Origin of the sequence: Gemmobacter denitrificans, from assembly GCF_036964905.1 — a bacterium.
GTDB classification, from domain to species: domain Bacteria; phylum Pseudomonadota; class Alphaproteobacteria; order Rhodobacterales; family Rhodobacteraceae; genus Gemmobacter; species Gemmobacter denitrificans.
The window spans coordinates 55,515-109,461 of record NZ_JBALHR010000004.1 but is presented as its reverse complement, the minus strand read 5'-3'; the positions used below and the strand labels follow the sequence as shown (position 1 = coordinate 109,461).

The 53,947-nt window shown below is 63.1% G+C and carries 62 protein-coding genes (2 of these 62 only partly in view); 35 read left to right on the top strand and 27 right to left on the bottom strand.

Annotated elements, in window-relative coordinates; genetic code table 11:
• Nucleotides 1-195 carry the 5' portion of a hypothetical protein gene (locus V6590_RS08650; protein WP_335421969.1) on the bottom strand. It extends 111 nt beyond the left edge of the window, so only the first 195 of its 306 coding nucleotides appear in the window; its start codon is at nt 193-195; the stop codon falls past the left edge of the window.
• A 216-nt stretch (nt 196-411) separates the two neighbouring features.
• Here V6590_RS08650 and V6590_RS08645 point away from each other — a divergent pair, with 216 nt between their 5' ends.
• The 12 genes from V6590_RS08645 to V6590_RS08590 all read left to right on the top strand — a co-directional run bounded on the left by V6590_RS08645 (nt 412) and on the right by V6590_RS08590 (nt 9,478).
• A complete protein-coding gene (locus V6590_RS08645) occupies nt 412-1,275 on the top strand; it encodes an HpcH/HpaI aldolase/citrate lyase family protein (protein WP_335421967.1) in 864 nt (287 codons plus the stop codon).
• A 39-nt stretch (nt 1,276-1,314) separates the two neighbouring features.
• Nucleotides 1,315-1,869, top strand: a complete 555-nt coding sequence (locus V6590_RS08640) for an NnrU family protein (protein ID WP_335421965.1) — start codon at nt 1,315-1,317, stop codon at nt 1,867-1,869.
• The gene (locus tag V6590_RS08635; protein ID WP_335421962.1) at nt 1,869-2,072 is read left to right on the top strand and encodes a DUF1737 domain-containing protein; all 204 of its coding nucleotides are present in this window, start codon (nt 1,869-1,871) and stop codon (nt 2,070-2,072) included. Before V6590_RS08640 ends, V6590_RS08635 begins: the two co-directional genes overlap by 1 nt.
• Before the next feature lie 53 nt (nt 2,073-2,125).
• Nucleotides 2,126-3,157, top strand: a complete 1,032-nt coding sequence (locus V6590_RS08630) for a MaoC family dehydratase (RefSeq protein WP_335421960.1) — start codon at nt 2,126-2,128, stop codon at nt 3,155-3,157.
• Nucleotides 3,157-3,879 (top strand): DUF4344 domain-containing metallopeptidase, encoded by a 723-nt coding sequence (locus V6590_RS08625; RefSeq protein ID WP_335421957.1) that lies wholly within the window; start codon nt 3,157-3,159, stop codon nt 3,877-3,879. The genes V6590_RS08630 and V6590_RS08625 overlap by 1 nt, the downstream gene beginning before the upstream one ends.
• Before the next feature lie 172 nt (nt 3,880-4,051).
• Complete coding sequence (sdhC, locus tag V6590_RS08620; RefSeq protein WP_335421954.1) at nt 4,052-4,435, top strand: succinate dehydrogenase, cytochrome b556 subunit; 384 nt, start codon at nt 4,052-4,054, stop codon at nt 4,433-4,435.
• Nucleotides 4,436-4,446: 11 nt separating this feature from the next.
• Nucleotides 4,447-4,818, top strand: coding sequence for a succinate dehydrogenase, hydrophobic membrane anchor protein (sdhD, locus tag V6590_RS08615; protein ID WP_335421951.1), 372 nt, complete (start codon nt 4,447-4,449; stop codon nt 4,816-4,818).
• 11 nt (nt 4,819-4,829) lie between these two features.
• Nucleotides 4,830-6,635 (top strand): succinate dehydrogenase flavoprotein subunit, encoded by a 1,806-nt coding sequence (sdhA, locus tag V6590_RS08610; RefSeq protein ID WP_335421949.1) that lies wholly within the window; start codon nt 4,830-4,832, stop codon nt 6,633-6,635.
• A gap of 199 nt (nt 6,636-6,834) precedes the next feature.
• Nucleotides 6,835-7,158, top strand: coding sequence for a hypothetical protein (locus tag V6590_RS08605; protein WP_335421948.1), 324 nt, complete (start codon nt 6,835-6,837; stop codon nt 7,156-7,158).
• Nucleotides 7,159-7,163: 5 nt separating this feature from the next.
• On the top strand, nt 7,164-7,454 hold the full coding sequence (locus V6590_RS08600) for a hypothetical protein (protein ID WP_335421946.1): 291 nt from the start codon (nt 7,164-7,166) through the stop codon (nt 7,452-7,454).
• Between the two features lie 3 nt (nt 7,455-7,457).
• The gene (locus V6590_RS08595) at nt 7,458-8,234 is read left to right on the top strand and encodes a succinate dehydrogenase iron-sulfur subunit (RefSeq protein WP_335421943.1); all 777 of its coding nucleotides are present in this window, start codon (nt 7,458-7,460) and stop codon (nt 8,232-8,234) included.
• A 380-nt stretch (nt 8,235-8,614) separates the two neighbouring features.
• The gene (locus V6590_RS08590) at nt 8,615-9,478 is read left to right on the top strand and encodes an urea carboxylase-associated family protein (RefSeq protein WP_335421941.1); all 864 of its coding nucleotides are present in this window, start codon (nt 8,615-8,617) and stop codon (nt 9,476-9,478) included.
• 21 nt (nt 9,479-9,499) lie between these two features.
• Here the strand turns inward: V6590_RS08590 and V6590_RS08585 are convergent, their stop codons facing one another.
• The 7 genes from V6590_RS08585 to V6590_RS08555 all read right to left on the bottom strand — a co-directional run bounded on the left by V6590_RS08585 (nt 9,500) and on the right by V6590_RS08555 (nt 14,973).
• Nucleotides 9,500-10,477, bottom strand: a complete 978-nt coding sequence (locus V6590_RS08585; protein ID WP_335421939.1) for an aldo/keto reductase — start codon at nt 10,475-10,477, stop codon at nt 9,500-9,502.
• Between the two features lie 67 nt (nt 10,478-10,544).
• Nucleotides 10,545-11,249 carry a purine-nucleoside phosphorylase gene (deoD, locus tag V6590_RS08580; protein ID WP_335421937.1) on the bottom strand — a complete coding sequence of 235 codons (705 nt, stop codon included), beginning with the start codon at nt 11,247-11,249 and terminating at the stop codon, nt 10,545-10,547.
• A 63-nt stretch (nt 11,250-11,312) separates the two neighbouring features.
• Entirely contained in the window at nt 11,313-11,672 is a 360-nt protein-coding gene (locus V6590_RS08575; protein ID WP_335421936.1) for a DUF6455 family protein, read from the bottom strand.
• Nucleotides 11,673-11,767: 95 nt separating this feature from the next.
• Complete coding sequence (locus V6590_RS08570; protein WP_335421934.1) at nt 11,768-12,412, bottom strand: GntR family transcriptional regulator; 645 nt, start codon at nt 12,410-12,412, stop codon at nt 11,768-11,770.
• Between the two features lie 72 nt (nt 12,413-12,484).
• On the bottom strand, nt 12,485-13,252 hold the full coding sequence (locus tag V6590_RS08565; RefSeq protein ID WP_335421932.1) for an FCD domain-containing protein: 768 nt from the start codon (nt 13,250-13,252) through the stop codon (nt 12,485-12,487).
• A 107-nt stretch (nt 13,253-13,359) separates the two neighbouring features.
• Nucleotides 13,360-14,016, bottom strand: a complete 657-nt coding sequence (locus V6590_RS08560) for a YiaD family glycine zipper/OmpA-like lipoprotein (RefSeq protein WP_434063243.1) — start codon at nt 14,014-14,016, stop codon at nt 13,360-13,362.
• Between the two features lie 102 nt (nt 14,017-14,118).
• Entirely contained in the window at nt 14,119-14,973 is an 855-nt protein-coding gene (locus V6590_RS08555) for a methylated-DNA--[protein]-cysteine S-methyltransferase (protein WP_335421928.1), read from the bottom strand.
• 109 nt (nt 14,974-15,082) lie between these two features.
• Between V6590_RS08555 and nth the strand changes: the two genes are divergently transcribed.
• From nth to V6590_RS08540, 3 genes are all read left to right on the top strand, one after another.
• Nucleotides 15,083-15,727, top strand: coding sequence for an endonuclease III (nth, locus tag V6590_RS08550; RefSeq protein WP_335422509.1), 645 nt, complete (start codon nt 15,083-15,085; stop codon nt 15,725-15,727).
• A complete protein-coding gene (locus V6590_RS08545) occupies nt 15,724-16,716 on the top strand; it encodes an adenosine kinase (RefSeq protein WP_335421927.1) in 993 nt (330 codons plus the stop codon). The genes nth and V6590_RS08545 overlap by 4 nt, the downstream gene beginning before the upstream one ends.
• Before the next feature lie 123 nt (nt 16,717-16,839).
• A complete protein-coding gene (locus tag V6590_RS08540) occupies nt 16,840-18,006 on the top strand; it encodes a hypothetical protein (protein ID WP_335421925.1) in 1,167 nt (388 codons plus the stop codon).
• A gap of 47 nt (nt 18,007-18,053) precedes the next feature.
• Here V6590_RS08540 and V6590_RS08535 read toward each other — a convergent pair whose 3' ends face one another.
• Nucleotides 18,054-18,692 (bottom strand): ribonuclease T2 family protein, encoded by a 639-nt coding sequence (locus tag V6590_RS08535; protein ID WP_335421923.1) that lies wholly within the window; start codon nt 18,690-18,692, stop codon nt 18,054-18,056.
• A gap of 127 nt (nt 18,693-18,819) precedes the next feature.
• Here V6590_RS08535 and V6590_RS08530 point away from each other — a divergent pair, with 127 nt between their 5' ends.
• A complete protein-coding gene (locus V6590_RS08530; protein ID WP_335421921.1) occupies nt 18,820-19,575 on the top strand; it encodes a DUF1013 domain-containing protein in 756 nt (251 codons plus the stop codon).
• Between the two features lie 65 nt (nt 19,576-19,640).
• Here the strand turns inward: V6590_RS08530 and V6590_RS08525 are convergent, their stop codons facing one another.
• The 6 genes from V6590_RS08525 to V6590_RS08500 form a co-directional block, all read right to left on the bottom strand.
• A complete protein-coding gene (locus V6590_RS08525; RefSeq protein WP_335421919.1) occupies nt 19,641-21,761 on the bottom strand; it encodes a Hint domain-containing protein in 2,121 nt (706 codons plus the stop codon).
• 180 nt (nt 21,762-21,941) lie between these two features.
• Nucleotides 21,942-22,499: a F0F1 ATP synthase subunit B gene (locus tag V6590_RS08520; RefSeq protein WP_335421917.1), complete on the bottom strand. Its 558-nt coding sequence runs from the start codon at nt 22,497-22,499 to the stop codon at nt 21,942-21,944.
• A 4-nt stretch (nt 22,500-22,503) separates the two neighbouring features.
• Nucleotides 22,504-23,052 carry a F0F1 ATP synthase subunit B' gene (locus V6590_RS08515; protein WP_335421915.1) on the bottom strand — a complete coding sequence of 183 codons (549 nt, stop codon included), beginning with the start codon at nt 23,050-23,052 and terminating at the stop codon, nt 22,504-22,506.
• An 80-nt stretch (nt 23,053-23,132) separates the two neighbouring features.
• Nucleotides 23,133-23,348, bottom strand: a complete 216-nt coding sequence (locus V6590_RS08510) for a F0F1 ATP synthase subunit C (protein ID WP_373289043.1) — start codon at nt 23,346-23,348, stop codon at nt 23,133-23,135.
• Nucleotides 23,349-23,425: 77 nt separating this feature from the next.
• On the bottom strand, nt 23,426-24,196 hold the full coding sequence (locus V6590_RS08505) for a F0F1 ATP synthase subunit A (RefSeq protein ID WP_335422507.1): 771 nt from the start codon (nt 24,194-24,196) through the stop codon (nt 23,426-23,428).
• The gene (locus V6590_RS08500) at nt 24,193-24,543 is read right to left on the bottom strand and encodes an AtpZ/AtpI family protein (protein ID WP_335421910.1); all 351 of its coding nucleotides are present in this window, start codon (nt 24,541-24,543) and stop codon (nt 24,193-24,195) included. The genes V6590_RS08505 and V6590_RS08500 overlap by 4 nt, the downstream gene beginning before the upstream one ends.
• Nucleotides 24,544-24,747: 204 nt before the next feature.
• Here V6590_RS08500 and V6590_RS08495 point away from each other — a divergent pair, with 204 nt between their 5' ends.
• Complete coding sequence (locus V6590_RS08495) at nt 24,748-25,116, top strand: ArsR/SmtB family transcription factor (protein ID WP_335421908.1); 369 nt, start codon at nt 24,748-24,750, stop codon at nt 25,114-25,116.
• A 107-nt stretch (nt 25,117-25,223) separates the two neighbouring features.
• Here V6590_RS08495 and V6590_RS08490 read toward each other — a convergent pair whose 3' ends face one another.
• From V6590_RS08490 to greA, 3 genes are read right to left on the bottom strand one after another with little or no spacing between them, the layout of a single operon-like run.
• Nucleotides 25,224-26,732: a malonate--CoA ligase gene (locus tag V6590_RS08490; protein ID WP_335421906.1), complete on the bottom strand. Its 1,509-nt coding sequence runs from the start codon at nt 26,730-26,732 to the stop codon at nt 25,224-25,226.
• A 58-nt stretch (nt 26,733-26,790) separates the two neighbouring features.
• Nucleotides 26,791-27,765 (bottom strand): hypothetical protein, encoded by a 975-nt coding sequence (locus tag V6590_RS08485; protein ID WP_335421904.1) that lies wholly within the window; start codon nt 27,763-27,765, stop codon nt 26,791-26,793.
• A gap of 16 nt (nt 27,766-27,781) precedes the next feature.
• Nucleotides 27,782-28,252 carry a transcription elongation factor GreA gene (gene greA / locus V6590_RS08480; RefSeq protein WP_335421902.1) on the bottom strand — a complete coding sequence of 157 codons (471 nt, stop codon included), beginning with the start codon at nt 28,250-28,252 and terminating at the stop codon, nt 27,782-27,784.
• A 294-nt stretch (nt 28,253-28,546) separates the two neighbouring features.
• Here greA and V6590_RS08475 point away from each other — a divergent pair, with 294 nt between their 5' ends.
• The 3 genes from V6590_RS08475 (at nt 28,547) to V6590_RS08465 (ending at nt 32,894) form a co-directional block, all read left to right on the top strand.
• On the top strand, nt 28,547-30,193 hold the full coding sequence (locus tag V6590_RS08475) for an electron transfer flavoprotein-ubiquinone oxidoreductase (protein WP_335421900.1): 1,647 nt from the start codon (nt 28,547-28,549) through the stop codon (nt 30,191-30,193).
• 102 nt (nt 30,194-30,295) lie between these two features.
• Complete coding sequence (locus tag V6590_RS08470; protein WP_335421898.1) at nt 30,296-32,011, top strand: tetratricopeptide repeat protein; 1,716 nt, start codon at nt 30,296-30,298, stop codon at nt 32,009-32,011.
• Nucleotides 31,989-32,894, top strand: coding sequence for a 4-(cytidine 5'-diphospho)-2-C-methyl-D-erythritol kinase (locus tag V6590_RS08465; RefSeq protein ID WP_434063242.1), 906 nt, complete (start codon nt 31,989-31,991; stop codon nt 32,892-32,894). Before V6590_RS08470 ends, V6590_RS08465 begins: the two co-directional genes overlap by 23 nt.
• On the opposite strand, the gene V6590_RS08460 is transcribed toward V6590_RS08465, so the two are convergent.
• A complete protein-coding gene (locus V6590_RS08460; protein WP_335421896.1) occupies nt 32,870-33,871 on the bottom strand; it encodes a polyprenyl synthetase family protein in 1,002 nt (333 codons plus the stop codon). The two genes, V6590_RS08465 and V6590_RS08460, sit on opposite strands and share 25 nt — an antisense overlap.
• A gap of 54 nt (nt 33,872-33,925) precedes the next feature.
• Between V6590_RS08460 and V6590_RS08455 the strand changes: the two genes are divergently transcribed.
• The 3 genes from V6590_RS08455 (at nt 33,926) to V6590_RS08445 (ending at nt 35,165) form a co-directional block, all read left to right on the top strand.
• The gene (locus V6590_RS08455; RefSeq protein ID WP_335421894.1) at nt 33,926-34,141 is read left to right on the top strand and encodes a putative signal transducing protein; all 216 of its coding nucleotides are present in this window, start codon (nt 33,926-33,928) and stop codon (nt 34,139-34,141) included.
• Complete coding sequence (locus tag V6590_RS08450; protein WP_335422503.1) at nt 34,141-34,899, top strand: tRNA1(Val) (adenine(37)-N6)-methyltransferase; 759 nt, start codon at nt 34,141-34,143, stop codon at nt 34,897-34,899. Before V6590_RS08455 ends, V6590_RS08450 begins: the two co-directional genes overlap by 1 nt.
• Nucleotides 34,900-34,997: 98 nt before the next feature.
• Nucleotides 34,998-35,165, top strand: coding sequence for a YdcH family protein (locus V6590_RS08445; RefSeq protein ID WP_335421893.1), 168 nt, complete (start codon nt 34,998-35,000; stop codon nt 35,163-35,165).
• Here V6590_RS08445 and yddG read toward each other — a convergent pair.
• The 4 genes from yddG to V6590_RS08425 all read right to left on the bottom strand — a co-directional run bounded on the left by yddG (nt 35,156) and on the right by V6590_RS08425 (nt 39,158).
• Entirely contained in the window at nt 35,156-36,022 is an 867-nt protein-coding gene (yddG, locus tag V6590_RS08440; protein WP_335421892.1) for an aromatic amino acid exporter YddG, read from the bottom strand. The two genes, V6590_RS08445 and yddG, sit on opposite strands and share 10 nt — an antisense overlap.
• Nucleotides 36,023-36,127: 105 nt before the next feature.
• The gene (phbB, locus tag V6590_RS08435; protein ID WP_335421890.1) at nt 36,128-36,853 is read right to left on the bottom strand and encodes an acetoacetyl-CoA reductase; all 726 of its coding nucleotides are present in this window, start codon (nt 36,851-36,853) and stop codon (nt 36,128-36,130) included.
• 172 nt (nt 36,854-37,025) lie between these two features.
• A complete protein-coding gene (locus tag V6590_RS08430) occupies nt 37,026-38,198 on the bottom strand; it encodes an acetyl-CoA C-acetyltransferase (RefSeq protein WP_335421888.1) in 1,173 nt (390 codons plus the stop codon).
• Nucleotides 38,199-38,327: 129 nt separating this feature from the next.
• Entirely contained in the window at nt 38,328-39,158 is an 831-nt protein-coding gene (locus V6590_RS08425) for an EAL domain-containing protein (RefSeq protein ID WP_335421886.1), read from the bottom strand.
• A gap of 108 nt (nt 39,159-39,266) precedes the next feature.
• On the opposite strand from V6590_RS08425, the gene V6590_RS08420 reads away from it, so the two are divergent.
• Nucleotides 39,267-39,836: a DNA-3-methyladenine glycosylase I gene (locus V6590_RS08420; RefSeq protein ID WP_335421885.1), complete on the top strand. Its 570-nt coding sequence runs from the start codon at nt 39,267-39,269 to the stop codon at nt 39,834-39,836.
• Here V6590_RS08420 and V6590_RS08415 read toward each other — a convergent pair.
• A complete protein-coding gene (locus V6590_RS08415; RefSeq protein ID WP_335421883.1) occupies nt 39,833-40,381 on the bottom strand; it encodes a TlpA family protein disulfide reductase in 549 nt (182 codons plus the stop codon). The two genes, V6590_RS08420 and V6590_RS08415, sit on opposite strands and share 4 nt — an antisense overlap.
• A 28-nt stretch (nt 40,382-40,409) precedes the next feature.
• On the opposite strand from V6590_RS08415, the gene argH reads away from it, so the two are divergent.
• The 6 genes from argH to V6590_RS08385 all read left to right on the top strand — a co-directional run bounded on the left by argH (nt 40,410) and on the right by V6590_RS08385 (nt 46,397).
• Entirely contained in the window at nt 40,410-41,834 is a 1,425-nt protein-coding gene (gene argH / locus V6590_RS08410; RefSeq protein ID WP_335421881.1) for an argininosuccinate lyase, read from the top strand.
• Nucleotides 41,835-41,893: 59 nt separating this feature from the next.
• On the top strand, nt 41,894-42,028 hold the full coding sequence (locus tag V6590_RS08405; protein WP_335421879.1) for a hypothetical protein: 135 nt from the start codon (nt 41,894-41,896) through the stop codon (nt 42,026-42,028).
• Nucleotides 42,025-42,237: a hypothetical protein gene (locus V6590_RS08400; protein ID WP_335421877.1), complete on the top strand. Its 213-nt coding sequence runs from the start codon at nt 42,025-42,027 to the stop codon at nt 42,235-42,237. The genes V6590_RS08405 and V6590_RS08400 overlap by 4 nt, the downstream gene beginning before the upstream one ends.
• Nucleotides 42,238-42,555: a DUF2834 domain-containing protein gene (locus tag V6590_RS08395; protein WP_335421875.1), complete on the top strand. Its 318-nt coding sequence runs from the start codon at nt 42,238-42,240 to the stop codon at nt 42,553-42,555.
• A 63-nt stretch (nt 42,556-42,618) separates the two neighbouring features.
• The gene (lysA, locus tag V6590_RS08390) at nt 42,619-43,884 is read left to right on the top strand and encodes a diaminopimelate decarboxylase (protein ID WP_335421873.1); all 1,266 of its coding nucleotides are present in this window, start codon (nt 42,619-42,621) and stop codon (nt 43,882-43,884) included.
• Between the two features lie 44 nt (nt 43,885-43,928).
• Nucleotides 43,929-46,397, top strand: coding sequence for a DUF4175 domain-containing protein (locus V6590_RS08385; protein ID WP_335421871.1), 2,469 nt, complete (start codon nt 43,929-43,931; stop codon nt 46,395-46,397).
• 31 nt (nt 46,398-46,428) lie between these two features.
• Here the strand turns inward: V6590_RS08385 and V6590_RS08380 are convergent, their stop codons facing one another.
• The gene (locus tag V6590_RS08380; protein WP_335421870.1) at nt 46,429-47,274 is read right to left on the bottom strand and encodes a zinc-ribbon domain-containing protein; all 846 of its coding nucleotides are present in this window, start codon (nt 47,272-47,274) and stop codon (nt 46,429-46,431) included.
• Between the two features lie 168 nt (nt 47,275-47,442).
• On the opposite strand from V6590_RS08380, the gene V6590_RS08375 reads away from it, so the two are divergent.
• From V6590_RS08375 to V6590_RS08365, 3 genes are read left to right on the top strand one after another with little or no spacing between them, the layout of a single operon-like run.
• Entirely contained in the window at nt 47,443-48,114 is a 672-nt protein-coding gene (locus V6590_RS08375) for a cell division ATP-binding protein FtsE (RefSeq protein WP_335421868.1), read from the top strand.
• Nucleotides 48,111-49,013 (top strand): cell division protein FtsX, encoded by a 903-nt coding sequence (locus V6590_RS08370; RefSeq protein WP_335421866.1) that lies wholly within the window; start codon nt 48,111-48,113, stop codon nt 49,011-49,013. The genes V6590_RS08375 and V6590_RS08370 overlap by 4 nt, the downstream gene beginning before the upstream one ends.
• Nucleotide 49,014: 1 nt before the next feature.
• On the top strand, nt 49,015-49,740 hold the full coding sequence (locus tag V6590_RS08365; RefSeq protein WP_335421864.1) for a lysophospholipid acyltransferase family protein: 726 nt from the start codon (nt 49,015-49,017) through the stop codon (nt 49,738-49,740).
• A gap of 91 nt (nt 49,741-49,831) precedes the next feature.
• On the opposite strand, the gene V6590_RS08360 is transcribed toward V6590_RS08365, so the two are convergent.
• Nucleotides 49,832-50,791: an acetyl-CoA carboxylase carboxyltransferase subunit alpha gene (locus V6590_RS08360; protein ID WP_335421863.1), complete on the bottom strand. Its 960-nt coding sequence runs from the start codon at nt 50,789-50,791 to the stop codon at nt 49,832-49,834.
• A gap of 125 nt (nt 50,792-50,916) precedes the next feature.
• Between V6590_RS08360 and V6590_RS08355 the strand changes: the two genes are divergently transcribed.
• Complete coding sequence (locus tag V6590_RS08355; RefSeq protein ID WP_335421860.1) at nt 50,917-51,759, top strand: AraC family transcriptional regulator; 843 nt, start codon at nt 50,917-50,919, stop codon at nt 51,757-51,759.
• A gap of 233 nt (nt 51,760-51,992) precedes the next feature.
• On the opposite strand, the gene V6590_RS08350 is transcribed toward V6590_RS08355, so the two are convergent.
• The gene (locus V6590_RS08350) at nt 51,993-52,949 is read right to left on the bottom strand and encodes an L-malyl-CoA/beta-methylmalyl-CoA lyase (protein ID WP_335421859.1); all 957 of its coding nucleotides are present in this window, start codon (nt 52,947-52,949) and stop codon (nt 51,993-51,995) included.
• 200 nt (nt 52,950-53,149) lie between these two features.
• Here V6590_RS08350 and V6590_RS08345 point away from each other — a divergent pair, with 200 nt between their 5' ends.
• Nucleotides 53,150-53,947 carry the 5' portion of a D-amino-acid transaminase gene (locus tag V6590_RS08345; protein ID WP_335421857.1) on the top strand. The gene runs 63 nt beyond the window's last position, so 798 of the gene's 861 nt are visible here — the first part of the coding sequence; the start codon lies at nt 53,150-53,152; the stop codon falls past the right edge of the window.

Below are 53,947 nucleotides of genomic sequence, written 5' to 3'. Positions count from 1 at the left end.
GCCCGTGGCTGAGGCGTAAAGCTCCATCACAGCCTGTGGTCCGGCAAGACCAATGGCCTGACGGCTTTCTTCATATTTCTCGGCCAGGGTCACCATCACCTGGTCGCGCGGGGCGCATTGCGCGGCATGGCCCGCATGGGTGGCGAGAATCACGCCCGCGAACCCGAGCGAGAGGGCGAAGAGGGTCTGTTGCATCATCATCGGTCAGCCTTCCTGTCTGGGGCGCCGTGGCGCGGTGGTCGATGGGAAAAGGCTGCGCCTGATGCAATGAAAATTCCTTAACGGCTCGGGCGTTCGCGCGCTGTTCCCCATCGAATTGACCCGACTTGCTGCGATGCGGCATTTTTGATCTTGCCGAATATGCCAAAGATGTGGTCATTGGCGAAAGAATCTTGCCCGAAGGATCGCACCATGCCCGCACGTCCCTATCGTTCCGTTCTGTACATCCCGGGTTCCAAGGAACGGGCGCTGGAAAAGGCGACCGGCCTGGCCGCCGATGCGATCATCTTCGATCTGGAAGATGCCGTGGCCCCTGACGAAAAGCCCGCAGCGCGCAAACTGTTGGCACAGGTGCTGACCGACTGGGATTTCGGCCGCCGGGCGCGCATCGTTCGGATCAACGGTTTTGATACGGAATGGGGCCGCGCCGATGCTGCCGCGATGGACGAGGCGATTGCCCGTGGCGCCCGGATCGACGCGATCCTGATCCCCAAGGTCAACCGTGCCGCCGATCTGGATGCCGTGGCCGAGGCGGTGCCGGGTGCCGATCTCTGGGCGATGATGGAAACCTGCGCCGGCATGCTGAACGCCGCCGAAATCGCCGCGCACCCGCGCCTGAAAGGCATGGTCATGGGCACCAATGATCTGGCCAAGGAGCTGAACAGCCGGTTCCGCCCTGACCGCCTGCCGATGCAGGCCGGGCTTGGGCTGTGCCTCCTGGCGGCCCGGGCGCATGGTCTGGTGATCGTCGATGGTGTGTACAATGCCTTCAAGGATGACGAAGGCCTGCGCGCCGAATGCGAACAGGGCCGCGACATGGGCTTTGATGGCAAGACCCTGATCCATCCGGCCCAGTTGGAGATTGCGAATACCGCTTTCGCCCCTTCCGAGGCCGAAATCGACCTGGCCCGCCGCCAGATTGCCGCCTTCAATGATACGACGGCCAAGGGTGGCGGCGTTGCTGTTGTGGACGGGAAAATTGTCGAAAACCTGCATATCGTCACCGCGCAGGCCACCTTGGCCAAGGCACAGGCGATTGCGGCCATGGCAGATTGATGGTTATGTGAACCAGTTTTACATAACTGGAGCCAGCTCATGACCCTGCTCGCCCTCGGCCTTATCCTCTGGATCGTGCCGCATTACATCAAACGCCTTGCGCCGGGATTGCGTGACGGCTGGGGAAACCCGGGCAAGGGGGCCATTGCATTGGCCATTCTGGCCGGGATGGTGCTGATGGTCATCGGCTATCGCAGCGCCGAATTCGTGCCCGTTTATGCCCCCCTGCCCGGCATGGGACATGCCAATAACACCCTGATGTTGGTGGCGCTGTTCCTGTATGGCGTCGGCGGCACCAAAGGCACGCTTTACCCAAGAATGCGGCACCCGATGCTGTGGGGCACAGTGGTCTGGGCATTCGCCCATCTACTTGTGAATGGCGACCTTGCCTCGATCCTGCTGTTCGGTGGCCTGGGGCTTTGGGCGCTTGGCCAGATGGCGCTGGTCAACCGCACCCCCTGGACCGCGCCCACCAATGGCCGTGGCCTCAAGGGCGATGCGATGAACCTGGCCGGGACGCTGGTGCTTTACGGGATTGTCGCGATGGTTCACCTCTGGCTGGGACATCCGGTGTTCGAGGGAACCTATTACTGATGCAGCTTTACCGCTTTCTGTCCGACGACGACACTTCGGCCTTCTGCCACAAGGTCACTGCCGCCCTGAACAAGGGCTGGGCCCTGCATGGCAGCCCGACCTATGCCTTTGATGCCACCAAGGGCGTCATGCGTTGCGGTCAGGCCGTGGTGAAAGAGGTGCCCGGCACCTACACCCCCGATCTGAAACTGGGCGAACAGTAATGCCCGCCCGGGCCGGGCCTTGCCCCGGCCCACCCTACAGGAGTTGACAGTCCATGAAGACCAATCCCGGCCGCTTCTTTGAAGATTATCGCATTGGCGACGTGATCCGCCATGCCGTGCCGCGCACTGTCAAGATGGGCGAACGGGCCATGTATCACGCGCTTTATCCGGCGCGTCATGCGCTATACTCCTCCGACGCCTTCGCGCAATCCTGTGGCCTGCCCTTCAGCCCGCTGGATGACCTGATTGCCTTTCACGTCGTGTTTGGCAAAACCGTGCCCGATGTCAGCCTGAACGCGGTGGCGAACCTTGGCTATGCCGAAGGGCGCTGGCTGCAACCGGTCTGGCCCGGCGATACACTGCGGTCGGAATCCACCGTGATCGGCCTGAAGGAAAATTCCAACGGCAAGTCGGGCAATGTCTATGTGCGCACCATCGGCCTGAACCAGCATGACGAACCGGTGCTGGAATATGTCCGCTGGGTTATGGTGCGCAAGAATGACCCCGCAGCTCCCGCCCCCGCGCCGATAGTTCCGGAATTGAAGACATCAGTCCCTGCCAGTGATCTTGTGATCCCCAAAGGTCTGGATTTCACGAATTACGATTTCACTCTGGCCGGCGAGCCGCATCGCTGGGGCGATTACGCGATCGGCGAAAGGATCGACCATGTCGATGGGGTGACCATCGAAGAGGCCGAACACATGATCGCCACCCGCCTGTGGCAGAACACCGCCAAGGTCCATTTCGACGCCACCTTCCGCGAGGATGGCAAGCGGCTGATCTATGGCGGCCATGTCATCAGTATGGCGCGGGCTTTGTCCTTCAACGGGCTTGCCAATGCGCAGATGATTGTCGCGCTGAACGGTGGCGCCCATGCCAATCCCTGCTTTGCCGGCGATACGATCAAGGCCTGGTCCGAGGTGCTGGATCGTGCCGACACCCCGGCCCCCGGCGTTGGCGCGCTGCGCTTGCGGCTGGTGGCGGTAAAGCAGGGAGCAAAACCCTTTGCGCTTAAGGGCGAAGACGGCAAGTATCTGCCCGAAACCCTGCTTGATCTGGATTACTGGGCCCTGATTCCAAAATGATGCGCATCGCACTCCTTGCCTCGCTGCTTGCCTCGCCCGTCCTTGCCGATGACGAGGCGCAGTCCAATTTCGTCGCCGATAATCTGGTGGCGATCTTCTACCACGAACTGGGCCATGCCCTGATCGACCAGCTGGAACTTCCTGTGCTGGGCAAGGAAGAGGACGCCGCCGATATCCTGTCGGTCTTGCTGATCGACGAAGTATGGGAGCCGCAGATCGCCCAGGAAATCGTGGCGAATACCGCGATGGCCTATGCGATTTCGGCCGCGGCCAGTGCCGAGGAAGACCCCGGGTTCTGGGACGTGCATGGCCATGACATGCAGCGCTATTTCACGTCGGTCTGCCTGTTTTACGGTGCCGATCCCGACAACCGCGAGCAATTTGCCATTGCCGCCGAACTGCCGGTGGAACGCGCGGCCGGATGCCCGGAGGAACGGCAACTGGCCGAAGACAGCTGGTGGGTCTATCTGCAAGACCTTTCAGATCAGGCCCCCGGCACTGCGCTTAAGCTTGATGCCGCCGAGGATGAATTCACAGCGACCGTCATCGCTGAAGAGATCCGCGAACTGAACGAACGGTTCGATCTGCCGCAGGCGATCGAGGTGGATATCGAAGCGTGCGACCAGATCAATGCCTTCTACATCCCCGATGAGTCCCGCATCGTGATGTGCAGCGAGTTCACCAATTACCTGTGGGAGGTGGCAGAGGCCGCCGAACTGTGATCACGCGCCAAAAAAACGTGATCACAAAACCGAAAAATCCGAAGCTGATAGCGGAAACGATGTGAATTTCACACCATTGCGGGCGTGACTTGCGGAAAAAAACCGCTATTGAAAAGCCAGATATCCTGCCAACGCGCGACGCTTTCGCCGCGCCAAGCGACAGAGGGACACCATGGCCGAAGCAAAGCGGGTTGAACGCCCCCTTTCCCCCCATCTGCAGATCTACCGCCCGCAACTGACCTCCATCACCTCGATCCTGACACGGATCACCGGCAACGGGCTGATCGTCGGCACCTTGCTGGCGGTCTGGTGGCTGCTTTCGGCGGCGGTGGGGCCTGAGTATTTCGCCCTCGCCAATGGCGTCGCGACCTCGTGGTTTGGCGATCTGGTGTTTTTCCTTTCGGCCTGGGCGCTGTGGTATCACTATCTCGCCGGGTTGCGTCACCTGTACTATGACGCAGGCAAGGGGCTGGATATTCCCACCGCCGAAAAACTGGGCTGGGCCTGCATCATCGGTTCGGTCGTGCTGACCGTCCTCACCGCCATCATCGTCTGAGGGGGCACATCATGCGTTACCTGACCGCCCGCAAACGCGCCGAGGGCAAGGGCGCCTCTGGCACCGGCACCGAACACCACTGGTTCATGACCGTTTCGGCCGTGGGTTTGGCTTTCATGATCCCGGTCTGGGTCTATATTTTCGGCTCCGCGCTTGGGCAGGGCCATGCCGAGGTTGTGGCGACCTTCGCCCGCCCCTTCCCGGCCATCCTGACGGGCCTCGTGCTCTTTGTCGGCATGCGCCACTTCGCCAAGGGCGCGCAGATGATGATCGAGGATTACGCCCGTGGCAGCGCCAAGAAGGGCCTGATCATGTTGGCGATTTCGATTTCCTATGCCGTGATCGCCGTGGGCTTCTACGCCCTCGCCAAGATCGCGCTCTGAGAGGCTGACCGATGACCACCGCTTATCCTTACGAAGTTCACGACTATGATGTCGTCGTGGTCGGCGCCGGTGGCGCGGGCCTGCGCGCCACGCTGGGGATGGCCGAGCAAGGCCTGCGCACCGCTTGCGTGACCAAGGTCTTCCCGACCCGCTCGCACACTGTGGCGGCGCAGGGCGGCATCGCGGCCAGCCTTGCGAACATGGGCCCCGACAACTGGCAGTGGCACATGTATGACACTGTGAAAGGCTCTGACTGGCTGGGCGACACCGACGCGATGGAATATCTCGCGCGCGAGGCCCCCGCTGCGGTCTATGAGCTGGAACATTACGGCGTGCCGTTTTCGCGCACCGAAGAGGGCAAGATCTATCAACGCCCCTTTGGTGGTCATACGACCGAGTTCGGCGAAGGCCCGCCGGTGCAGCGCACCTGCGCCGCCGCCGACCGCACCGGCCACGCCATTCTGCACACGCTCTATGGCCAAAGCCTCAAGAACAACGCGGAATTCTACATCGAATATTTCGCGCTGGACCTGATCATCACCGACGGCCGCTGCACCGGCGTGGTGGCGTGGAAGCTGGATGACGGCACGATCCACGTCTTCAATGCCAAGATGACCGTGCTGGCGACCGGCGGCTATGGCCGTGCCTATTTCAGCGCGACCTCGGCCCATACCTGCACCGGCGACGGTGGCGGCATGGTGGCCCGTGCGGGCCTGCCGCTGCAAGACATGGAATTCGTGCAATTCCACCCGACCGGCATCTATGGCTCGGGCTGTCTCATCACCGAAGGCGCGCGTGGCGAGGGTGGCTACCTCACCAACTCCAAGGGCGAGCGCTTCATGGAGCGTTACGCGCCCCATTACAAAGACCTCGCGCCACGCGATTATGTGTCCCGCTGCATGACCATGGAAATCCGCGAGGGCCGTGGCGTGGGCGAGCATGGCGATCACATCCACCTGCACCTCAACCACCTGCCGCGCGAGACGCTGGAACTGCGTCTGCCCGGCATCTCGGAATCCGCGCGGATTTTTGCGGGCGTTGACCTGCACAAGGAGCCGATCCCGGTTCTGCCGACCGTGCATTACAACATGGGCGGTATTCCCACCAACTATTGGGGCGAAGTGCTGAACCCCACGGCCGAGAGCCCCGACGCCATCTTCCCCGGCCTGATGGCGGTGGGCGAGGCGGGCTGTGCGAGCGTGCATGGCGCGAACCGTCTGGGCTCCAACTCGCTGATCGACCTCGTGGTGTTCGGCCGTGCGGCGGCCATCCGCGCCGGCGAGATCGTCAACCCGAAAGAGCGCAGCACCCCGGTGAACAAAGCCGAGGTGGACCGTGCGCTTGGCCGGTTTGACGCGCTGCGCCATGCCAATGGCGCCATCCCCACCGCCGACCTGCGGTTGGAAATGCAGAAAACCATGCAATCCGATGCCGCCGTGTTCCGCACCGAAAAAACCCTCGCCGAGGGTGAGGTGAAGATGACGGCGATCGCGGGGAAGATGGGCGATATCAAGGTCACCGACCGCAGCCTCGTGTGGAACAGCGATCTGATGGAAACGCTGGAACTCACGAACCTCATGCCCAATGCGCTGGCCACCATCTATGGCGCGCATGCCCGTACCGAAAGCCGTGGCGCCCATGCGCATGAGGATTTCCCGAACCGCGACGACGTGAACTGGCGCAAGCACAGCCTCGCGCATGTCGATGGGGCGAAGGTCACGCTCAGCTACCGCGCCGTGCATGTCGATCCGCTGACGCCGGAATCCGACGGGGGCATCAGCCTCAAGAAGATCGCCCCGGCCGAGCGCAAGTTCTGATCATGCTGCGCACCGCCGCCCTTTGCTTTCATGCGGCTGCCCTGGCCCTGCGCCGGGGATCGGTGGCTGGTCGGCGGCTAGCCGCCCGGCAAGGGGCGCTTGGTCGGCAGGGTTTCGCAGGCGTGATCGGCGCCCCCCTCTGCATGGTCCTTCGCGCCGGTTATGCTGGCGCGAAACCCCTTGTCAGTTGAGGTCTCCGATGCGCGCTGTTCCGCTCCTTTCTGCCCTGGCCCTGCTGGCCGCCTGCACCGGCTCTGGCCGGCCTGTTGGCGACAGCGTGAATGAACGGCTGGCCCGTACGGTCGTGACGCCCGTGCTGCAAAACTACATGCCGACCCCGCAAGCCCAGGCCGCCACCGATTGCGTGATCGGCCAGGCGACACCGATGGAGCTGCACAATCTGGCCAAGGATTTCGGCGTCCGCGCCGGAACGCTGACGGTTCAGAACGTGGCCACCATCCTGCGCCGCCCTGCCACCGCCGAATGCCTTCGGGCACGCGGCATTGGCCCGATCGCCGGATGATGCCGATGCGCGCCGCCCTTGCCATGTTTGCCCTGCTAGCGGCCTGCGGACCCGTTTCGCGCGAAGCGGCCGAGCGGAACTGTCTAGCGCAGGCCAAGGCAGCCACCGGCCCCCATGGCGAGGTGGCCATCGGGGCCTCCAGCAATGGCGGGCTTTCCACCCGGCTGGAACTTGACATCTCGACCGACGCCCTTGCCGGGCGCGACCCTGCGCAGGTCTATGATGCCTGCGTTTACCGACAATCCGGGCAGCTTCCCAGCCGCCCGCTTTACTCCCGCCCTGATTGGAGGCCCTAGCCAATGGTCCAGTTCACCCTGCCAAAGAACTCCAAGGTCCGCACCGGCAAGACATGGCCGAAGCCGGACGGCAAGAATGTTCGCAAATTCCAGATCTATCGCTGGAACCCCGATGATGGCGAAAACCCGCGGGTCGATACCTATTTCATCGACATGGACAAATGCGGGCCGATGGTTCTGGACGCGCTTATCAAGATCAAGAACGAGATCGACCCGACGCTGACCTTCCGCCGGTCCTGCCGCGAAGGCATCTGCGGCAGCTGCGCCATGAATATCGACGGGATCAATACGCTGGCCTGTATCTATGGGCTGGACGAGATCAAGGGCGATGTGAAGATCTACCCGCTGCCGCATATGCCGGTCATCAAGGATCTGATCCCCGACCTGACCCATTTCTATGCCCAGCATGCCAGCATCATGCCCTGGCTGGAAACCAAGACAAATACCCCGGCCAAGGAATGGCGCCAGTCGATCGAGGACCGCAAGAAACTCGATGGTCTTTATGAATGCGTGATGTGCGCCAGCTGTTCCACCTCCTGCCCGTCCTACTGGTGGAATGGCGACAAATACCTTGGCCCCGCCGCGCTGCTGCATGCCTATCGCTGGATCATCGATAGCCGCGACGAGGCCACGGGCGAACGTCTGGACAATCTGGAAGACCCGTTCAAACTCTATCGCTGCCATACGATCATGAACTGCGCCAAGACCTGTCCCAAGGGCCTGAACCCGGCCAAGGCGATTGCAGAAATCAAGAAGATGATGGTCGAACGCGCCGTTTGATCCAGTCTGCGCTCCTGTTCCAAAGCCCCGGCCATCCCGCCGGGGCTTTCCCGTTCATGGAAAACCCCGCCTCATGCTCCTGCTGATCCCCCTGCTTGCGCTGGCCACCCTAGGCTATCTCTGGTTCACCCGGCGTGGCTCGACCCTGACCCGCCACTGCCGTTGGCGCGAAAGCCGGTCGCGGAGCACTTGGCGCTGTGCCACATGCGGGTCGGAAACGCCAGCCACGGGGCGCCGCCCCAAACACTGCCTGCGCCCCTCTTACCTTGGTTCAAATATCCCGAGTTGAATGGCCCGCAGGGCCAGAGGGGCAACGCCCCTGCTTGACCCGGCGTATCATCCGGCACAGGCTCGGGTCAATTCAGACCGGAGCCTGTGCCGTGAAACCTTCCCATCCCGACCATGCCGCGCCTCCCGATGCCAACGCGCGCAAAGCCCTGGCCCCGGTGATCTGCTACCCCGTCGAAACCCTGCCCCGGCCTGATCTGGCCACCTATCGTGCGGCCCGTGCGGGCTGGACCCGGACGACCACGGTGCTGGTGCCCCCACGACATGCCCGCTGCTTCACGGTGCCCGCCGGGCATTTCTTCCGCATCACCAGCGTGGACGGGCCGCAAGTCGGTGATCTAAACCTGTGGAATGCCAACAATCTGGCCGAACGCTTCTATTCCGGCAAGACCCGCGCCCTGCACGGCACGCACCTGTCCAGTGGCGACCGGATGTGGACCAGCCATCCGCATTTGCGCCCCATGGCCACCATCACCGATGACACGCTGGATTGGTACGGGTTCGATGCCTTCGGTGGCGCGGTGCATGACGTGATCGGCACGCGCTGCGATCCCTATACCCACAACCTGCTAAGCCATGGTGGCCAGTATCATCATTGTTGCCATTCCAACCTGACCCGTGCGCTCGCCCATGAACGCGGGCTGAGCCTGCCCGAGGCTGAAACGCATGTGCATGATGTGCTGAATGTCTTCATGTGTACCGGTTTCACCCGCGATACCGGGCAATATTTCATGAAGGCCAGCCCGGTTCGGCCCGGCGACTATCTGGAGTTCTTTGCCGAAATCGATCTGCTGGGGGCGCTGTCGGCCTGCCCCGGTGGCGATTGTTCATCAGAGCATTCTTCCGATGCGGCGGCCTGCTATCCGCTGCAGATCGAGGTTTTTGCGCCTGTGGCCCCGCCGCAAGGCTGGATGTCCCCGGCACCAAACGGCTATGACCGCAGCCATGGCCTGTGACATCCGCCCTCCGGCAAAGTGTCAGCAGTAGCGTTCGATCCCCAGAAGCTGATGGTCGCCATAACGATCCCCCGCAGCAAAACCGGGGGGCAGGATATGGTCGATCTCGGCCCGGTCTGTGGCAGTCAGCTCCGGCATCGGCACCCATTGCCGCAATCGGCCTGCCGCGCGGGTGCCAGGGATCGGCACGACATGATCGCCTGTCCCCCTGACCCAGGCCAGTGCAGTGGCCGGCACGGTCCAGCCCCGTGCTGCGCACCACCTGCGGAAAGCATCAATCCGCGTCAGGTTCCGGCTGAAATTCGGCTCGGTGAAACGCGGGTTCTGGCTGCGAAAACCGTCTTGCACCTGATCCAGTCGCAGCGGCGCATCGCCCAACATGCCGCGCGCCAGCGGTGAAAACGCCACAAAGGTCACCCCCAACCGCGCACATTCCTGCAGCAGCCCAAGCTCCGGCTGTCGGGTCCAGAGCGAGTATTCATTCTGCACCGCAAGGGGCGGATGGATCGCATAGGCCTGCCGCAGGGTTTCAGGCGCGATTTCCGACAGGCCATAGCCCCCGATCTTGCCCTGCACCTCCAACCTCTGCAGCGTGTCGATCACCTCGGCCAGATCGGTCCCCGCGTCGCGGCGGTGCAGGTAGAACAGATCGACCCGCTCGACCTGCAGACGGCGCAGGCTGGCCTCCAGCTCGGTCTGCAAATGCGCGGCGCTGTTGTCGATCCGCCGTGGCGGGCCGTTGACGATTGCAGCCTTGGTGGCAAGAACCACCCCATGCGGGCGGCGTGTGGCCAGCCATTCGCCAATCACGGTTTCACTGATGCCCATGCCGTAGATATTTGCAGTATCGACGAAGGTGATGTCTGCCTCCCACATGGCATCAAGGCAGGACAGGCTTTCCTGACGATCGGTCGGACCGAAAATGCCACCGAAAGACATGGCACCAAACCCGAGGCCCGAGATGATCGGACCCCGGGTTCCAAGCGATAATTTCTGCATTGCAGCATCCTTCCATCTGGGGGGATGCCATCCAACGCCCGCGAATCGCCTGGGTCAAGCCCTGATGTCAGGCAAAGGCCGCACGCAGCGCGATTTCCACCATATCGCCGAAACTGCGCTCGCGCTGATCGGACGGCAGGGCTTCATGGGTCAGCAAATGGTCAGAGATGGTCAGCACCGCCAAGGCCCGGCGCCCATAACGGGCAGCAAGGGTGTAGAGTTCTGCCGCTTCCATCTCGACGCACAGCACACCATGGCGTTGCATCTGTTCACCCAGATCCGGGCGTTCATCATAGAATGTATCCGACGAGAAGATCGGCCCGGCGTGAATGCCGATACCCCGGCCCTGCCCTGCCTCCCATGCGGCCTTGAGCAGGCCGAAATCGGCGGTCGGCGCATAGGTCAGGTCGCGAAAGATGGTGCGGGACGGGCTGCCTGCCGTCCATGCCGACATGGCCAGCACAACATCCCGCACCTTCACCTGCGGCTGCATGCCGCCTGCGCTGCCAATGCGGATCAGGGTCTGCGCGCCATAATCGCGGATCAGCTCGTTCACATAGATCGACAGCGACGGCATGCCCATACCGGTGCCGTGGATGGTGACCCGGTGGCCATTCCAGGTTCCGGTATAGGCCAGCATACCGCGAACTTCATTCACCAGAACCGCGTCCTTCAGAAAGGTCTGCGCGGCCCATCTGGCCCGATAGGGATCACCGGGCAAAAGCACCGTTTCGGCGATCTCGCCCGGTTTCGCCCCGATATGCACTGTCATGCTGCCACCTCTTCATCACCTGATCCCTCAGGCTATACGCAAAGAGGCGCGGGCGAAAAGCCCCTAGCTGCGCCCTTCGGACAGGGCCGCATAATCGGCGGCGTTGGGGCAGAAGCCAGCCTGGGCCGGGCTTGCCGCATCAGCCTGTTCCAGAACCTGCGAACAGCGCCGCCGTTCCCCGCAATGCCCACAGGTCTGCACCCGGTCCAGCCATGCGCCATGGTCGCGTTTCAGATCTTCGACGGTCAGGCCGAAAATGGCCGCCATCCTGGCCATGCGGGCGGTGGTATCGGCGGGCATGCGCACGAAATCTTCGATCTGCGCGCGGTTCAGGCCGATATCTGTCAGGTCGCGTTCTGTCAGGGCTTCGATTTCGGTCAGGCTGCGCCATTTGGCGAAAAGGGTCTGCAGGCGTTCGCGCATCCGTGGCCTCCAAGGTTGAACTTGCAACCAACATAGCCGCAAGCGCAGCCCTGCGATTTGACGCAGGTCAACCCGGCCTTCACCGCCTGTCAGGATCAGCTTGCCAGATGGCGCAGCCCCTGTGTCACATCGGTGCGTACCGCCAGACGCAACGCCGGTTCATCCCCGGCCCGCAGCGCGGCAAGGATCATGCGGTGATGCTGCGGCGGTTCATTCCGGCGCAGCCGGGCATAAAGCGCGCGCATCGTGGGGCCAAGCTGCAGCCAGACTGTTTCCAGCATGGCCAGCATCGCAGGCGCCTGCGCGCGCAGATAGAGGGTGCGATGAAATTCCAGATTGCTGCGGACATAGGCCACGGAATCCTGCCGCGCAACGGCCTCGGCATTGGTGGCGTTGATCGTGGCCAGACGGTCGATCAGCGCGAAATGCGCGCGGGGCAAGGCACGGGCGGCCAGTTCGGGTTCCAGCAGCGCGCGGATCGCGGCAAGTTCCTCGATCCGGTCGGGCGACAGCTCCGGCGTCGCCACCCGCCCCGATGAGGAAAGCGTCAGCGCGCCTTCAGCCACCAGCCGCCGCACCGCCTCGCGCGCGGGGGTCATCGACACCCCGAATTGCTTGCCCAGACCACGCAGCGTCAGCGCCTGCCCGGGCGCCAGTTCGCCATGCATCACCTGCGCCCGCAGGTTACGGTAAAGCCGCTCATGTGCGGCGGCGGTATCACTCGGTCGCGCGTTCTGCATGGCGCAAACGAAGCACCGCTTCGGCAAGATGGTCAAGGGGCCTTTGGTACGATCTGCCTGCACGACCGCAGTTCAGCGGCTGCGTTCATGTTCCATCCGCTGCCGGGCCACTGCCTCATTCCGGTCGGCGCGCTGCTGATCCTTCAACGCCAGATCGACATAATCCATATGCGCCCCGATGGCAGCGCGGGCCGCCGCCCCGTCGCGCGCCTGAATGGCGCTGTTGATGGCGCGGTGCTGATCCAGCAGCATGTCGCGGGTCATGCGGTTGCGAAACATCATCTGCCGATTGTAGAACACGCCCTGTTTCAACAGATCGAACATCGACCGCATCATGTGCAACATGATGACATTATGGCTCGCCTCGATGATCGCCATGTGAAACTGCGCATCCAGCGCGGCCTCGTCGCTGGGATCTCGCTTCTGATGCGCGGCTTCCATCTTCTGAAAGATCGTGCCGATCACCTCCAGATCGGTGTCAGACCCCAGCCGCGCCGCGCGCTCTGCCGCCAGCCCTTCCAGATCGCGGCGGAAATTCAGGTAATCGAACACCGCCTCATCATGGGTGGAAAACAGTTCCACCAGCGCGGGCGAAAAGGCCGAACCCAGCACATCCGCGATGAAGACACCCGAACCCGGGCGGCTGGTCACCAGCCCCTTGCCTTCCAGTGCCTCCAGCGCTTCGCGCAGCGACGGGCGCGACACGCCCAGCCGGTCGGCCAGATCGCGCTCGGCAGGCAGGCGTTCACCGGGGCGCAGCACGCCGCGCAAGATCAGCATCTCGATCTGGCGCGCGACACTTTGCGACAGTTTCTCGGCGGTGACTTTTTCAAATGGCATGATCGCGCGCCCTCCGTGGTCAGAAAATATGACCAGTCAAGTCAAGGCGCAATGCAAAAAGGGGCTGGCACACAGCCAGCCCCCCCGGGATCAGGATATCAATCCGATCAATTCGGACGGATGATGATTTCAACCCGACGATTGGCCTGCTTGCCCTGCGGCGTCAGGTTCGAGGCGATGGGCTGATCTTCGCCCCGACCAAAGGCTGCAATGCGGGCCGGGGCCACGCCGTAAGACATCAGCGCCCCCGCGACAGAACGTGCCCGGCGTTCCGAAAGGTCCTGATTGTAGGCGGCTTCGCCATCACTGTCGGTATGGCCGATCACCTCGATCCGGCTGTTGGGATAACGGGTCAGGTTATTGGCAATGGCCGACAGGTTGCCCTGCGATCCGGGCAGCACGACAGTGCTGTCGGTGGCGAACAGAATGTCCTGACCCATGGTGACATTGATGCTGTTGCCGGTATTCACCACACTGGCGCTGCCGCCAAGTTGCTGGCGCAGTTCCGCCGCCTGCCGATCCAGCGTATTGCCGATGGCACCACCCGCCACGGCACCGACAACCCCCCCCAGCACGGCATTCTTGAATCGGTCATCGCCACTGCCGGACAATGCACCCAGACCCGCTCCGACAACCGCACCGGTCGCCACACCCGCCTTGGTCCGGGCATTGGGGTCGGAATAGGCGTAGGGGTCCTGCACACAGCCCGCCAGCAAGGTGGCACCGGCAAGGCCGATCAGAAGGGGGGATTTGAAGATCATCATCTGCCTCGTTCATGAAGGGCCGCTCTCGGCCTTTGGCAACATGCTACCCTGCAATGCGGCGAAACGGAATTGGCCGCCTGCAGGGTGGCAAAATCCTGCCCATCACGAAGCGGTGACAGCCCCCGTCGTGACATCGGCGCGTGCCGCCTCCCAGGCCAGCATCGCCCGTTTGACCGGCAGTCCCCAATGATAGCCGCCCAGCCCGCCGGATTTGCGCAGGGCCCGGTGGCAGGGGATCAGAAAGCTGACAGGATTGCGCCCGACGGCCGTACCCACCGCCCGCACTGCCCGATCATGCCCGATGGCACTGGCGATGTTGGAATAGGTGGTGACATGGCCTGACGGGATGGCCAGCAACGCTTCCCACACCTTGATCTGGAACGGCGCACCGATCATGTGCAGCCGGGTTTCCGCCCCCCCGAAAATGCCTGCGATCATCGCTGCAATCCCGGCGCGATCCTCGACCAGACGCGCCTCTGGCCAGCGTGCCGCCAGATCGGCAAAGGCCGCCTCAAAGCCGGTCTCGGCAGTGAAAGCCAGCCCGCACAGACCGCGATCCGTGGCCATGGCCAGCACCGGGCCAAAGGGGCTTTCGCCCGTGCCCCAGCGGATCGTCAATCCCGCGGCACCGCGGGCAAAATCACCCGGGCTCATCGCTTCCCATCGCAGGAACAGATCATGCAGCCGCCCGGTGCCCGACAGGCCGGTGGAGAGCGCGGTCTCCAGCAAGGTGAACCTGTCAGACAGCAACCGCCGCGCATAATCCAGCGTCAGATATTGCTGATACCGCTTCGGGCTGACGCCAACCCATTGCGAAAAGACCCGCTGGAAATGCGCCGAACTCATGCCCATCCGTGCAGCAAGACTGTCCAGCGTCAGATCCGGCCCCCCCGCATCAATCTCGGCCAGGGCGCGGGCGATGACCCGGTAATGATAGGCAGGGCTTTCGTCAGACATCAGGGACCCCCTTTTTTGCCAGTTTACGCGGCGAATGCGCCCCCTTGCGACCCGTTTCCTGCGGCTTTTCTTGCACAACAGCCCGGTATTTGGCATGAGCGGCAGCATCATGGCACGCCAGCTCGATTACCACACGATCCATGCGATCTTTACCCGCTTCCGTGCCGCCTGCGCGGAACCGCAAGGCGAGCTGCATCATGTGAACGCCTATACCCTGCTGGTGGCTGTGGCGCTCAGCGCACAGGCCACGGATGCGGGGGTCAACAAGGCCACCCGCCCGCTGTTTGCCCATGTGGACACCCCGCAGAAGATGTTGGAGCTTGGCCTTGACGGGCTGACCGAGGCGATCAAGACCATCGGCCTGTTCCGGCAAAAGGCCAAGAACGTGATCCGCCTGTCGGAGATTCTGGTCGAAACCTATGGCGGCGAAGTGCCCTCCAGCCGGGCGGCGCTGCAATCTTTGCCCGGGGTGGGGCGCAAGACCGCCAATGTCGTGCTGAACATGTGGTGGAATATCCCGGCGCAAGCCGTGGACACCCATATCTTCCGGCTGGGCAATCGCACGGGCATTTGCCCGGGCCGTGATGTCGAAGCCGTGGAACGGGCCATCGAAGACCATATTCCTGCCGAATTCCAGCAACATGCCCATCACTGGATGATTCTGCATGGCCGCTACATCTGCACGGCCAGAAAACCCCGCTGCGCGGATTGTCTGATCCGCGATCTGTGCCCATTCGAGGAAAAAACCGCATGAAGAAGTTTCAGGTTGTCGGCATCGGCAACGCCATGGTCGATGTGCTGGCCCATGCCGACGAGGCGTTTCTGGAGGCCAATGGCATCGGCAAGGGCATCATGCAGCTGATCGACATGGAGCGCGCGGTCACGCTCTATGACCGGATCGGTCCTGCCAAGGAAATCTCGGGCGGATCGGCGGCCAATACCATCGCCGGTGTCGCGGCCCTTGGCGGACGTACGGCCTATGTGGGCAAAGTGAAGGATGATCAGCTGGGCCGCATTTTCGCCCATGACCTGCGGGCGCAAGGCGCCGTGTATGAAACCGCTTTCGCGCCGCAGGACAGCGCACAGGAAACCGGGCGCTGCATCGTTCTGGTCACCCCGGATGGCGAGCGGTCGATGAACACCTATCTCGGCTGGTCGGAATTCCTGTCGCCTGCTGACATCGACGAGGCACAGATGGCGCAGGCGGAATGGATTTATCTGGAAGGCTATCGCTTTGACGGCCCTGAAAGCCATGCGGCCTTTGCCAAGGCAATCCGGGCCTGCAAGGCGGCGGGCGGACGGGCCTCGGTCACGCTGTCCGATCCGTTCTGCGTGGAACGGCATCGCGATGCCTTCCGCAAGATGATCCGCGAGGATATGGACCTGCTGTTTGCCAATCGATCAGAGCTTCTGTCGATGTATCAGACCGAGGATTTCAACGCGGCGCTGACCGCGGCGGCGGCAGATGTGGCCATCGTGGCCTGCACCGAAGGCGAACATGGCGCCCATGTTCTGGCCGAAGGACAGCACTGGCATGTGCCGGCAGTGCCGACACAAATCATTGACGCCACCGGCGCAGGGGATCTGTTCGCGGGGGCCTTCCTTTGGGGCCTGACCCATGGCCACAGCTATGAGGCCGCGGCGCGCATGGGCAATCTGGCGGCATCGGAAATCATCAGCCATATCGGCGCGCGGCCCGAAGCCGACCTCGCGGCACTGTTCCGCCAGCATGGCCTGATCTGACGTCCGCACAGGATCGTTAACGCCGCGTCAATACGATGCGCCGCCCTTGCCGGTTCGGCGCAACCGGACCGGGCACAACCTGATACTCTGGGCGCAGGAATATCCTGCCGCCCGGAGCCTGCCATGCCCGCACCGCCGCGCCTGCCCGCCTTGACTGTTGCACTTGTCACACTTCTGCCTGTGCCCGGACATGCCGAAAGCGCACAAACCTCTGCCTTTGCGCTGACCACCATGGAAACCCTGATCCTTGCCGCGCTGGCCTTGGCGCTGGTGGTGATGATCTGGGTCATCGCCCATGACATCAATCAGCGCGACAAGGAGATGGAGGCCAAGGCCAGCCCCAACGCGCTGGACCTTGTCCAGATGCCGCGGGCCGCCCGCTTCCTGTTGATGGCACTGGCCGGACTGGCCGCATTGGTGGCTTTTGTCGTGCTGATCACCTGCCGCGAAGGCTGTCAGAACTCCAATGGCTTCATCTGGGTGGCGGCGCTGATCCTGATCGGCATTGCGGCCTTCACCGGAATCATGAGCCTGCTCAGCCGCGCCGCCTATCGGATCGGCATGATTGATGGCCGCCACCCTTTCGGCCTGCCGGAAGGATCGATCCGCGCCATTCTGACCATGGCCTTCATCGTGCTGGTCGGAGTTCTGTCGGCCTTTCTGATCACCAGCTACAATGACCGCTCGCCCTTTGCCGCGACATCGCTTCTGCTGGCCGTGGAAACCGACCGTCAGGCCGCGCGAAGCCTTCGCCAGCAGCTGCAAACGCAATTGGGCAGTGATGCCCTTGTCGTGCTGCAAGAGGCTAGGCAGGGCGCGGATACCATCTGGCAGGTGGCCGCCTTTCCCAAGGTGGATAACAGCATGGCCGATGATGTGGCCAAGCAGACGCTGACGATGATTTCAACCATCCTCGCGGCCATGATCGGATTTTACTTCGCAGAACGCAGCGGGGCGGCCAATGCCGGCGATCCCGTCGCGGCGGGCGACAAGGAACGGCGGGCCGTGTTGCGGTCGCTGGTGAACGATGTCGGGCAGATGACCGAACAGCTTCAGCAGCGCCTTCAGGCGCAGACCAGCCGAATGACCACGCTCAGCGCCGATTCCCCAGACCGCAAGGCTGCCGAGACAGAGCGGGAAGGGATGGAAAAGGTGATCGCCGAAAGCGACCCTTTGCTGCAGCGCGCAAAGACCCTGCTGGATGACCCAAAGACCACCCTGCAGCAACTGACCGAACTGATCCGGTCCCTGGAGGCAACCCGCAGCAATTTCGCGGCCTTCAAACCTTGATCCGCCAACCCATATCGCTCAAGGGAAGGCGCAGGTGACTGTGCCGTTCAGCGCAGCGGATTCAGGACTGCATCCTTCATCCGGCAGTCACGGATCACATCCGCCCCGCAACGGCGCGGTGCCAAATCCTTGGTCAGGCACAGGCGCACCTCCTGGATCATGCCGTCAAGGCAGGTGACAGTGATCTGGTCGGGTTTCAGCCCCGGATTTGCCTCAAGAAACGCGCCTTCCACCACCTCGGCCGGAACCTTCAGCCGCTTGTTGATCTGGGGAAACACAGCCGGAATGCGCACCGCCCCAAAGGCCCGCCGCATGGTCCCGTAATAGTCGCGCGCCGACAATCCGCTGCAGCGGCCATGCTTCTTCCATTGATACCAGGCCAACCCGGATGACCCCATGATATCCTCCATCGCCTCGGATTCGCCGCGCGACGGATCCCGCTGCGTGGTGCGGCAATAGCTGGGCCAGCCATCCTCATGTTGTGGCCAGAGCCCATGCAGCGTGAAGGCCAGATCGGCACCCGGCGCACATTCCGGCGCACCACGCCCGTCCCCCTCCAGCGCGCACCAATTGGGCGACCAGCTGAGCGCCATGACATAGTAATCGAAATCCCCCGCCCTCTCGCCCTCGGCACAGGCAGGCCCGCCGATCATCATGGCCAGGGCGACACCAACAATTGCATGCATTTTCTCTTTCCCCGGCTGCAAAACCGCATTATACGAACGGCTGAATTCCCCGAAAACGTGGAAATCGCAGCCGGAAGGTTGCAGCCGTTTTCCCGGCACGGGAGAGGTTTGTAAAGGAGAGATCCGCATGTCGAAACCGCTGATGTCCAAAGCGACCGCCGTGTGGCTGGTGGACAATACGACGCTGAGCTTCCGGCAGATTGCCGATTTCTGCGGCATGCACGAGCTTGAGGTGCAGGGCATCGCCGATGGCGATGTGGCCACCGGCGTCAAGGGTTTTGACCCGATCGCCAACAACCAGCTGGACGCGATCGAAATCGAACGCGGTCAGAAAGACCCGCTGTATCGGCTGAAGCTGAAGTTCAATGCCGCCGCCGTGGGCGAGGAAAAGCGCCGTGGCCCGCGTTACACCCCGCTGTCCAAGCGGCAAGACCGTCCGGCGGCGATCCTGTGGCTGGTGAAGTTCCACCCGGAACTGTCGGATGGGGCCATTGGCAAGCTGGTCGGCACCACCAAACCCACCATCGCATCGATCCGTGAACGCACGCATTGGAACATCCAGAACATCGCCCCCATCGACCCGGTGGCGCTTGGCCTGTGCCGCCAGTCGGAGCTGGATACCGCAGTTCAGGCCGCCGCCCGCAAGAGAGCCGCCGAAGGTGGCGTGATGAGCGATGACGAACGCCGCAAGCTGGTTTCGACCGAACAGTCGCTGGGCATGGATGCCGACGAGGCCCGTGTGCCCGGTGCCCTTGCCGGTCTGGAGGCCTTTACCCGCCGCGACGAGGAAGAAAAGTCTAGCCCGGCAGATTATTCGGATGCCGACAGCTTCTTCAACCTGCCGCATGGCGATGACGACGACGAGGATGACGAGGACAACTGATCCCGTCCCCGAAACCCCGGCCTCGCGCCGGGGTTTTGCTTTGCAGCACAGGGGTTTCCGCGTCGTCAGGCGCGCATCAGCACCCGCGCCTCATGGGCCTTCAGGGTCAATCGGGCTGCGGTAAATCGGGCGCCCCCCTGCCCTGCCAGTTCTGGGAACAGTTTCAGCACTTCGTCCCGCGACGGATCATCCATGCCTTTCAGACTGCGATCACCGGGCTGGAAGCTTTCGCTCCATGCCCCGTCGCCCAGCACGATTTCATGCCGGTCGAACAGGATGTGAAGATAGGTCACCTCCTTCACCTCGGCGGCAATCTCGATCCCCGGCAGGCCCACCAGATGTGCGGCACGCACCAGAACTTCATCAGTGCCGAACATCAGTTCTGCCCGCGCGCCCGTGACCAGCATCCGGTGCTGGCGCGAGACCAGCATGTCCCGTTCGGGCAATCCGGCACCAAGTGCCCCCTGACGGATGCGGACCGGCAACAGCGAGGGATCGGCCAGCAACTCCCCGATCCCCAGCCGCTTGCGCCCGACCCAGCGAATGGTCTGCAGCCCGTTGTCTCGGGTTTGCACCCGGTCCCCCGCAACCAGCCGCTCCACCGCCACTTCGCCCCGATCCGTGACGATCTGCGTCCCAGGCGTGAAACAGGCGATGATCTGTTCAATGTTTGAGAAGGTAAGTGTGCCGGTAACATTGCCCCAGATGTCCAGAAACTGGACAATACCGTTTTCGGGGTTCAACGGATCGCGGATGATCTTCTTGGGGCCCAGCCCGGTCAGATCGAGAACGTCGATATCATCGCCATTCTCGCTGCCGTCGATGGTATCGCCCAAGCCTGCATAGATCGTATCGTTTCCGACGCCGCCCTGCAGGAAATCGTTGCCGGCACCGCCAAACAACACATCGTTGCCGTCGCCGCCATAAAGGCTGTCGTTGCCATTTCCGGCATCAAGCACGTCATTGCCCAGGCCGCCAAACAACTGGTCATTGCCGTCGCCGCCGGTCAGTTGGTCATTGCCATCGCCGCCATAAAGCGTGTCGCGGCCATCGTCGCCGGTCAGGCTGTCATTACCCTGCCCGCCATCGACCAGATCGTCCCCGCTGCCCCCGGCGACCGTATCGTTTCCAGCCCCGCCATAGGCCTGATCGTTGCCCGCATCGCCAGAGACGAAATCTTCTCCATCCCCCCCCAGCACCGTGTCATTGTCATCGCCGCCATAAACACTGTCATTGGAGCCGCGCGCATCGATGTAGTCACTGCCCGCCGCCCCGTAAAAGACGTTGGTGTAAATGTCGCCTGATGTGCCCTGCCAATCAAAGCCGATCAGCGTGTCATTGAAACCCGACCCGATGACCCCGTCCATCCCGGCAAACCGGTCACCCGTGGCATCCCCACCCGAGGCACTACCGGTGGACAGATCAATGGATACCCCGGTCCCAGAGGCGCTGTAGTCGAGGAAGTCCATATCCTCGCCGCCATAAAGCGTGTCGGCCCCGGTGCCGCCCGCCAGCGTATCGTCCCCCAAGCCGCCGAACAGCTGATCGGAACCACCGCCCCCCCAGAGGTAGTTGTTATTGGCGTCACCTGTCAGGGTATCGGCCCCGCTCCCCCCTGCGAGATTTTCGATCCCTGAATAGCTATCGCCACTGGCGTCACCCGAACTGCCTGCGCCGCTTTGCAGCGAAGCATTGATGCCCGAGGTCGAGGTAGAATAGTCGGCAGTGTCGATCCCGGCACCGCCTGACAGAATGTCCGCACCAGACCCGCCGCGCAGGCTGTCATTGCCATCGCCGCCATAGAGTGAATCCGTGCCTGAACCGCCGTCCAGAAAATCGTCGCCCGCGCCCCCCGTCAGCAGGTTATTCAAGGTGTTGCCGATCAGCGTATCGGCAAAGCCTGAACCGGTGACATATTCGATGCCGGTCAGGGTATCGCCCGCTGCATCGCCGCCAGTTCCGCCCCCGGTGGCAAGGTTGACCGTCACGCCAGCTGCCGACGTGCTGTAATCGGCCAGATCGGTGCCGCTGCCACCCGACAGGTAATCGGAACCAACTCCGCCAATCAGCGTGTCGTTGCCGCCATTGCCCAGCAGCCGATCATTGCCCGCCCCGCCAAACAGCGAATCGGCTGAACCTGTTCCGTTCAGGGTGTCATTCCCTGATCCACCGTAAAAATTTGCCACCTGACTTGCCTGCTCTGCCCGGAGTTTGCCCCGGTGCGATCTGCCTCATGATGGCGATTAAGGCGCAAATGTGGCGAAATTAGGTCATATCTGACAAAGCCGGGGCAACTGCGGCACCCCCAATGACCAAGGCCCCGGACCTTGCGATCCGGGGCCTTGGTCTGTCTTGAAATGCTGCAGTCAGTGCAGCTTGGCGCCCACTTCGGCAATGGCCGCATCAATCGACGCTGCCGCAGTTTCGGCCGAGGATTGCTTGGCCAGAACATCCGCCGCTGCAGCAACCGCCACATCCACGGCACGTTCCCGCACCTGACGAATGGCACCGGCTTCGGCCGAGGCGATCCGCTCTTCCGCAGCAGCCAGACGGCGCGCGATCGAGGTTTTCAGGTCCAGCTTGGCCTGGGCTGCAGCAGTTTCCGCTTCAAGCTTGGCAGCCGAAACGATCTGCGCAGCTTGTTCCGCCACTTCCTTCTGCTTGCGCTCATACGAGGCAAGAATGGTCTTGGCCTCTTCGCGCAGGGCGCGGGCCTCTTCCAGTTCCGCCTTGATCTGGGCCGCGCGGGCATCCAGCATCGCGCCGATCTTGCCGGGCACTTTCACCCAGAGCAGGATCATGACGAACAGGATAAAGGCCAGCAACACGATCAGGTTGGTATTGCGCAGCGACAGGAAAGGACCATCCGCCGCAAAGGCCGGGCTTGCCGCAAGGGTCAGGGCAATCAGGATCAGCTTTTGCATGGGCTTAGCCTTTCAGCCGGGCGTTGACCGCCGCAGTCACGCTGCGTGCGTCGGCCTTGCCGCCAAGCGCTGCAACCAGTTCCTTGGCAGTATCTTTGGCCACTTCGGTGACGGCATCCAGCGCACCGGCACGGATTTCGGCGATACGGGCTTCCGACCCTGCCGTCTTTTCGGCAATCTCGGCATCTGCCTGGCTGATTGCGCGGTCCAGATCCGCCTGGATCTCGGCCTTTGCCTCTGCCACGATCCGGGCCGCATCGGCGCGGGCTTTCACCAGCGCCTCGTTATAGGCCTTCTCGGCGGCAACCGCCTTTTGCTTCAGCTCTTCAGCCGCAGCAAGGTCGTTGGTGATGGTGCCAGTGCGTTCGGCCAGAACTGCCCCTATCCGGGGAAGGGCCACGCGCCACAGCACGAGAAAGATCACGACAAGCGCGACCACCAACCAGAAAATCTGGTTGGACCAGGTCGAGATGTCGAGCTGCGGCATACCGCCAGATGCTGCGGCCCCGTGGCCTGCTGCACCCGCTGCCGCGTCATGCGCTTCGGTCGCCATGTCGTTTCCTTACCTTCGTCAAACACTTGGCCGGGTAGGCGCAAGGCCCGCCCGGCCGAAGAAGATCAGACGCGTCAGGATCAGACGGCGAACATCAGCAGCAGGGCGATCAGGAACGAGAAGATGCCCAGAGCTTCGGCGAAGGCGATGCCGACGAAGAGGTTAGCGGTCTGCGACGGAGCAGCCGACGGATTGCGCAGGGCACCAGCCAGGAAGTTGCCGGCGATGTTGCCCACGCCGATACCGGCGCCGCCCAGACCGATGGCAGCCAGACCGGCGCCGATGTATTTGCCCATGAGCGCGAGTTGTGCGACTTCAGCTTCCATTGTTCGTCTCCTTTGGAATTCGGAATTTGGGGTTTGGGGTTCAGACCTTAGTGGTGGGCATCGCCCACCGCGTCCTTCAGATAGACGCAGGTCAGAATGGTGAACACATAGGCCTGAACCACTGCCACCAGCAGTTCCAGACCATAGATGGCCGTCACAGCACCGATCGCGACAGGCGAGATCACGGCCATCGAGGCAAAGCCCGCGAACACCTTCATAACGGCGTGGCCCGCCATCAGGTTGCCCGCAAGACGGATGGAGTGGCTGACCGGGCGCACGAAGTAGGAAATCACTTCGATCACGGCCAGAACCGGGCGCAGCGGCAGCGGGGCAGAAGACACCCAGAACATGGCGAGGAAACCAAGACCCTTGCGGGCCAGCCCCAGCAGCGTCACGAACAGGAACACGATACCTGCCAGCGTCACGGTCACGGCCACATGGCTCGTGGTAGTGAAGCTCATCGGGATCAGGCCCAGCAGGTTCGAGAACAGCACGAAGAGAAACAAGGTCATCACGAAGGGGAAGTATTTCACCCCGTCATGGCCCGCCACATCTTCGACCATCTTGTAGATGAAGCCATAGATCATTTCGCCGACCGACTGGATCCGCGAGGGGATCATGGCCCGACCGCGCGACCCGAACACCATCAGCGCGATGATGACCACGACAGCCGCAGCCATCCAGACGGTGACGTTGGTGATTTCGTACCATTTGATATCGGTGGTGCAATCCGCATGGGCGGCATCGCAGAAGAACCGCTTCACGATGAACTGGTCCATCGGGTGAATGGCAAAACCGGTCTCGGCCACGTCTGTTATCCTTCGGTTCCGGCGGAGCCATCCGCCTTTGTCTGCGCGCTTGCGGCCCGCATCTGGCGTTCCTGCATGTCACGGGCGGTCCCGATGACAGTGCGGATGCCGGCCGCGAAGCCAAACAGGATAAAGACGATCAGCAGGATGGGTTTCGTACCGGCCAGATAATCCAGCCCGTAACCGATGCTTCCCCCGATCATGATGCCCGAGGTCAGCTCCAGTACCATCCGCCAGGCGACTTCGGCCTGCGAAAAATCCTTGCCTGTACCAGCGGGCTCGACCTTTGCCCCCTTCTTCCCTGCCAGCTTCGCCTCAAGCGCACGCAGCCGGTCCGGGTCGGGTTCATTGGCCATGGTTTACGCCCCCTGAACAGTTGGGCGGAACCTACGCAGCAGCACGCGCCGAGTCAAGACGAACGGATGAAGCCAAGGATATGATATAAAACATATTTCCAAATTTCCCTGACGCCCTGTGCGGCATTTCCGGCCCATGCGGCACCCGCCGCCACATTCAACCTTTCGGTTGACGATCCCCGCAGGCCCCGCCAATGCTGCGGCATGTCCCGCGATCCTGACCGGCTTTCCCCGATCTTTGCCGCCCTGGCCGATCCCACGCGCCGGGCCATCCTTGCCATGCTTCTGGAGGATGACATGGCGGTTACAGATGTGGCCGAACCCTTCCAGATGTCCCTGGCAGCGATTTCCAAACACCTGCAGGTGCTGGCCGAGGCCGGGCTTATCAGCCGCGAACGTCGGGGCCGGGTGATCTGGTGCAAGCTGGAACCCGATGCGCTGAAACCTGCCTCGGTCTGGATGCAGGGGTTCGGGCAGTTCGATCCGGTCGATCTGGATGCGCTAGAGCGGTTTCTCGAAACCGAATTGCGCGAAGCCCCAGAGACATATTCAGCCCCTCAATCCGGCGATTGACCGACGCCTGCCTTTGCGACGGGGCGCCCGGACCGCCCGCGACGCAGTCCATGGCAATGCCGCCCGACGAAGGCCCCAGCGGGGCCCGAGAAGGGCGGCTCCCCGTTTCAGGTCTTGAACCAATCGCGATACTGGTCGCGCAGCAGGTTCTTTTGCACCTTGCCCATCGTGTTGCGCGGCAGCGCCTCGACCACCACCGCCGCCTTGGGCTGCTTGAACCGGGCCAGCCGGTCGCGGATCGCCTCCAACGCGGGCCCCGCATCCAGCGCCGCCCCTTTCTGCGCGACCAGAACGGCAAAGACCGCTTCGCCGAAATCCGGATGGGGCAGCCCGATCACCGCGCTTTCCAGCACGCCGGGCGCTTCGTCCAGCAACAGTTCCACCTCTTTCGGGTAGATGTTGAAGCCGCCCGAGATCACCAGATCCTTGGCCCGCCCCACGATCACCACATAGCCATCGGGATCGATCATCCCCAGATCGCCGGTGATGAACCAGCCGTCCTCGCGCAATTCCTCGCGGGTCTTTTCCGGCATCTGCCAATAGCCCTTGAAGACATTGGGCCCGCGCACTTCGATCACACCGACCTCGCCCGGCGCGACCTCCGCCCCATCGGCCATGACGCGCAGCTCCACCCCCGGCAAGGGAAACCCGACCGTGCCCGCGCGCCGCTCGCCCGCATAGGGGTTGGAGGTATTCATGTTGGTTTCGGTCATCCCATAGCGTTCCAGAATGCGGTGGCCGGTGCGGGCCTCGAACTGGTGATGGGTTTCGGACAGCAGCGGGGCTGAACCGGAGATGAACAGCCGCATATGCGCGGCCAGATCGCGGGTGAAGCGGGCATCCTCCAACAGACGGGTGTAGAAGGTGGGCACCCCCATCATGCTTGTGGCGCGCGGCATCAGGCGCAGCACCTGCTCCAGATCGAAGCCGGGCAGGAAGATCATCCTTCCGCCAGTCAGCAGGCTGATGTTTGACGCCACGAACAGGCCATGGGTGTGAAAGATCGGCAGGGCATGCAGCAGCACGTCATCGGATGTGAACTGCCACAGATCGACCAGAACTTCGGCATTCGACAAAAGGTTCCGATGGGTCAGCATCGCGCCTTTTGACCGGCCGGTGGTGCCGGATGTGTACAGGAAAGCCGCCAGATCATCCGGCCCGCAATCCGCCGGGGTAATGCTGTCGGGTAGGCCGGTCGCGGCCTCGCTCAGACTGCCGGTGCCATCGGCATTCAATGTCAACACATTGGCCCCATGGCGCGCTGCCACAGGCGCGAGGGTTTCCCGTTTCGCGGCATCGCACAGAAAGACCTTCGGCGTCGCATTGCCGAGGAAATAGTCAATCTCTTCGGCGGTATAGGCGGTGTTGAGCGGCAGAAAGATGGCCCCAAGCGCGATGGCCGCGCCGTAGACCGCAAGCGCCTCGGGCGATTTGGCAATCTGCACGGCGATGCGGTCCCCCGCCCCCAGCCCCGCCGCGCGCAAGGCATGGGCCTGCCGGGAGACGGTGGCCAGAAAGGCCGCCCCGGTGATTTCGCTGCCATCGGGCAGGATGAGGAAGGCATCTTCGCGGCAGGCAAGCGGCGCGAACAGCGCGTCAAACAGGACATTGGGCATGGGCCATCCTCCGGGCGGTCATGGCGCCTTCCTGCCATGCCGCCCGGCGCGGCTCAAGTCAGTCGAACACGCCGGTCACGCGACCCACCAGCATGAAGGCGCGGGCGGTGCGGGTATCGGCCAGATCGATCAGCTCTGCATCGCTGGCATTCTTTTCGAATTCGGCGAAGGTCTTGTCGAAGGTGCGCAGGAAATGATGTGCGGCATCGCGGAAGATCGGATCTTCGCGCATCCGTCCCGCCGTCAGCGCCAGCGACGACCGATCACGAATCCCGCCCAACCCCGAAATCCCCCGGCCGCGTTCCCCATGGGCAAAACTGCGCCACAGTTCGGGCCGGGCGCGTTCGGGCTTCAGGTCATCCATGTAGATGCCCTCCTGGCTCAGCAGGGTCAGCACATCCTGCGCGGCGCGGATCAACTTTGCCACGGCACGATCTTCCAACGCCATGCGCAACGCGCGGAACCCGTCGCGATCTTCGGCGCTTTCGGGAAATTGCAGGGCACGGATGAAATCGGCCACCGACAGCGGCGCGCGCAAATCTTCGGCAGGCGTGCCAAGCGCCAACGCAGGTTGGTCTTCGGTGACTGCGGGCTTGGCGGGCGCGGCCAGCGCCGCCTTGCGATCTGCCGAAGGCTGGCTGAGCGAGGCATCCCGGCGCGAAGTAAACGTCGCCAGCACGGTTTCCGCCGATTTGGTGGCCCGTTCGATCTCGTTCAGCTTCATTTCCACCGAAGGCTGCACGCCCTGCTGGACATAGGCCGCACGCATCGCCTCGACCGAAGATTGCAGCCGTGTCGCCTCGGCCCGCAACTCCTGCACCGACCGCAGCGTGGTGACGGTGACCCAGATCAGCGCAATGGGCAGAAAGACCATCATCAGTGTCATGACCAGCCCCAGGGCACCGCTGCCCTCGGGTGCCGTGAGCATATAGGCCCCCACCGCCACCAGCCAGATCAGGCTGAGCGCGGCGGCCACGGCTTCGGAGGCCGAAAACCGGCTTCTGGTCGCGCCCGGATCAAGCGGTTCGGTCATTGTCGTCGCTCCCGGTTCAGACGAAACGGATGCTGAGCACTTCGTAGCTGCGCTGCCCGCCCGGCGTATTCACCTCGACACTGTCGCCTTCTTCCTTGCCGATCAGGGCGCGCGCCAGCGGGGATTTGATGTTCAGCATGCCGCGTTCGAGATCGGCCTCGACCTCGCCCACGATCTTGTAGGTCTTTTCTTCCTCGGTATCCTCGTCCACCAGCGTGACCGTGGCACCGAACTTGATGGCCCCTGACAGGCGGGTGGTGTCAATCACCTCGGCCAGCGAGATGATGCTTTCCAGCTCCTTGATGCGGCCTTCGATGAAGCTCTGCTTTTCGCGGGCGGAATGGTATTCGGCGTTTTCCGACAGATCGCCCAGTTCCCGCGCCTCGGCAATGGCCCGGATGATCGCCGGACGCTCCACCGATTTCAGCATCTTCAGTTCATCCTCCAGCGCGGCGAACCCCGCCTGGGTCATCGGAATCTTTTCCATCGGCCTTCTCACCAAAAAGCAAAGTCACGGCCCCGGACAGGGCCATGACTTGTCATGCATTCCCTTCACCTGACCCCAGAGCCCTGACAAATGCAAGGGGGGCACCGCATGGAAACGGCAGATCGCTGCACGGAAGCGTCACCCGGCCCGAAAGAAAATTTCCCGCGCGCCGCAATGCGGCGTTTTGATGTTGCGTCACGATTGACGCGCTGCTTCCCTTGGGGCAGACAAATGCGGATTTTGCACGAGCAATCGGCGCGCGGGGTGCGCCCGGCAGCCAAGGGAGAAACAGGGATGAGCGGGATCGAGCGCGAGAGCATGGATTATGATGTCGTGATCGTCGGCGCGGGGCCTGCGGGCCTTTCGGCGGCCATCCGGCTGAAGCAGCTTGATCCCGATCTGGGTGTTGTGGTGCTAGAAAAGGGTTCCGAAGTCGGCGCCCATATCCTGTCGGGCGCAGTGCTGGATCCTTCGGGGCTGGATGCCCTGCTGCCCGACTGGCGCAGCATGGGTGCCCCGATCAAGACCGAGGTGAAGGAAGACAATTTCTACCTTCTGGGCCCTGCCGGACAGATCCGCATCCCCAACTGGCCGATGCCGCCCCTGATGAACAATCACGGCAATTACATCGTCTCGATGGCGAATGTCTGCCGCTGGATGGCGGGTGTGGCCGAAGGTCTGGGCGTCGAAATCTTCCCCGGCATGTCGGCCAGCCAATTGGTCTATGACGGTAACCGGGTTGCAGGCGTGGTGGCTGGCGAATTCGGACGCGATCCCGAAACCGGCGAACCCGGCCCGAATTACGAACCCGGGATGGAACTGCGCGGCAAATATGTCTTCCTGTCCGAAGGCGTGCGCGGCAGTCTCGCCAAGGAAGTCATCGCAAAATACGACTTGTCGAAAGGCCATTGCCCGCAAAAATTCGGCCTCGGCATGAAGGAAATCTGGGAGATCGACCCGGCCAAGCACCGCGAAGGCACCGTCACCCATACGATGGGCTGGCCGCTGGGCAGCAATGCGGGCGGCGGCAGCTTCATCTATCATCTGGAAAACAATCAGGTCTATGTCGGCTTCGTGGTGCACCTGAACTACGAAAACCCCCACCTGTACCCCTATATGGAATTCCAGCGGTTCAAGCATCATCCGATGGTGGCCGAACTGCTGAAGGGCGGCAAGCGCGTGGCTTATGGTGCCCGCGCGATTTCTGAGGGCGGCTGGCAGTCGATCCCCAAGATGGTCGCGCCGGGCGTGGCACTGCTGGGCTGTTCGGCCGGGCTGGTGAATGTGCCGCGCATCAAGGGCAACCACAATGCCATGCTGTCGGGCAAGGCTGCGGCGGAAGCCGCGTTCGATGCCATCAAGGCGGGCCGCGAGGGCGACGAATTGTCGGCCTATGAAGGCGATGTACGCGGCGGCGCAATCGGCAAGGATCTGAAGAAGGTTCGCAATGTCAAACCGCTGTGGTCGAAATATGGTCTGGTGGCCAGCCTGATGGCAGGCGGGGTCGATATGTGGGCCAATACCTTCGGCATGACGGTTCTGGGCACGCTCCGCCATGGCAAATCCGATGCGGCGGCCACTGGCAAGGCCAAGGATTTCAAGAAGATCGACTATCCCAAGCCCGATGGCAAACTGTCCTTCGACCGGCTGACCAACGTGGCGTTTTCGTTCACCAACCATGACGAAAACCAGCCCGCACACCTGAAGCTGAAAGATGCTGGCGTGCCGATCCGCGTGAACCTGCCCGAGTATGACGAACCGGCGCAGCGCTATTGCCCCGCCGGGGTCTATGAGGTGCTGGGCGAAGGCAAGGATGCCACGTTCCGCATCAATTTCCAGAACTGCGTGCATTGCAAGACCTGCGACATCAAGGACCCGAGCCAGAACATCAACTGGACCACACCGCAGGGGGGCGACGGGCCGAACTACCCCAACATGTAAACTCTGCGCGAGTTTGCGCTGCTGCGGGGCGACCTTCTGGCCGCCCCGCATTGCTTATGGCCCATGGCCGCACTAGGCTTGGCCCATCAGCCGGAGGACCCCATGCGCCTGACCCAGACCGCCATCGCCCTTGCTCTTGCCCTTTTGGCGACAGTGCCGGTCAGGGCCGAAGAGACGGCGGATGCCGGTGCCTATCTGGCCGCGCGGACAGCTGCGATCGAGGCCGATTTTGCTGCTGCCGCCGATTGGCATGCCCGCGCCCTGCGCGCCGATCCCGACAATCTGCAATTGCTGGACGGGGCAATGCGGTCGGAAATGGCGCTTGGGCGGTTTGACCGGGCGCAGGTGCTGGCAGGCAAACTGGCAGCCCTAGGCGAACGCAACCAGATGGCCGCGCTGGCCGAAATGACAGCCGAAGCGGCCAAAGGCGAATTTGCCGCCATGATCAAGGCCCGCGCTGACGGGCGCAGCGTGGCGCAATTGCTGGACAATCTGGTGGGGGCTTGGGCCGAGGCGGGTGATGGCCGCATGTCCGATGCGCTGGCCGCCCTGGACAAGATCGCCGGGGCCAAGGCACCGGAAGCGATCTTTGGGGCCTATCACAAGGCCCTCGCACTGGCGTCGGTTGGCGATTTCGAAGGGGCAGACAGGATTTTCGCCGATCCGGCCAATGCCGGGCTGCTGACGCTGCGCCGCGCCGTTCTGGCCCATCTGCAGGTGCTGAGCCAGCTGGAGCGCGGGCCTGAGGCGCTGGCCCTGCTGGACAAGACCTATCCCAAGGGCGCGGATGCCGGGCTGGACGCGCTGCGCAGTCGACTGGAATCGGGCGAGATGTTGCCCTGGGATGTGGTGACCACGCCGCAGCAAGGCGTGGCCGAGGTGCTTTACACCCTCGCCACCGTGCTGAACGGGCAGGCCGATGACAGCTATACGCTCGTGCATGCCCGGGCCGCGCTGTTCCTGCGGCCGGACCATGTCGAAGCGGCATTGATGGCGGGTGGCTTGCTGAATGCCCAGGGCCAGCATGACCTGGCAGTCGAAACCTATGCGGTGATCCCGCCCACTGCGCCCGAATTCTATATGGCCGAGATCGGACGTGCCGATACGCTGGCCGACAGCGGCAAGCCCGATGCGGCCATCGAGGTGATGCAGGCCTTGTCCAAGGCCTATCCCGGCCTGTTCATCGTGCAGCGCAGCTATGGCGATGCCCTGCGCCGTCAGGAACGGTTCGAAGATGCCACCCGCGCCTATGATGCCGCCATCGCCCTGATCGGAACGCCGCAGGTGCAGGACTGGCCGATCTTTTTCAGCCGGGGCATCTGCCACGAGCGTCAGAAACGCCATGAACAGGCCGAAGCGGACATGCGCAAGGCACTGGAACTCAGCCCCGATCAGCCACAGGTGCTCAATTATCTGGGATACAATTTTCTGGAGTTGAACAAGAACCTCGATGAAGCGCTGGAGATGATCCAGCGCGCCGTCGCCCTTGAACCGGACAGCGGCGCGATCACCGACAGTTTGGCCTGGGCCTATTTCCGTCTGGGTCGCTATGACGATGCCGTGGCACCGATGGAGCGGGCCTCGATGCTCGAACCTGTCGATCCGGTGGTGACAGACCACCTGGGCGATGTCTATTGGGCCGTCGGGCGCAAACTGGAGGCGCGGTTCCAGTGGCGCCGTGCGCTGTCTTTCTCGCCCGAGGAAAAAGAGGCCGAACGGATCCGGCGCAAGCTGGAGGTCGGTCTGGACGCCGTGTTGGCCGCCGAAGGCGCCCCCTCGCTGGAAGCCGTGAAGAATGCTGCCGCAGACAATAACTGAATTCGCCCATGCCAAGATCAACCTGTGCCTGCATGTGACAGGCCAACGGTCAGATGGCTATCATCTGCTGGACAGCCTGGTGGTCTTTGCCGGGATCGGTGATGGCATCAGGGCGACACCCGCACAGGGCTTTGCCCTGACGGTGGATGGCCCCTTTGCGGCACAGGTGCCCGGGGGAGATGACAATCTGGTCCTGCGCGCTGCCCGGCTGGTGGCAGATCAGGGCGTATCACTTCACCTGACCAAGCGCCTGCCACCGGCCAGCGGCATCGGTGGCGGATCTGCCGATGCAGCAGCAGCGATCCGCGCCGTCTTGCGTCTGCGGGCCATGGCGGGCCAGATGATGGCCCCCGATCCCGATCTGGGCGCGCGTATCCTTGGGCTTGGGGCAGATGTTCCGGTTTGCCTTGCCTCGCATCCCTGCCGCATGCGCGGGATCGGTGAAACTCTGGACTGGCTGCCCCCCCTGCCCGATACTTGGGTCGTTCTGGCCAATCCCGGGGTCGAGGTGCCAACCCCCGCTGTTTTCAAGGCCCTGGCGGTGAAGGACAATCCGGCCCTGCCCGATGCCTTGCCGCACTGGGGTTCCGCCGAGGCACTGGCCGCCTTTCTTGCCGAACAGCGCAATGATCTGGAAGGCCCGGCCCGCGCCATCGCTCCGCAGATCGACGGGGTCATCGCGGCATTGGCCACCCAGACGGGCAGCCTGATCGCCCGGATGTCAGGTTCGGGCGCCACCTGCTTTGCCTTGTTTGCGTCTGAAGATGCCGCGCTGGACGCGGCCGATGTACTGGCCGCCGAGCATCCCGAATGGTGGATCGCCGCCGGGATGATCTATCCCGGTCGCGCCGATATGGGTCAGTTGATGCGGGCCACCACATAATCGGCCAGATCGGCCAGCATGTCGCGGATCGGATGGTCAGGAAGCGCAGAAAGCGCCGCCTTGGCGCGGGCCGCCCAGTCCAGCGCATCGGCCCGTGCCGCCGCCATGGCCCCATGTCGGGCCATGATCGCCATGGCCTGTTCCAGATCGCCATCGTCCTGCTTGCCACGCGCGATGGTACGCTCCCAGAAGGCGCGCTCTTCCGCGTTGGCCAGCGCCACGGCCTTGATGACCGGCAGGGTCAGCTTGCGTTCGCGGAAATCGTCCCCGACATTCTTGCCGATCACCGCGCTTGTGCCGCCGTAATCCAGCAGGTCATCGACAATCTGGAAGGCAATGCCAAGCGCATCGCCATAGGTGAACAGCGCCTGCACCTGCGCCTCATCCACCCCGGCAATCACACCGCCCACCTCGGTCGCGGCGGAAAACAGTGCTGCGGTCTTGCCACGCACCACCTGCAGATAAATGGCTTCGGTCGTCGCCAGATCCTGCGCGGCGGTCAGTTGCAGCACCTCGCCTTCGGCGATGGTGGCGCTGGCATTGGACAGGATGCGCATGACCCGCATCGAACCCGGTTCGGTCATCAACTGAAAGCTGCGCGCAAACAGATAATCGCCAACCAGAACCGAGGATTTGTTGTCCCACAACAGATTTGCCGTCGGACGCCCGCGCCGCTGGGTGCTTTCGTCCACTACATCATCATGCAGCAGCGTGGCGGTATGGATGAACTCGACCGTTGCCGCCAGATGGATGTGATAGGGCCCTTCATAGCCACAAAGCCGGGCAGCGGCCAAAGTCAACAGCGGGCGCAGCCGCTTGCCCCCCGCTTCCACCAGATGGGCGGTCACCTGCGGAATGCGCGGCGCATGTTCCGATGCCATCCGTTCGCGGATCAGCAGGTTCACAGCCTCCATATCGGCGGCCAGCCATGCGCTCAGGCGGTCATGCGGTTTCTGCGCGGCTTCATCCAGACCCATGTGACCCCCGTTTCGCGTCTCGACAACCGCTGCGATTGCCGACATTCCTGTGTCATGAAGGAAGTTTTGCGCAGCACCGACCCCACTGTGATCGCCTTCGCCACCGTCCTTCTTGAGGGCGAGGGTATAGCGGTCTTTATGCTGGACGTCCACACGAGCCATCTCTATGGCAGCCTTGGCATTCTGCCGCAGCGGATGATGGTGGCAGATCGGGATCACTTTGTCGCAACGGCCATCCTGCGCGACAATGGCGTGGATCTGGGCCAGTGATCTTTGACGACGCCGATCTGACAGACGACAAGTTTCTGTGCGGCAGGTTGCGGCTGTGGCAACCTGCACGGGGCTACCGGGCGGCCACCGATCCGGTGCTGCTGGCTGCGGCCTGCCCCGCCCTGACGGGCGAAAGCGTTCTGGATCTTGGTTGTGGCGCAGGGGCGGCGGCGCTCTGTCTGGGCTGGCGGGTGAAGGGTCTGGCCCTGTCGGGGTTGGAATTGCAGGCCGGTTACGCCGATCTGGCCCGACGCAACGCCGCCCGGAATGGCATTGCACTGGAAGTTGTCGAAGGGGATCTGCGCAAGATGCCCCAGGTGCTGCGCCGCGATTTCGATCATGTGATCTGCAACCCGCCCTATTACCCGCCTGGGGGCACGCCATCGCCCGTCGCAACCCGTGCCACAGCGATGCAGGTCGATGAGGTGCCGCTGGCCGAATGGGTGCTGACAGCAGGGCGTCGGCTGCGTCCGGGTGGTTGGCTGACCATGATCACAGGTGCCGATGCCTTGCCCGAACTTCTGTCAGGATTAGGTAAACTCGGATCGGCTATGGTGCTGCCATTGTCCGCCCGGGAAGGGCGCGCCGCCAAGCGGGTGATTCTCCGCGCCCGCAAAGGTGGGCGCTCAGCCTTCCGTTTGCTGGCACCCTTGGTGCTGCATGACGGTGAGACGCATGGTGGCGATCGCGAAAGCTATACGCAAGTCGCAAATGCGGTTTTGCGGGAAGGCGCCGATTTGTCGCAATTCTTCGGCTGAAATACGCGTGATTGCGGCGACGCAGCGATGACATTTTGATGACAGACGGGCAAATCCGTGCTGCAATCAGAGTGTCGAACAACTCACAGGAGGATTGGATGACCGTCGCTTCGCATATCGCCGAACTGAAGAAGAAGCACGAAACCCTCTCGGACAAGGTTGAAAAGGCGCAGCGCGCGCCCGGCAGCAGCGATCTGGAGATTGCCGCGCTGAAAAAGCAGAAATTGAAGATCAAGGAAGAGATCGAAAGGCTGTCTCACGCCTGACGCTGCTTTGCGCTGGCCCTAGCGGCCAGCGCTGCCCCCCCGGCGATCAGAACCGCCGCGAGAAGGAGGAGCAGCGAAGGGGGCGCGATCCCGGCAACCACCAGCGCCAGCGTGGAGAGGAGCGGCGCAGCATAGGAGGCGACACCAAGCAACTGGATGTCGCCTTTTTTCATGCCCACATCCCAGGTGAAGAAGGCAATCCCCACCGGACCCAGACCAAGCGCCAGCGTGGCAGCCCAACCCAGCGGCGTGGCGGGCCAGACAGTTTGTTCCAACGCCAGATGGGCAAGGAACGACAGGGCTGCCGTGGCAAGGCAATAGACCGCAACGGCCGCCGTGGGCACCTGCCCCAGAAAACGCGAGGCGACCGAATAGACCGCCCAGGTGATGGCGCAGCCAAAGGCCAGCAGCATGCCCGTCAGGTTGCTTTCGCCCCCCTCACGCCCCAACACGATCAGCCCGGCACCGGCAAAGGCGATCAGTGCGCCAAGGATATGTGGCAAGGTCAGCTTTTCGCCCGGCAGCAGACCGGACAAAAGCACTATGAACAGCGGCCAAAGATAGGCGATCAGCCCGGTTTCTGCCGATGGCGAAAGGCGGAAGGCCGTAAAATACAGGAAATGATAGCCAAACAGGCCAAGTGTGCCAAAGGTATAGACCTTCAACGGTACCTTGCGCAGCGCCGCCCCCTGCCCCGTCGCCCATGTCCAGACCAGGCCAATCCCCCCGCCCATGGCAAAACAGACCGTGTTCAGCAGGAAGGGCGGCACCGGCGCCGATCCGATGGTCAGCAGGGCCAGCAATGCCCACATCAGAATGGCGGAAAAACCGATGAAGGTGGCGCGACTGCGGGTCATGTCTGGTCTGGTCTCCTCTGCCCTGAATACCTGCCCGCTGCCCCTGGCCCCCGCAAGCAGAAAGGCCCGCCAAGGGCGGGCCTTTTGCGACATTCCCGAACAGGTTCAGACGAAGAACTGGCCACCATTGGCGCTGATCGTCGATCCGGTGATGAAGCCTGCCTCATCAGAGGCCAGGAAGACCACGCAGCGCGCGATTTCCTCGGGCTCACCCAGACGGCCAACCGGGATCTGCGGGATGATGCGCTCGTTCAGCACCTTTTCGTCGATGGCACGGACCATTTCGGTGCCGATATAGCCCGGGCAGATGGCGTTGACGGTGATCCCGGCGCGGGCACCTTCCTGCGCCAGAGCTTTGGTAAAGCCCAGATCGCCCGACTTGGCCGCCGAATAGTTGGCCTGACCGGCCTGGCCCTTCTGGCCATTGATCGACGAAATATTGACAATCCGGCCGAACTTGCGATCCCGCATCCCCGACCACAGCGGGTGGGTCATGTTGAACAGGCCGGTCAGGTTGGTGTCGATCACCTCTTTCCACTGGCCCGGGGTCATCTTGTGGAACATGGCGTCACGGGTGATGCCCGCATTGTTCACCAGCACGGCAACAGGCCCGAGATCGGCCTCGACCTGGGCGATCCCGGCAGCGCAGGCGTCATAATCAGCGACCGACCACTTGTAGGTCTTGATGCCCGTTTCGGCGGTGAATTTGGCAGCGGCCTCGTCATTGCCGGCATAGTTCGCGGCCACCGTGTAGCCCGCATTCTTCAGTGCGATGGAAATCGCGGCGCCAATACCCCGCGAACCGCCGGTGACCAGTGCAACTTTCGACATGATTCCTCCTTGAAACGTCTGCTTGAAATCTTGCTATCGAATGAATGACGCAGCCGCAACATTGTTGCGAAAGTTTTTTTGCATTCGCAGCAAAATTACGCCGAAAGCACCATTGAAACAAAAAGGGCGCGCCAAGCATGGCGCGCCCTGAAATACACGCAATGAGCGAGTATCAGCGTTCGAGACACATGGCAACACCCATGCCGCCACCGATGCAAAGCGTGGCAAGGCCCTTCTTGGCGTCGCGGCGCTGCATTTCGAACAGCAGGGTATTCAGGACACGGCAGCCCGAAGCGCCGATCGGATGGCCGATGGCAATGGCACCGCCATTCACGTTCACGATGGCCGGATCCCAGCCCATATCCTTGTTCACGGCGCAGGCCTGCGCGGCGAAAGCCTCGTTTGCTTCTACCAGATCCAGATCGCCAACCTTCCAGCCCGCCTTGTCCAGCGCCTTGCGGCTGGCATGGATCGGGCCCACGCCCATGATCGACGGGTCAAGCCCGGCAGTGGCGTAAGAGGCAATCCGGGCCAGCACCTTGAGCCCGCGCTTTGCGGCCTCGGCCTCTGACATCAGCAGAACAGCGGCGGCCCCGTCATTGATGCCGCTGGCATTGGCTGCCGTGACCGAACCATCCTTGGTGAAGGCAGGCTTCAGCTTGGCCATGCTGTCCAGCGTCGCACCGTGGCGGATATATTCGTCGGCATCCACCGTCACATCGCCCTTGCGGCCCTTGATCACGAAGGGGATGATTTCTTCGACGAACTTGCCAGCCTTCTGCGCCGCTTCGGCCTTGTTCTGGCTGGCCAGCGCGAATTCATCCTGCATGTCGCGGCTGATCTGCCACTGGGCGGCCACGTTCTCGGCGGTCTGGCCCATGTGATAGCCGTTGAAGGCGTCCCACAGACCATCCTTGATCATCGAATCGATGAACTTCATGTCGCCCATCTTGTGACCGGCGCGCAGATGCGCGACGTGGGGCGAGAGCGACATGTTCTCCTGACCGCCCGCGACCACGATATTGGCATCGCCCAGTTGCACATGCTGCGCGCCCAGCGCGACGGCCCGCAGGCCCGAGCCGCAGACCTGATTGAGCGACCAGGCCGAAGCCTCTTTCGGCAGGCCGGCATTGATATGGGCCTGCCGGGCCGGGTTCTGGCCCTGACCGGCAGTCAGCACCTGGCCCAGAATGGTTTCGGCGACCTCGGCCTTGTCGATGCCGGCACGGGCCACCACGGCTTCGATCACCGCAGCGCCAAGATCATGCGCGGGGGTATTGGCGAAAGACCCATTGAAACTGCCCACGGCGGTGCGCCCCGCGGAAACGATAACGACATTCGTCATGGCTCTGGTCCTCTCCCTTGGCCGCTGCGGCGAAGAAGCGTTCCGCCGCTCTGCAGCATGGGTAAGCAGGAACTGTGACGGGCGCAAGAAAATTGCGTAACGCTGCGGCATTTCGGCATGGAAACGCCGTCAGGCCCGCTTGCGCTCCGGCTCGGGCATGAAGGCGGGGCGCAGGGTCGGGGCACCGAACAGGTATCCCTGCATGCAATCGATGCCGATGGATTGCAGGAACGCCGCCTCTTCGGCGGTTTCCACAGATTCCGCCACACAGAACATTTCAAACTGGCGTGCAATCGACATCAGCGCCCGTGTCAGCACCTGATTATCCGGGTCGCGATCAATGCCGCGGATGAACTGGCCGTCGATCTTCAGGATGTCGAAGAAGAAGTCCTTGAAATAGCGGAAGGCAGTATAGCCCGCGCCAAAATCATCCAGCGCAAATGCGATACCTTCGCGCTGCAGATCATCCATGAAGGCGGTGACGATTTCCGGCACCAGAATGGCCGAGCTTTCGGTGATTTCCAGAATCAGGCGCTCACCAATGGTCGGCGAAACCTGCAACCCCTTTTTCAACACCCGCATCCAACGCGGATAGCCGATGGATCGCGCCGACATGTTGATCGACAAGCGGATGTCGGTATGTCGCGCAAGGGTCTGCAGACCGAGCTCCAGCGCCGCGCAATCGATCAGCCGACCGATTTCCTGATTCTCGACCGCGCCCATGAAGTCGCGCGCCGGAATCACCCGGCCGGTTTCATCCAGCACCCGGATCAAGCCTTCGTAAAAGGCCGCCCGGGTCGGGTCGGTGCCCAGCACCACGGGCTGATAGGCAAGACGCACCCGTTTTTCGCGCAGGGCATGCTCTACCATGGCAATGGTTTCGCGATCCTGTTCGGAGATCACGAAGGCAAGCGGGCTGCCGGCAACCTCGCCGCCGCGTCTTTGACCCCGATCCGCCATCATGGCCGCGCCCTCTCCAATGTCTCACGGTCGACAGATTGCGGTCACAGCCGTAAACAAGATGTGAAATATTGTGTTTGCTACCAATTTTAGAAAAGGAAACCCGGGATGGATGGACGCTGCGGCTGGTGCGGAACCGATCCGCTGTATGTGGCGTATCATGATACCGAATGGGGGGTCCCCGAATACAACCCGCGCGCCCTGTTCGAAAAGCTGATCCTTGAAGGATTTCAGGCCGGGCTGAGCTGGATCACCATTCTGCGCAAGCGCGAATCGTTTCGCGCGGCTTTTGAAGGCTTTCACCCCGAAACCATCGCCGGATGGGGCGAGACAGACGTGCTGCGTCTGCTGGTCGATCCGGGCATCGTGCGCCATCGCGGCAAGATTGAGGGCACGATTGCGGGCGCCCGCGCCTTCCTGCGGATCGAGGCGCGCGAAGGTTTTGCCCCCTTCCTGTGGCGCTTTGTCGAAGGCCGCCCGATCCAGACCCGGCTGTCCTTGCAGTCCGATGTCCCGACCGAAACCCCGCAATCGCGCGCCATGTCAAAGGCGCTGAAGGTGGAAGGGTTCAAGTTCTGCGGTCCAACCATCACCTATGCCTTCATGCAGGCGACCGGAATGGTGAATGACCATCTGGTTACCTGCCCTTGCCATGCCGGGTTGGCCACACCAGTTTAACGCATCAGCGCATCAAGTACCGCAATCGCCTCGGCCCCGGCCCAATCGGCATCGCCGATCAGGCGGCCGACTTCCTGCCCTTCCGGGTTCAGGATCACGGTCACCGGCAGGCCCATGACCGCCATGTTGCGCGCCAGTTCCGATTTCGGGTCGCGCAGCGCGGTCAGATGGGTCACCCCTGCCTCGGTGAAGAAATCGGTGATCGCAGGCACTGCATTGCGGCCCGTGGCCACGGTGACCACCTCGAACCGGTCACCGCCCCGCGCGCTTTGCAGTGCCCCCAATGCGGGCATTTCCTTGCGGCAGGGCGGGCACCATGTCGCCCAGAAATTCAACAGCACCCATTTGCCGCGAAACTCCTCCAGGCTGCGGGGCGCATCATCCATGCCCACAAGCCCGATCCCCGGCAGGGGCTTGGCTTCGGTAAAGACCAGCTTCTGCATGTCGCCCGCCCGCGCGGCATCGGCGGCAGCGATATCGGCGGCAGCCGGGTTTGCACCGAACATCAAGGCCGTATAAAGAACGGCGGCACGGATTGGCAGCATGATCCCTCCAACAAGGCAGGCCCCAGATATGAGCGCAGACGACACCCCCCACAGCACCGCCCAGGCACCCACATCCGCAAATGCCATGTGGGGCGGGCGCTTTGCCAGCGGGCCGGATGCCATCATGCAGGCGATCAATGCCTCCATCGGGTTCGACCAGCGGCTGTATGCGCAGGATATTGCCGGTTCTCGCGCCCATGCCGCAATGCTTGCAGCGCAGGGCATCCTGAGCAGTAGCGATGCCGAAGCCATTCGGGAAGGCCTGCTCACGGTCTTGTCAGAGATCGAGACCGGCGCGTTTGAATTCCGGGTTGATCAGGAAGACATCCACATGGCCGTGGAAAGCCGCCTGACCCAGATCATCGGCGAGGCGGGCAAGCGTCTGCATACCGGCCGGTCGCGCAATGATCAGGTGGCGGTGGATTTCCGGCTTTGGGTACGCGATCAATGCGATGCCGCGATTGCCGGGCTGACCGCGCTGATGCGCGCCTTCGTGGTGCAGGCCGAGGCCGGGGCCGACTGGATCATGCCGGGCTTCACCCATCTGCAGACCGCGCAGCCGGTGACCTGGGGCCATCACATGATGGCCTATGTCGAGATGCTGGCCCGTGACCGGTCGCGCTTTGAAGATGCGCGCCGCCGCATGAACGAATGCCCCTTGGGCGCGGCAGCGCTGGCCGGCACCGGCTTCCCCATCGACCGCCACATGACAGCGGCCGAGCTGGGCTTTGACCGGCCCACCGCCAACAGTCTCGATTCCGTCAGTGATCGGGATTTTGCGCTGGAATTCCTGTCGGCAGCCAGCATCTGCGCCATGCACCTGTCGCGCTTTGCCGAAGAGCTGGTGATCTGGTCCAGCGCCCAGTTCCGTTTCGTACGGCTGAGCGACAAATGGACGACCGGGTCTTCGATCATGCCGCAGAAGAAGAACCCTGATGCTGCCGAACTGCTGCGGGCCAAGATCGGGCGCATCCTTGGGGCGCAGGTCGCGCTGCTGACTGTGATGAAGGGCCTGCCGCTGACCTATTCCAAGGACATGCAGGAAGACAAGGAACAGGTCTTTGACGCGGCAGATACGCTGATGCTGGGCCTGGCCGCGATGACCGGCATGGTCAGCGACATGCAGGCGCAGGTCGATACCCTGCGTGCCGCTGCCACCAGCGGCTTTTCCACCGCCACCGATCTTGCCGATTGGCTGGTGCGTGAACTGGGCCTGCCCTTCCGCGAAGCGCATCATGTGACCGGCACGCTGGTTGCCATGGCCGAACGCAAGGGCTGCGACCTGCCGGAACTGACCATGGGCGAAATGCACTCCGTGCATCCGGGCATAAACCAGAGTGTATATTCGGTTCTCGGCGTGGAAAATTCTGTAAACTCGCGCCAGTCTTACGGCGGAACTTCGCCGGTTCAGGTCAAGGCACAGATCAGCCGCTGGAAGGCCCTGCTGGGCTGAGGCAGGCTGACCTTGCGGGGACCGGAACCGGCCCCCGCCGCAATCTCTTGAGGACTGACATGCGCCTGATCCCTGCCCTGACCCTGTTTGCCCTGCTGGCCGCCTGCGGTGCCGATGGCCCCCCGCAAAAACCGGCAGCCAAATCCGGCCTGACCATTTCCGGCGATGCCCGGGTGGGTGTGGTCATCAAATGATCCGCGCCGCGCTGGCACTTCTGCTGCTGGCCGCCTGCGCCGCGCCGTCCGATCCTGCGGTGGGGGTTGATTTGAATGCGACGCCCCATGGCGTCGCCGTCACGCCGTCGGTCGGAACGACAGTGGGCGGTGTGCGGGTTTCCGCATCGCCCCATGGCGGGCGTATCGGAACGCGGATCGGCCCGGTCCGTATCGGAATGGGGTTCTGAATGCCTTTGCTGCGCATGATCTATCTTGCCCTTGCCGTCTGGGGCGCCGTGCATCCGATGTACTGGTTTGCCACCCATATGCGCGAAACCGGCACCGGCCTGTCAGGCCTGATCGACGCCTGGTATGTGAATGCCTCGACCACCGGGCTGACATGGGATCTGACCATTGCCGCCATCGCACTGACGGTCTGGGTGCTGGCGGAGACCTTTGTCCGGCGGAACTGGCTCGCACTGATCGCCATTCCCGCCACCTTTTGCATCGGGGTCAGTTGCGGCCTGCCACTTTATCTGTTCCTGCGCGCTGCCCCGGTGCGATAGCCGCATTGCGCCCGCCCCCTGATCTGCGCTAGCCCAAGGCAACGCGGACGAAAGGCTTGCCCCATGGATCACTTCCTTTATCGCAACGGTCACCTGCATGCCGAGGAAGTACCGCTGTCCGACATTGCGGCCGCGGTGGGCACGCCCTTCTATTGCTATTCAGCCGCCACGCTGACGCGCCATTACACCCTGTTCAAAGACGCGCTGAACCCGCTGCCGAACCTTGTCTGCTTTGCCATCAAGTCGCTGTCGAATGTGGCAGTGCTGAAATTGCTGGGCGATCTGGGCGCAGGCATGGATGTGGTGTCAGGCGGCGAATACCTGCGCGCCCGTGCCGCCGGGGTGCCCGGGGATCGCATCGTGTTTTCCGGCGTCGGCAAGACACGCGAAGAAATGCGGCTGGCGCTGGAGGGCGGCATCCGCCAGTTCAATCTGGAAAGCGAACCCGAGATGCGCGCGCTGTCCGAAGTCGCCGCTTCCATGGGGGTCATCGCACCGGTCACCGTTCGGGTGAACCCAGATGTGGACGCAAAGACCCATGCCAAGATTGCCACCGGCAAAAGCGAGAACAAGTTCGGCATCCCGATTTCCCGCGCCGCCGAGGTCTATGCCGAAATCGCCCGCCTGCCGGGACTGAAGGTCGTGGGGATCGACGTGCACATCGGCAGCCAGCTGACCGAGCTTGAACCCTTCGAACAGGCCTTCCGCAAGGTGGCCGACCTGACCGAAACCCTGCGCGCACAGGGGCATATGATCACCCGGCTGGATCTGGGCGGGGGCCTGGGCATTCCCTATACCCGGTCGAATGAGGCCCCGCCCCTGCCCACCGATTATGGTGCGATGATCAAACGTACCCTGGGCCATCTGGGCTGCGAGATCGAGATTGAACCCGGGCGGCTGATTTCCGGCAATTCGGGCGTGCTGGTGTCGAAGGTGATTTATGTGAAGAACGGCGAAGGCCGCGATTTCCTGATCCTGGATGCCGCCATGAACGATCTGGTCCGACCGTCGATGTATGACGCACATCATGACATTGTGCCGGTGATCGAACCGCCGCCTGCAAGCCCCAGCCGCGCCTATGACGTGGTTGGCCCGGTCTGCGAAACCGGGGACACATTCGCCAAGGGCCGCGACCTGCCGCTGATGGCGGATGATGATCTGGTGGCCTTCCGCTCGGCCGGGGCCTATGGTGCGGTAATGGCCAGCGAATACAATACCCGTCCCCTGGTGCCCGAAGTGCTGGTGAAAGGGGATCAATTCGCTGTCATCCGTCGCAGACCGAGCTTTGACGAAATGATCGCGCGCGATAGCATACCCGAATGGCTGTAACGCCCGGCCAGCACGGCTGATTTGACCGGAAGGTGACGGAGGGGATGGCAAGACCAGAAACCGCACAAGTCCTGCACCGCATCCGTTGGCCGCTTCGGCTGACCTGGGCGGGGCTTTGGGCGGAACGGCTGTCGCGCGCCTTCTGGCCGCTGTGGTCCATCCTGCTGGCGGTACTGGCGGCGGCTGCGCTTGGTCTGGTCGATCTTCTGCCGCTGGAGGCGGCATGGATGGCGCTGGTCTCGGCCTGCGTCGGCGCGGTTTGGGCGCTGTGGCATGGCTGGCGCGGCTTTGCGCCCCCCCGGCGCAGCGACGCGCTGGCGCGGCTGGATGCGGCCTTGCCCGGGCAACCGCTTTCGGCGCTGGCCGATGATCAGGCGATTGGCGGCAACGATCCGGCCTCGGTTGCGGTGTGGCAGGCGCATCGCGCCCGCATGGCCGCCCGCGCCGCCTCGGCCCGCCCGGTGCAACCCGATCTGAAACTGGCCCCGCGCGATCCCTTCGGACTGCGCTACATGGCGCTTACGGCACTTGTGGTCGCGCTGATCTTCGGTTCGGTCTGGCGCATTGCCAGCCTGGCCGATCTTGGCCCCGGTCGGGCCGAGGCGATGATGGCCGGCCCCAGTTGGGAAGGCTGGGCCCGGCCGCCTGCCCATACCGGCAAACCCGCGCTTTATCTGAACGACCTTCCGGCCGGCCCGCTGACCCTGCCGCAGGGCAGCGAGATCCAGCTGCGGTTCTATGGCGATATCGGCGCGCTGACCCTGTCGGAAACCGTGTCCGCAAGCACCCAGCCGCAGCAGGCATCGGCGCAGATACAGGCATTTTCCGTGGCCCAAAGCGGGGCGATTGCGATTGTCGGGCCGGGCGGGCGCGAATGGCAGGTTTCGGCCCTGCCCGATGCAGCGCCCAGCGTGGCCATCACCGGCGAAGCCACGCGGGAACGCGATGGCAAGATGCGCCTGCCCTTCCGGGCAGAAGATGATCACGGCATCAAGGCCGGGCTGGCGACAGTCACGCTCGATCTGGATCGGGTGGATCGCCGCTTCGGTCTGTCGATTGAACCGGAACCGCGCGCACCATTGACGCTGGATCTGCCCCTGCCGATCAGTGGCAACCGCGCGGTCTTTGAAGACGCTCTTGTCGAAGACATCTCGCAGCACCCCTTTGCCAATCTTCCGGTCAAGGTGCGGCTGACGGTCGAGGATGCTGCAGGCCAGTCAGGCGCCAGCGATGCGCTGCAGATGACCTTGCCCGGCAAGCGTTTCTTTGACCCGCTGGCCGCTGCGATCATCGAACTGCGGCGCGATCTTTTGTGGAACCGGGCCAACGGCCCGCGCACCGCACAGGTGTTTCGGGCGCTGACCCATCTGCCGGATGGGCTTGTGCGGGACAAGGCGACCTTTGCCCGGCTGACCGAGGCCCTGAAAACCCTGTATCGCGATGCCGATACCCTGACACCCGAGGCGCGCGATGCACTTGCCGCCGAATTGTGGGAAATCGCCCTGCTGGTGGAAGAAGGCGACCTTGCGTCCGCCCGCGACCGGTTGCAGCGCGCGCAGGAACGGCTGAACGAGGCGATCCGCAACGGGGCCGATCCGGCCGAAATCGCCGAACTGATGGATGAACTGCGCGAGGCGACCAAGGATTACATGCAGATGCTGGCCGACCGCGAGGCCCGCAATCCCGATTCCGACCGCGCCGAAAATCAGGAGCGGATGGAGGTCACCGGCGATCAGATTCAGGACATGATGGATGAAATCCAGCACCTGATGGAAGAAGGCCGGATGGCCGAGGCCGCCGAGGCCATGGCCATGCTGCAGCAGTTGCTGGAAAACCTGCAGATCACCGAAGGCGGCCCCGGATCGGGCGGCCCCACGCTGCCCGGCATGCGCGATTTGCAGGATACACTGCGCGACCAGCAGGAACTGTCGGATGAGGCCTTTCGCGAATTGCAGCAGGGGCAAGGTGGGCGACAGCCTCAGGACGGCGACGCTCAAGACGGTCAGGGAGACCGCCGCAGCCTTGCAGAACGGCAAGAGGAATTGCGCCGTCGGCTGGAAGGGGTGGATACCAATCGGCTGCCCGGGCCCGGCACCGAAAGCGGCGAAGAAGGCCGCGAGGCGCTGGAAGGGGCGGAACGGTCGATGGAAGAGGCGGAACGCGCCCTGCGCGACGGCGATCTGTCCGGCGCGCTGGACCGGCAGGCCGAAGCCATGGAAGCATTGCGTGACGGGTTGAAAGCCTTGGGCGATGCCCAGCGGCAGAATGATCGCGCCGATCGCGGGCAGGCCAATACGCCCGAAGGCACCGCACCTGCCGATCCGTCACGCGATCCGCTGGGCCGCGAAAATGGGCGCAGTGCGCGCATTGGCGATGATGGCAATCTGGGCAAGGGGCAGGATGTGCAGCGCCGGGCGCAGGAATTGCTGGACGAAATCCGCCGCCGGTCAGGCGACCAACAGAGGGCCGAGGGTGAACGCGATTATCTGCGCCGCCTGCTGGACCTGTTCTGATCCTGCGTGCAGGGCCATGGCCCTGACGGGATCAGGCTTCCAGTGCGGCCACCGCCTTCAGCATCAGCCCGTCAAGCCATAGCCGGGCCATGTCGATCAGGCCGACATAGGATTTCAGCACCGGGGCAAGGGCGGGCACCAGAAGCTCCAGCCGCGGCGCCATGGCATAGGTCACCGCCATCACCAGCGCGATCACCATGGCCAGCGCAAACCCGGATCCGAAGCCCCCAGAGGCCCGACGGCCTTGCGACAGCGGGGGCATGTCTTCCTCTGCCGTCAACTCCTCCGACGGCCGCAGGGTGGAATTGATTTCCTCGATATCCGGCAGCAGATCGCGGCCCTTTGCAGGCCGGGACAAGGGCTCCGGCCCCGGAATCTCCGGTTTCGCCTCGGTGTCGATGCCCTTCAATTCCGCGATGCGGCGGGCCGCAGCGCTGACCGGCGGGGCGGCCGCCATGGTGTCCAGCCCCAGATCGCCCTGCACTTCCAGCGGGCTGGTGGCCTGCGCTTCCCGTGTCCGGGCCTGCGCCTCGCGCTCAGCCTCTTCACGCAACACGGCCATCAGGCTTTCGTCGATGCTGCGGCGCGGGGTTGCAGGGGGTTCTACCGGTGCGGCAGCCAGGGGTTCCGGTTCAGGGGCGGGCTCAGGCTCGGTAACCGGCTGCAGCGCCCCGTCATCCCATTGCGGATCAGCTGCAGGCGCTTCGGGTGGCAGATCGAACAGGTTTTCTTCAGCAGCCTGTTCCGCCAGTTGCGCGGGCGACATCTGAAACCAGGCATGGCCACAATTGGAACATTGCACATCCCGCCCCTCATCCGGGATTGCATCATCGGCAACCTCGTATTGCGCGTCACAATTGGGGCAAATCAGGCGCATCGCTACCGCTCCTGCCGGTTTCCGGCTTGTCTCTGTTTCCGTTGTAGCAACGAAAACCCGTAACTCCAAGCGCAAGAGGCATGTTTTTCCGTCGCAATTCAATGACAGACCGTTGAATCCGCCGCGCCCTTGCGCGATTGTGCGGCGCGATTGCGGAAGGTGCGGCAGGTGATTTCATTCGAGAACGTGGCCTATAGCTATGGCGGGGGGGAATTGCTCTCCGACATCTCTCTGCGGCTTGCGCCGGGATCGTTCCATTTCCTGACCGGGCCTTCCGGTTCGGGCAAATCGACCTTCCTCAAGCTGTGCTATGCCGAACTCCTGCCGACTGTCGGCCATGTCACCGTCTTTGACCGCGAAGTGCGCAGCCTGAACCGCGATGATGTCTCTGACATCCGACGCCGCATCGGGGTGGTGCATCAGGATTGCCAGTTTCTGGATCACTTGCCGCTTGCGTCCAATGTCGGCCTGCCGCTGACCGTATCGGGGCGCGAGATCGACAATCAGGATCTGGGCGATCTGCTGGCCTGGGTCGGGCTCAAACATCTGGCCGATGCGCTGCCCCCCTCGCTGTCTGGCGGTGAACGGCAGCGCGCAGCACTGGCACGGGCCATCATCATGGGTCCCGACATCATCCTTGCCGATGAACCGACAGGGAATGTCGATTGGGAAATGTCGTTGCGCCTGCTGCTGCTGCTGGTCGAACTGAACCGGATGGGCAAGACCATCGTGGTCGCGACCCATGATCTGAACCTGATCCGGCAGGCCAAATCGCATCTGGCGGCGCGGGTCCTGCGCATCCGCAACCGCCGCATTCAGCTTGCGGGGGCCGATCTGTGAAGCTGCGCCAGAAGATTGCCTTACGATTGCTGGGCGACCGCCAGTCCGACCGGGTGGTGCCCCCCTCGGGCCATACGGCATGGCTGACAACCTTTACCGCAGGGGCGATGACCTTTCTGGCCGTCTTTGCCCTTGCGCTGTCGCTGGCGGCAGGCCGCATGGCCGATCGCTGGTCCGAGGCCTTGTCCCGCACCGCCACCATCCGCATTTCGGCCCCCGCTGATCAGCTTGACCTGCAGACCCGCGCCGTGCTCGATCTGCTGGCGCAAACGCCGGGGATCGAGGCTGCGCGGGCGCTGTCCGATCAGGAACAGCGCGATCTGCTGGACGACTGGTTCGGCCCCGACCTCCCTCTGGAAACGCTGAACCTGCCCCGGCTGGTGGAACTGACCGAAACCGGCAGCGGCTATGATGCCGAAGGCCTGCGCCAACGCCTGAGCGCCGAGGCCCCGGGCGCAGTGCTGGACGATCACACCCGATGGCGCCGCCCGCTGGCCGTTGCCGCCGGACGGCTCAATCTGCTCGGGATCCTGTCGATGGGGCTGATCCTTGGGGCCATGGCCGCCATGATCACCCTTGCCGCCAATGCGGCACTGGCCGCCAATGCCCAGGTCATCCGGGTGCTGCGGCTGGTTGGTGCGCGCGACAGCTATATCGCGGGGGCCTTCGTGCGGCGCTTCACCTTCCGCGCTTTCGGCGGCGCAGTGATCGGGGCGCTGGCCGGCACATTGGGCGTGGCCTTCCTGCCTGCGACCGATGCGGCGGGCGGCTTCCTGACCGGCTTGGGCTTCACGGGCCTTGGCTGGTTGCTGCCCCTGTTGCTCCCGCTTCTGTCAGCGACCACAGCCTTTTTTGCAACCCGCGCCGCTGCGCGCGCCAAACTGCAGGAACTGACCTGACATGCGCCGGATCCTTCCTTTGCAATGGCTGCTATCGCTGGTGTTCATCCTGCAAATGTATGTGGCGATGCTGGTGCTGGGGATCGTCTTCCTGATCCCGGCCCTGATCGACCGCCGCCACGCCCATACGGCCTGCCGCAGCTTTTGCGTCTGGGTGCGGCTGACCCTGCGCCTGCTGTGCGGGTTGCAGACCGAAGTCCGCGGCCCAGTCCCCAGTCACGAATGCCTGATCGCCGCCAAACACCAGAGCTTTCTGGATATCATCCTGATCTTCGGCGCCGTGCCCCGGGGCAAGTTCATCATGAAAAAGGAACTGGTCTGGGCCCCGGTGCTGGGCTGGTATGCCCTGCGGATCGGCTGTGTCCCGGTCGATCGCGGCAAGCGCGGCGCGGCCATCGTCAAGATGAAGGCCGATGTCGCCTCAGGGGCGAGCATGCCCGGCCAATTGATCATCTACCCGCAGGGAACCCGCGTCGCGCCGGGTGTGAAAGCCCCCTACAAGGTGGGCACGGCCCTGCTTTATCAGCAACTGGATCAGGATTGTGTCCCGGTGGCCGCCAATGTCGGCCTGTTCTGGCCCAAACGCGGCATTCTGCGCAAACCCGGGCTTGCTGTGGTAGAATTCCTGCCCGTCATCGCGCCGGGTCTTGAAAATGGCGCCTTCCTGGAAAAGCTCGAATCCGACATCGAAACCGAATCTGACCGTCTGGCACTGCAGGCGACCTGAGGCCCCGTCCCGCAAGGGACAGGGCCGAGGCAAAAGGCTTGCGGGCAGACCAAAGGTCTGCCCGCACCGCCAGATCACCGATGTAACTGGATCAGGCAGCCAGGCCCTTCGATCCCATATCCAGGAATTTCTGCCGGCGTTCCTTCACCAGCGCGTCAGGCTTCTTGCCCGACAGTTCCTTCAGCATGGTTTCCAGCGCCTTGCCGACGGCCTCGATGGTTTCCTTGCGATCGCGCTGCGCGCCGCCCAGGGGTTCCTTGATGATCCGGTCAATCACACCCAGCTTTTGCAGGTCTTGCGCCGTCAGGCGCAGCGCCTCGGCGGCCTCGCGCATCTTCTCGGCATCCTTCCACAGGATCGAGGCGCAGCCTTCGGGCGAAATCACCGAATAGACCGAATGTTCCAGCATGGCGATGCGGTTGGCCGTGGCAAAGGCCACCGCCCCGCCCGAACCGCCTTCGCCGATCACGACCGAAATCAGCGGCACAGCGATCTGCAGGCATTTCTCGGTCGAGCGCGCAATCGCCTCGGCCTGGCCGCGTTCTTCGGCCCCCTTGCCCGGATAGGCACCGGGCGTATCCACCAGCGTCACCACCGGCAGGCCAAAGCGATGCGCCATGTCCATCAGCCGGATTGCCTTGCGATAGCCCTCGGGGCGTGCCATGCCGAAATTCCGCTCGATACGGGATTTCGTGTCATTGCCCTTTTCGTGGCCGATCACCACGACCGGCTGATCGTTGAACCGCGCAAGGCCCCCCATGACCGCATGGTCATCGGCAAAGTTCCGATCCCCCGCCAGCGGCGTGTATTCGGTGAACAACGCGTCGATGTAATCCTTGCAATGCGGGCGGTCCGGGTGGCGGGCCACCTGGCATTTGCGCCAGGGCGTCAGGTCCTTGTAGAGGTCCTTCAGCAGCGTTTCGGCCTTGCGGTCCAGCGCCGCCGCCTCGCGCTCCACATCCATTTCCTTGTTGGCGCGCGCCAGAGCCCGCAGCTCTTCCGCCTTGCCTTCGATCTCGGCCAGCGGCTTTTCGAATTCCAGATAGTTCATCGGGTACTCCCCAGGAGGCACGTCGCGGAAACGGCTTCCTATATGGCTGTCCCGGGCCGAAGATGCAACTCGGCAAGATTTGCAACACGGATGCAGGGCAAAAGAACGGGGCAGGAGACAGAACCATGACCGAACCGCTGGCCCGGCGCATGATGCGGGTGATCGACCATATCCATGACCATCCGACAGCAGACCTGTCGCTTGATGCGCTCGCCGAAGTTGCCGCGCTCAGCCGGTTTCATTTTCACCGGCTGTTCCGCGCGCTCTATGGCGAAACCGCCTCCCAGATGGTGCGGCGGATGCGGATGCATCGGGCGGCAGTGGCCCTGCGCGCGGATGGCACGTCGCTCAACCAGATTGCGCGCAGAGTGGGCTACCCGGATCGGGCCAGCTTTGCGCGGGCCTTCCGCGAAAGCCATGGCCTGTCACCTGCTGCCTATCGTCTCCAGGGCGGCCCCCTGCCGCTTCTGGCCCACCCAAAAGAACAGGAACCCGGACCCATGCCAGACGTGACACTCACCACACATCCCCCCCGCCAGCTTGCAGGGCTGCCCCATCAGGGCAATTACCAACTGATTGGCCGCGCTTTCGAAAAGCTGGCCACGCTCATTGCTGCGCGGGGTGTGGCCACCATGCCCGATGGCATGTTCGGCGTGTACTATGACGATCCTTCCTCGGTTGCCGAAGGCGATTTGCGCAGCCATGCCGCCTTCGAAATTCCGGCCGACACCCAGATTGCGCCCCCGTTGGAGAAGCTCGCCTTGCCGGGCGGCCCGGTGGCAGTCCTGCTGCACCGCGGGCCCTATGCCACGTTGCCCGAAAGCTATGATCTGTTGTTTCGCGGCTGGTTGCCGCAATCCGGGCGCGAACCGGCAGACAGCCCCTGCTACGAACATTATCTGAACAGCCCGGCGACGACGCCACAGGATGAATTGCTGACCGAAATCTGCCTGCCGCTGGCCCGCTGATCGGATCACAGCTGCACCTGCGCTGGACTTCAGGCACAGAAACGGCAACGCCCCGCAGCAAGGCTGCGGGGCGTGCTCCTCCCGTAGTGCCGCCGGGGGCCTCCTCTCCCCGCTGGCGGCGCGGGTATCGCTTTTTCGGGCGATGAAACATTAAGCTTTTGTAACACAAGATTGCGCCCAGATGCGGCAATCTGTCAACGATTCATCAGCCCTTGGGCACAGATGGCGGGCTGTCAGCCCGCGAACAACTCGGCCTGACGCACGATCACCTCGGCCTGACGCATGCTGGCAATATCGATCAAGCGCCCCTTGTAGGTGGCAGCACCCTGCCCTGCGGCCTTGGCGGCTTCCATCGCGGCCAGAATCTCACGCGCCTCGGTCACTGCCTTTTCCGATGGGGTGAAAACCTCATTGGCCAAGGCCACCTGTTTGGGGTGGATCGCCCATTTACCCACCATACCCAGCGTGGCCGAACGCAGGGCCTGCGCCCGGAACCCTTCATCATCGCTGAAATCGCCAAAGGGCCCATCGACGGGCAGAATGCCATGGGTGCGGCAGGCGGCCACGATCGCGGCCTGCGCCCAGTGCCATGGGTCGGACCAATACTTCGCACCTTCGCGCAGCATGTAGTAGTTATCCTGCGTGCCCCCGATGCCGGTGGTCGCCATGCCCATGCTGGCGGCGAAATCGGCAGCGCCCAGGCTCATGGCCTGCAAGCGCGGGCTGGAGGCGGCGATTTCCTCGACATGCGCGATACCGGCCGCGCTTTCGATTATGACCTCCAGCGAAATACGCTTTTGGCGGCCCTTGGCGGCCTCGATCGCGGTCACCAGTGCATCCACGGCATAGACATCGGCGGCACAGCCGACCTTGGGGATCATGATCTGATCGATCCGTTCAGACCCGTCTTCCAGCAACTCCACCACATCGCGATACCAATAGGGCGTATCCAGCCCGTTGATCCGCACCGACAGATACTTGCTGCCCCAATCCACAGAATGCGACGCGTCGATGATATTGCGGCGGGCCTGTGCCTTGTCATTCGGGGCGACCGAATCTTCCAGATCAAGGTTGATCACATCGGCGGCGCTGGCGGCCATCTTCTCGAACAGGGCCGGGCGCGACCCCGGGCCGAACAGCTGGCACCGGTTCGGGCGGGCGGGGGCGGCAGGCTGGAGGCGGAAGCTCATCGTCAGACTCTCGGCAAGGAAATTTCAGGATTGATGCGCCAAGCGTTAGATAGTTGCGCGACCGAAAGCAAGCCTGATTTGCAATCGCAGCATCCCGTCTGGCATTTGCGCCGCAGGGCAGAAACTGCATTCACGCTTGACCTGCGCGCGGCGCTGCCGCAAACCGCCTTGCAATCAAGGGCTGCGCAAGGGGGCAGGACATGACCCGCATCGTTTATGTAAATGGCGACTGGGTGCCAGAGGCCGAGGCGAAGGTGTCGGTCTTTGACCGCGGCTTTCTGATGGCCGATGGCGTTTATGAAGTGACCAGCGTTCTGGACGGCAAGCTGATCGATTTCGAAGGCCATTGCCTCCGGCTGGATCGCAGCCTGTCAGAACTGGAGATGACCAACCCGCACAGCAACGCCGAATGGCTGGCGATCTTCCGCGAGATCGTGGCCCAAAACGGCATCGTGGATGGCATGGTCTATCTGCAGGTCACGCGCGGCAATCCGGGCGACCGCGATTTCGCCTATCCGGCAGCCGATCTGCCGCCGACGGTGGTCCTGTTCACCCAATCCAAGCCCGGTCTGGCAGACAGCCCGGCGGCGAAAACCGGCTGGAAGGTGATCTCGGTCGAGGATATCCGCTGGGGCCGCCGCGACATCAAGACCGTGCAACTTCTCTATCCGTCGATGGCGAAGATGGCTGCGAAGAAGGCAGGCGTTGATGATGCCTGGCTGGTGGAAGACGGGTTCGTCACCGAAGGCACCTCGAACAACGCCTATATCGTGAAGGGCAACCGGATCATCACCCGTGCGCTGTCGTCCGACATTCTGCACGGCATCACCCGGGCCGCCGTGCTGCGCTTTGCCGCAGAAGCCCAGTTCGAGGTGGAGGAACGCAACTTCACCATCGCCGAGGCGCAAGAGGCTGATGAAGCTTTCATCACCTCAGCCAGCGCCTTTGTCATGCCGGTGGTGGAAATCGACGGCGCGGCCCTGTCGGGTGGCAAGGTC

What these genes read in the sequence shown, in the direction of transcription:
- V6590_RS08645 (WP_335421967.1), top strand. Translation starts at nt 412, where the DNA reads ATGCCCGCACGTCCCTATCGTTCCGTTCTGTACATCCCGGGTTCCAAG.
- V6590_RS08640 (WP_335421965.1), top strand. Translation starts at nt 1,315, where the DNA reads ATGACCCTGCTCGCCCTCGGCCTTATCCTCTGGATCGTGCCGCATTAC.
- V6590_RS08635 (WP_335421962.1), top strand. Translation starts at nt 1,869, where the DNA reads ATGCAGCTTTACCGCTTTCTGTCCGACGACGACACTTCGGCCTTCTGC.
- V6590_RS08630 (WP_335421960.1), top strand. Translation starts at nt 2,126, where the DNA reads ATGAAGACCAATCCCGGCCGCTTCTTTGAAGATTATCGCATTGGCGAC.
- V6590_RS08625 (WP_335421957.1), top strand. Translation starts at nt 3,157, where the DNA reads ATGCGCATCGCACTCCTTGCCTCGCTGCTTGCCTCGCCCGTCCTTGCC.
- sdhC (WP_335421954.1), top strand. Translation starts at nt 4,052, where the DNA reads ATGGCCGAAGCAAAGCGGGTTGAACGCCCCCTTTCCCCCCATCTGCAG.
- sdhD (WP_335421951.1), top strand. Translation starts at nt 4,447, where the DNA reads ATGCGTTACCTGACCGCCCGCAAACGCGCCGAGGGCAAGGGCGCCTCT.
- sdhA (WP_335421949.1), top strand. Translation starts at nt 4,830, where the DNA reads ATGACCACCGCTTATCCTTACGAAGTTCACGACTATGATGTCGTCGTG.
- V6590_RS08605 (WP_335421948.1), top strand. Translation starts at nt 6,835, where the DNA reads ATGCGCGCTGTTCCGCTCCTTTCTGCCCTGGCCCTGCTGGCCGCCTGC.
- V6590_RS08600 (WP_335421946.1), top strand. Translation starts at nt 7,164, where the DNA reads ATGCGCGCCGCCCTTGCCATGTTTGCCCTGCTAGCGGCCTGCGGACCC.
- V6590_RS08595 (WP_335421943.1), top strand. Translation starts at nt 7,458, where the DNA reads ATGGTCCAGTTCACCCTGCCAAAGAACTCCAAGGTCCGCACCGGCAAG.
- V6590_RS08585 (WP_335421939.1), bottom strand. Translation starts at nt 10,477, where the DNA reads ATGCAGAAATTATCGCTTGGAACCCGGGGTCCGATCATCTCGGGCCTC.
- deoD (WP_335421937.1), bottom strand. Translation starts at nt 11,249, where the DNA reads ATGACAGTGCATATCGGGGCGAAACCGGGCGAGATCGCCGAAACGGTG.
- V6590_RS08575 (WP_335421936.1), bottom strand. Translation starts at nt 11,672, where the DNA reads ATGCGCGAACGCCTGCAGACCCTTTTCGCCAAATGGCGCAGCCTGACC.
- V6590_RS08570 (WP_335421934.1), bottom strand. Translation starts at nt 12,412, where the DNA reads ATGCAGAACGCGCGACCGAGTGATACCGCCGCCGCACATGAGCGGCTT.
- V6590_RS08565 (WP_335421932.1), bottom strand. Translation starts at nt 13,252, where the DNA reads ATGCCATTTGAAAAAGTCACCGCCGAGAAACTGTCGCAAAGTGTCGCG.
- V6590_RS08560 (WP_434063243.1), bottom strand. Translation starts at nt 14,016, where the DNA reads ATGATGATCTTCAAATCCCCCCTTCTGATCGGCCTTGCCGGTGCCACC.
- V6590_RS08555 (WP_335421928.1), bottom strand. Translation starts at nt 14,973, where the DNA reads ATGTCTGACGAAAGCCCTGCCTATCATTACCGGGTCATCGCCCGCGCC.
- nth (WP_335422509.1), top strand. Translation starts at nt 15,083, where the DNA reads ATGGCACGCCAGCTCGATTACCACACGATCCATGCGATCTTTACCCGC.
- V6590_RS08545 (WP_335421927.1), top strand. Translation starts at nt 15,724, where the DNA reads ATGAAGAAGTTTCAGGTTGTCGGCATCGGCAACGCCATGGTCGATGTG.
- V6590_RS08540 (WP_335421925.1), top strand. Translation starts at nt 16,840, where the DNA reads ATGCCCGCACCGCCGCGCCTGCCCGCCTTGACTGTTGCACTTGTCACA.
- V6590_RS08535 (WP_335421923.1), bottom strand. Translation starts at nt 18,692, where the DNA reads ATGCATGCAATTGTTGGTGTCGCCCTGGCCATGATGATCGGCGGGCCT.
- V6590_RS08530 (WP_335421921.1), top strand. Translation starts at nt 18,820, where the DNA reads ATGTCGAAACCGCTGATGTCCAAAGCGACCGCCGTGTGGCTGGTGGAC.
- V6590_RS08520 (WP_335421917.1), bottom strand. Translation starts at nt 22,499, where the DNA reads ATGCAAAAGCTGATCCTGATTGCCCTGACCCTTGCGGCAAGCCCGGCC.
- V6590_RS08515 (WP_335421915.1), bottom strand. Translation starts at nt 23,052, where the DNA reads ATGGCGACCGAAGCGCATGACGCGGCAGCGGGTGCAGCAGGCCACGGG.
- V6590_RS08510 (WP_373289043.1), bottom strand. Translation starts at nt 23,348, where the DNA reads ATGGGCAAATACATCGGCGCCGGTCTGGCTGCCATCGGTCTGGGCGGC.
- V6590_RS08500 (WP_335421910.1), bottom strand. Translation starts at nt 24,543, where the DNA reads ATGGCCAATGAACCCGACCCGGACCGGCTGCGTGCGCTTGAGGCGAAG.
- V6590_RS08495 (WP_335421908.1), top strand. Translation starts at nt 24,748, where the DNA reads ATGTCCCGCGATCCTGACCGGCTTTCCCCGATCTTTGCCGCCCTGGCC.
- V6590_RS08490 (WP_335421906.1), bottom strand. Translation starts at nt 26,732, where the DNA reads ATGCCCAATGTCCTGTTTGACGCGCTGTTCGCGCCGCTTGCCTGCCGC.
- V6590_RS08485 (WP_335421904.1), bottom strand. Translation starts at nt 27,765, where the DNA reads ATGACCGAACCGCTTGATCCGGGCGCGACCAGAAGCCGGTTTTCGGCC.
- greA (WP_335421902.1), bottom strand. Translation starts at nt 28,252, where the DNA reads ATGGAAAAGATTCCGATGACCCAGGCGGGGTTCGCCGCGCTGGAGGAT.
- V6590_RS08475 (WP_335421900.1), top strand. Translation starts at nt 28,547, where the DNA reads ATGAGCGGGATCGAGCGCGAGAGCATGGATTATGATGTCGTGATCGTC.
- V6590_RS08470 (WP_335421898.1), top strand. Translation starts at nt 30,296, where the DNA reads ATGCGCCTGACCCAGACCGCCATCGCCCTTGCTCTTGCCCTTTTGGCG.
- V6590_RS08465 (WP_434063242.1), top strand. Translation starts at nt 31,989, where the DNA reads ATGCTGCCGCAGACAATAACTGAATTCGCCCATGCCAAGATCAACCTG.
- V6590_RS08460 (WP_335421896.1), bottom strand. Translation starts at nt 33,871, where the DNA reads ATGGGTCTGGATGAAGCCGCGCAGAAACCGCATGACCGCCTGAGCGCA.
- V6590_RS08455 (WP_335421894.1), top strand. Translation starts at nt 33,926, where the DNA reads ATGAAGGAAGTTTTGCGCAGCACCGACCCCACTGTGATCGCCTTCGCC.
- V6590_RS08445 (WP_335421893.1), top strand. Translation starts at nt 34,998, where the DNA reads ATGACCGTCGCTTCGCATATCGCCGAACTGAAGAAGAAGCACGAAACC.
- yddG (WP_335421892.1), bottom strand. Translation starts at nt 36,022, where the DNA reads ATGACCCGCAGTCGCGCCACCTTCATCGGTTTTTCCGCCATTCTGATG.
- phbB (WP_335421890.1), bottom strand. Translation starts at nt 36,853, where the DNA reads ATGTCGAAAGTTGCACTGGTCACCGGCGGTTCGCGGGGTATTGGCGCC.
- V6590_RS08430 (WP_335421888.1), bottom strand. Translation starts at nt 38,198, where the DNA reads ATGACGAATGTCGTTATCGTTTCCGCGGGGCGCACCGCCGTGGGCAGT.
- V6590_RS08425 (WP_335421886.1), bottom strand. Translation starts at nt 39,158, where the DNA reads ATGGCGGATCGGGGTCAAAGACGCGGCGGCGAGGTTGCCGGCAGCCCG.
- V6590_RS08420 (WP_335421885.1), top strand. Translation starts at nt 39,267, where the DNA reads ATGGATGGACGCTGCGGCTGGTGCGGAACCGATCCGCTGTATGTGGCG.
- V6590_RS08415 (WP_335421883.1), bottom strand. Translation starts at nt 40,381, where the DNA reads ATGCTGCCAATCCGTGCCGCCGTTCTTTATACGGCCTTGATGTTCGGT.
- argH (WP_335421881.1), top strand. Translation starts at nt 40,410, where the DNA reads ATGAGCGCAGACGACACCCCCCACAGCACCGCCCAGGCACCCACATCC.
- V6590_RS08405 (WP_335421879.1), top strand. Translation starts at nt 41,894, where the DNA reads ATGCGCCTGATCCCTGCCCTGACCCTGTTTGCCCTGCTGGCCGCCTGC.
- V6590_RS08400 (WP_335421877.1), top strand. Translation starts at nt 42,025, where the DNA reads ATGATCCGCGCCGCGCTGGCACTTCTGCTGCTGGCCGCCTGCGCCGCG.
- V6590_RS08395 (WP_335421875.1), top strand. Translation starts at nt 42,238, where the DNA reads ATGCCTTTGCTGCGCATGATCTATCTTGCCCTTGCCGTCTGGGGCGCC.
- lysA (WP_335421873.1), top strand. Translation starts at nt 42,619, where the DNA reads ATGGATCACTTCCTTTATCGCAACGGTCACCTGCATGCCGAGGAAGTA.
- V6590_RS08385 (WP_335421871.1), top strand. Translation starts at nt 43,929, where the DNA reads ATGGCAAGACCAGAAACCGCACAAGTCCTGCACCGCATCCGTTGGCCG.
- V6590_RS08380 (WP_335421870.1), bottom strand. Translation starts at nt 47,274, where the DNA reads ATGCGCCTGATTTGCCCCAATTGTGACGCGCAATACGAGGTTGCCGAT.
- V6590_RS08365 (WP_335421864.1), top strand. Translation starts at nt 49,015, where the DNA reads ATGCGCCGGATCCTTCCTTTGCAATGGCTGCTATCGCTGGTGTTCATC.
- V6590_RS08360 (WP_335421863.1), bottom strand. Translation starts at nt 50,791, where the DNA reads ATGAACTATCTGGAATTCGAAAAGCCGCTGGCCGAGATCGAAGGCAAG.
- V6590_RS08355 (WP_335421860.1), top strand. Translation starts at nt 50,917, where the DNA reads ATGACCGAACCGCTGGCCCGGCGCATGATGCGGGTGATCGACCATATC.
- V6590_RS08350 (WP_335421859.1), bottom strand. Translation starts at nt 52,949, where the DNA reads ATGAGCTTCCGCCTCCAGCCTGCCGCCCCCGCCCGCCCGAACCGGTGC.